This window comes from Pseudomonas sp. 32_A (assembly GCF_017490905.1).
GTDB classification, from domain to species: Bacteria; Pseudomonadota; Gammaproteobacteria; order Pseudomonadales; family Pseudomonadaceae; genus Aquipseudomonas; species Aquipseudomonas inefficax.
This window is the reverse complement of sequence record NZ_JAFGYI010000010.1, coordinates 55,627-110,408: the sequence shown is the minus strand read 5'-3', so window position 1 is coordinate 110,408 and position 54,782 is coordinate 55,627. Positions and strand designations below refer to the sequence as shown.

The following is a 54,782-nucleotide window of genomic DNA, read 5'->3' as shown; positions in this document are numbered from 1 at the left end:
CTTCACCACGTGGCCGTATGGCGTGAGTCAGGGCTGTTTTCGCCAGTAGAGCGGGCGGCGCTGGAGTGGACTGAAGCCCTAACCCAACTGCCGCCTCATGGTATCTCCAACAGCCTGTATGCGAGTGCGCTTGAGCAGTTTTCCGAGCAGGAGCTGTCGGATTTGTCGTTCCTAATCGTCGCCATCAATGGCTGGAATCGCCTCAATGTGGCCTTCCAGGCGATCCCCGGCTCGTCCGATGAGCTGTTCGGCCTGAACAAGGCCAACCTCAACTGAGTAACTTGCTGATCAACGCGCCAAGCTGCTCGCCTGGAGCCGTCGTGGCGCAGTTGGTAAAACTCAGGAGCAGACCTGACTGACGCTGCGATGACGCAGCCCAGCGCGACAACGCTTGTACCGACATACCCCTGGCCAGCACCTGCTCGGCCAGGGCGGTGTCGCTTACGTCCTCCGGCAAACGCAGTACTAAGTGCATGCCGCCTGGCGAGCGTTCCACCTGCAGACCCTTCGGCAAACTCCGGTCCAGTGCTTCGATGGTCAATGCCCGTCGCTCGTTGTAGAGGCGGCGCATGCGTTGGATATGCCGAGCGAAGTGTCCCTCGGCAACGAACTCCGCCACCAAAGCCTGGGTAATTGACGGTGACCCGGCAGCAAACAAGGCCCGGCCGACGCGCTCGAACGCTGCCACCTGCGCCTGCGGCACCACCAGATAAGCCAGGCGAATACCGGGAAACAGCACCTTGCTGAAGGTGCCGGCATACAGCACGCGCCCATGGCGATCCAAGCTGGCCAGCGCTGGAAGTGGACGGCTGACGTAGCGGTACTCGCCGTCGTAATCGTCCTCGACAATCCAGCCACCGGTGCGGGCAGCCCAATCGAGTAGCAGTTGCCGGCGTGGCAGCGACAGTGCCATCGACAGCGGGCTCTGATGCCCTGGTGTCACCATGACGACCTGAGCAGTCCGAGAACCCGCGATGGCGTGTTCTACGTTCATGCCTTCGGCATCAACCGGCACCGCTTCCAGGTCCAGGCCGAACTGGCGAAGCACCTGGCGCGTAGTGGGATAGCCCGGGTCTTCCACCCAGGCGCACTCGCCTGGCTGCAACAGGGTATGTGCGACTAAGGACAGGCTATTGCGCCAACCGCTGGTGATAAACACCTGATGGGCACCGCAATCGATACCTCGGGACACCTGCAGATACGAAGCAATGGCGCTGCGCAACGCTGCCAGGCCGTGGGGTGCCGGATAGTCCAGATCTCCAAGACGCATCCCACGGAGATACCGAGCACCGAGACGCGCCCATATCTTGCGCGGAAATGCATCCAGCGCCGGTACCCCCATCTGGAACGGCAACAGCTGCGGTGGACGCCAGAGCGAATCAGGTGCGTCTTCGATCACTTGGCTGCTGACTGGTAATGCGGTGGCCTCCGACACGGGCTTCTGCAGTTCAGGATTGATTACGGTGCCTTTCTGCCCGAGCGCCAGGAGGTAACCCTCGCTGGCCAGCAGCGAATAGGCCAATTCGACGGTGCCACGGGCCACCCCCAGCTCCTTGGCCATGGCGCGCGCCGACGGCAAGCGGTCACCGGGGGACAACGTGCCTGCGGCAACGGCGGCCAGTACGCGGTCGTACAGTTGACGATACAGAGGCAAGGCAGACTGCTCTTCCAAGGGAGCAAAAGGCGGCTTGGGGGAGGTCATCATGGCCTAGTTCATATCCCATTTCTTGGCTCAATCAAGTGGGTCAATGGTAGTCCAATATAGCGCCATCACCTACTCATGAGGGCAACTCCCATGACATCCCCTTTGCACAACTTCATACCCAGCGTGCTCGACCTGGCCGACACGTCCCTGCGCCCCCTGGACAGCACCCATGACCTCTGCAGCGCATTCCCGGTAATGCAGCAATTGCGCCCTCATCTGACGAGCGAAGCTGACTTCGTCAGCCGCATCGAGCGTATGCGCGTTGAAGGCTATCGCCTGATTGGTGCTTATGACTTAGGCGTTCTTGTGGCACTGGCTGGTTACCGCTTACAGGAAAACCTGGTCTACGGCGCATTCCTGTATGTCGATGACCTTGTAACCGCCGAGGCTCAGCGGGGAGGTCAGTGGGGCTCGCGCTTATTGCAAGCCTTGGAGCGACTGGCCCGCGCCAGCGGTTGTGCACGCCTGGTGCTCGACACGGGTTTGGCCAACGCCCGCGCGCAACGCTTCTACTTCCGTGAAGGCCTGTTGACGGGTGCACTGCGCTTTCAGAAACAGTTCGATACGCCATAACCCGCACGCACATCCAAGGAGGCGAACCTCATGACATCGTCACAACAGCCACTTGCTCCTTTGCGCATTCTTCGCCTGGTCGCCAGCCCCAATGCAGAGGATTCGGAAAGTCTGAAACTGTCCCAGCAGATCCTGTTTGCCTTGGCCAGTCAGGCCGGCAGAAGGGGTATCCAGTTGACCGATTTAGACCTCAACTCCTTGGCCCCAGTCGATGCGCCTTACGCCCAGGCGTTAGCCAATCAGCGCGTAGTCATAGCAAGCGGTCAGGAGGGTACGTTGAGCCGTTCCGACGAGTTGATCGACCAACTGCAGGCATGCGACGTACTGCTGATTGCCACGCCGATGCACAACTACAGCGTGCCCGCCCCACTCAAGATGTGGATCGACCAGGTGGTACGCGTGGGCAAAACGTTTCTGGGCACCGCCAAAGGCAAAGTCGGATCGCTGACGGATCGTCCGGTTTACGTCGCAATAGCTTGCGGGGGCTACATCAGCGGCCAGCATGCCCGTCAACCCGACTTTCTGCGACCCTACCTGTCCGCCGTCCTCGCCACCATCGGTCTCAATCACGTGTACTACTTCACCGTTGAAGGTACCGCCAAGGGTGTGGAGTCACTGAATACTGGGAGGGAAACAGGGTACGGTGAGGTGCAGACGTTCTTTGGTAGGGATAGCCATGGTGTGGATCAAGTCTGCAGCCCGCTTTAAGAACATCATCGAATTCAAGCGTATAGGTTTGCACATTAGCTGGGCGGTGTGCCGTCAAGCGGCAATCCGCATGTCACCCTCTTCATTGCTCAAAGACAGGAAAAGAAATCATGAGTCGACTCAATTGGTTTGAAGCTTCGCCTGGTGCAGCCAAGGCCCTTGGCGGGCTGCATCATTTCGTGACCACCGCGACAAATTTGCCAGCCCCGTTGATTCACCTCGTGTTTCTCAGGGTGTCTCAAATCAACGGCTGCGCCCATTGCATCGATCTGCACTCACGCGATCTGATCAAAGCAGGTATTTCAGTGGACAAAGTGCTGTTAGTACCAGTATGGCATGAAGCGCACTATTTGTTCTCGGATCAGGAGCGCTCAGCATTGGCCTGGGCAGAAGAAGTCACGCGGGTAAGCGAGACACATGTATCCGACGAAGCTTACGCAGCAGCATCGGCAATGTTTGCCGAAAAGGACCTTGTCGACCTGACAGCGGCCATTGCCGCAATGAACGCTTTTAACCGTATGGGCGTCAGCTTCCGACTCAAACCTGCCGCTAAAACGTGATGACCTATGACTCAACATGCAAACGCAGTACTTCAGAGACCGCCCTAGTATTGCCTACAGTCTGTTTCAGGCCTTTGCGGCCCCTTCTGAACGACGGGTATGAGCCGAAAGCAGTCTCTGACGGACGTCCGCAATGGGTCGTTAGCGGTCAGTCGCGAATGGCTGCTAACGCCCCATGGCGGACGTTCGCGCCATGTAGTCTGATGCCCGGCCATAGCACACTTGCAGTTGACCGCGTTGCCCATTGCCGTAGAATCGCGCGCCCGAAATTCAGCAGGCATGGCTAGAGGGAGCTTCAATGCAACGGGTGATGATCATTGGTCAGCCAGGGTCTGGGAAAAGTACCCTGGCGCGCAAGCTTGGCGAGCGCACAGGCCTGCCAGTTGTGCATATCGACACGATTCATTGGCAGCCAGGGTGGGTGGAGCGGAGCCGGGACGAGAAAACGCGTCTTTGTCATGAGATTGAGGCCCGTGAGCGCTGGATCTTCGAAGGCGGGCATTCGACCACCTGGAACAACCGGCTCGCCCGCGCTGACATGTTGATATGGATTGATCGCTCGGCGCCGCTTCGCTTCTGGCGCGTTCTCCTCAGAACGATGTTGAACCGCGGTCGATCCCGGCCTGACTTGCCGGACAACTGCCCGGAATTACTGGCCAACTTGCCGGAGTTTTTCAGGTTCATGTGGCGGACGAAAACCTCGTCTCGCGAGGCGATGAAGCGACTCGTGGCGACGGCCCCATCGGGCTGTCGCGTGGTCTGCCTGCGGACCAATCAGGATACCGATGTTTTTCTCGCGAGTATGGGCATGCAGCCTGATCAGGTTGTGCAAGATCATTAGATACGAGATCGCGCTTGATTGGCGGCAGGCGCCTGCTGTGAGGACGCATTTACGCCGCACTGTTGGCGAGATGCTGACCCACAAGATTCACACTTGCAGGCGTGGTCACCATTCAGTCATCCAGATGCACACCTCAAAATCTATGCAATGCCATCAAATATCTGTACATAATGATAATATCGTACAGTATTTAGCGGCGCTTGAGGGTCTGTATGGCGCGTCTTGCTCGTTGGACCGGCCTATGCCTGCTACTGACTGCCCTGTCGACCACGGCGGGCTGGCGAACCGAGCTGCCGGGGGCACAACGGCTGGGTGTCGGTGAGTTCACCTGGTTTGGCCTGCGGCTTTACACCGCCCAGTTATGGGCAGCGGGCCCGGTTCAGGACTGGAACCGACCTTTTGCCTTGGAGCTCGTCTATCACCGGGCATTGTCCAAGGACATGCTGGTACAGACCAGCCTCGAGGAAATGCGCCGCCTGGATGCCGATAGCGTGACGCCGCAGCGGCGCGCGGCGTGGAGCGCGGCAATGGAGCAGGCATTTGTGGATGTGCGTCCTGGCATGCACATCACCGGCTTGTACCTGCCGGGGCAGGGCTGCCGCTTCTATGTCGATGGCAAACTCAGCCGCGCAATCGCCGACCCGGTGTTTGCCCGGGCATTCTTTGCCATCTGGCTTGATCCGCGAGCCAGGGATCCACAACTGCGCCAGCGTCTGCTAGAGGGTAAACCATGAATCTGATCGCGCGTGTCCAACTGGTCTCGACCGGCGAAGCAAAGGAACCTGAACGGCTGGTACCGCAGGTGGTGCAGGATGAAATATGCGTGCACCGTGACGGCCCTGATGCGCCGCTGCGTGTGACGCTGACTCGCGAGTGGTAGCACGAGCGATGCGCCTGGGCCTGGTGCTGGGTGACCAGCTGTCGTTCGACCTGGCAAGCCTGGCCGCTCTCGACCCTGCCCGCGATGCGGTGCTGATGGCGGAAGTTCAGGAGGAAGCCCGGTATGTGCCGCATCATCCGCTGAAGATCGTACTGATATTCAGCGCCATGCGTCACTTCGCCCAGGCACTGCGTGAGCGCGGTTGGCGAGTGCATTATGTGGAGCTCGACGCTGACGGCAACAGCGGTAGCATCGTTGGCGAATTGCAGCGCTGGCATCACGCCTTGGGGGCCACGCACATCCACCTCACCGAGTGCGGTGAGTGGCGCCTGGAGCAGGCGTTGCGCGATGCTGCATTACCGCTTGTATGGCATCGGGACACACGTTTTCTGTGCTCTCGCGAAGCCTTCGCGCGCTGGGCTCGGGAGCGTCGCCAGCTGCGTATGGAGCACTTCTACCGTGGCATGCGCAAGCGAACCGGCCTGCTTATGGAAACTGACGGCCGGCCGGCGGGTGGCGCCTGGAATTTTGATGGCGACAATCGCAAGGCGTTACCCCGCAAGCTGCGTGGGCCGTTTGCTGCGCATTTCGCGCAGGACGGGATCACCGCAGCGGTGGTAGCCCTGGTGCGCCAGCGCTTTCGCGACCACTACGGGGCCATCGACGGCTTCGACTACCCCGTGACGCATGCCGAGGCGCAACAACTCTGGCAGCATTTTCTGGATTTCGGCCTGGCGGCTTTTGGTGACTACCAGGACGCGATGGCGGAGGGCGAGCCGTATCTGTTCCATGCGCGTATCAGTGCGGCACTCAATATCGGCCTTCTGGACGTGCGTTGTCTGTGCAATGAGGTCGACCAGGCCTGGCGCGAGGGGCGGGTGCCGCTCAATGCTGCGGAGGGCTTCATCCGCCAGTTGATCGGCTGGCGCGAGTATGTGCGAGGCATCTATTGGTTGCGCATGCCGGCGTACGCCGGGCTCAATCATCTGGGCAACGAGCGGGCGTTGCCGGCGTTCTACTGGACCGGGCGCACCCGCATGCGCTGCATGGAACAAGCCATCGGACAGACCCTGCGACTGGGCTATGCGCACCATATCCAGCGACTGATGGTTACCGGCAACTTCGCCTTGCTCGCCGGCGTCGTGCCTTCGGCGATTTGCGAGTGGTACCTGGCGGTGTACATGGATGCCTTCGACTGGGTCGAGTTGCCCAACACGCTTGGCATGGTGATGCACGCCGATGGCGGCTATCTGGGCTCCAAACCCTATTGCGCCAGTGGTCGTTACATCCAGCGCATGTCCGATCACTGCAAGGCTTGCAGTTACAGGGTCGATCAGCTGGTCGAGGAGAATGCCTGCCCGTTCAATGCCTTGTACTGGCATTTTCTCATTCGCCATCGCACCCTGCTTTCGGCCAACCCGCGTCTGGCGCTGGTCTATCGTAGTCTCGACAGCATGTCGGCCAGCCGTCGCGATGCGGTATGGCAGCGTGGCCAGTCACTTCTGGCACTGCTCGATGCGGCGCAGGAGGTATAAAAAACCGTTTGCCAGTGCTGGGGCAGCTTCGCGGCCATCGCCGGCAAGCCAGGCTCCCACCTCGACCGCATCGTCCTCACGTCTTCGCTGTCCCTGTGGCAGCCGTGTGCTGCCAGCCAGGGCCTCATCGCTGGCATGGTTTGCGGCCGGCGCGGTGGAAGTGGGAGAGCAGCTGTCTTGAATATCTCTTCAGCCAGTACTGGCCCTTGTAGGAGCGGCCTTGTGTCGCGATGGGCCGCGCAGCGGCCCCGACAATCTTTGGTGCAAAGCTGAAAACCTGGGGCCACTTCGCGCCCCATCGCGACACAAGGCCGCTCCTACAGATATTTGCACATGGCTTGAGGCCGGCGCGGTCGAGGTGGGAGCCAGGCTTGCCGGCGATGGGCTGCGCAGCCGCCCCCGTTCACTATCTGGCAGGCATCAGCCTTTTGCCGCCAGGCGCACAAGCAGCGGCAGGGCGCAGGCCCAAATCGGCACCAGTAGCAGGCCGGTTTCCATCGGGCCCAAAGGCAAGGCGACATCCGTCAGCCTGGCGCCGCCTATATAGGCCAGTGGTCCGCCCAGGGCGCCCAGCAGTGCACCACGGCGCCAATGCCTGCCGGCCCATGCCAGGCTGTGGCGCATGCCGCTGGCCAGCACCAGCCACAGCAGTGCGAGCCAAGGCGGCAGTGGCCAGGTGTCGAAGCCGAACACGCCCAGCGTGCCCAGCACGCTATCGAGCACGCATCCAGCCAACGTTACCCGCAACTGCGCCTTGGCCTCGGTATTGGCGTCCGGGCACAGGCGCAGGTGCATGACCAGGCCCGGAATCACCAGCAGCAACAGCCAGGGGCGTTCGGCGCCCAGCACGCAGGCCCACCAGCCGGCCTGTAACCAGAGGGCATTGGCGACCAGCCAGCGGCCGGGCATCAGGCACTGTCAGGCAAGGGCGAGCGCCGTGCCTGGGGCGCTGCCCAGAGCAGGTGGGCAACGCCGATGGTGCGCTCCTCGAAACCACCTTGGCAGTAACACAGGTAGAATTCCCACAAGCGCTGGAACCTGTCGTCATAGCCAAGGTCGGCCAGCTCTGAGCGTGCCTGGCGCAGGTTTTTCCGCCAGTGCCGCAGCGTGTGGGCATAGTCCAGGCCAAAATCTTCCATGTGCATGAGATTGAGTGCGGTGTGCCGGCTGGCGGTGTCGAGCAATACGCTCAGCGAAGGCAGGGCGCCACCCGGGAAAATGTAGCGCTGAATGAAGTCGACTGACCGCCGTGCCTGGGCATAGCGCTGGTCACGGATGGTGATCGCTTGCAACAGCATCAGGCCTTCGGGCTTGAGTAGCGAGGCACACCGGCGGAAGTACACTGGCAGGTAACGATGGCCGACAGCTTCGATCATCTCGATCGAAACCAGTTTGTCGAAGCTGCCGCGAAGGTCGCGGTAGTCTTCGCGAAGCACTTTCACACGGTGCTCCAGCCCCAGGGCCTGAACGCGTTCCAGGGTATGGCAGTACTGCGCCGCCGAGAGCGTCGTAGTGGTGACCCTGCAGCCATACTGGGTAGCGGCGTGGATTGCCAGGCTGCCCCATCCGCAGCCAACCTCCAGCAAGTGGTCGTCAGGGCGCAGTTCGAGCTTCTGGCAGATGCGCTCCAGCTTGTGCAACTGGGCCTGCTCCAGGCTCTGCCCGGGGTGCTCGAATTGCGCTGCCGAATACATCATGGTCGGGTCCAGCAGCCGTTCGAACAGGGCATTGCCCAAGTCGTAATGCGCCAGGATATTGCGCCGGGCGCCGCGCCGGCTGTTCCTGTTGAGCCGGTGCAGCAGGCGCAGGGCAGGCCGGCCGAAGCGGGCCAGGCCACCTTCAAGCGCATCGAGTGCTTCAAGGTTGGCAGCGAACAGGCGAGTCACCAACGCCAGCTCGGGGCTTCGCCAATAGCCGTGGATGTAAGCTTCGCCAGCACCGATCGAGCCGTTGCCGGCGATCAGGCCCCAGGCGGCGTCATCGAGGATCTCCATCTCGGCCTGCAAGGGGCTGTCGGCATCGCCGAAACTCCATTGCTGCCCGTGGCTGAGCAGGCGCAGATGGCCCTGGCGCAGCTTGCCCAGCTGGGCAAGCACAGCGCTTCGCGCCAGCCCGCCAAGCAATGGCGCAAGGCCTGCGAACTTGCTAACGCTCAAGGTGGGATTCGGCATCATCAAGATCCTCGCAGGTTTGGCCGAGCGCCAGGTTCCCCTGGCTGGCGGTGTGGTCATGAATGGGGGTGCGTTTGCACAACAGGCGTAGCGCTTGCCAGTAAATGGCCGAGAGGGTGCGCAGGCTCATCCAGGGGAAGGCCAGGATGTATCGGTTCAGGGCCGCTCTGTTCAGCGGCCGGCGGTGCAAGGCCAGGTTGGCCTCGAACAGCTTGCGACCGCCTTGCCAGTTCTCCATGTGGATGCGTACATGGTCCGCGTCCAGGCAGAAACTCAGGCGGTAGTCCATGTCCAGTGGCATGAACGGCGATACATGGAAGGCCTTGGCGACGCTGAAGGGCCTGGCCAGGTTTCCCTGTACCGGCAGCACGTAGTGGTAGCGCTCACGCCACGGGGTGTTTCGCACCTCCAGGAGAATCGCCGTCAGGTGGCCGTCGCGGTCATGGCAGAAATAGAAGCTCACCGGGTTGAACGACAGCCCCCAGCAGCGCAGTTGCGTGAGCAGGTGCACCGGGCCTTCAGGCAACTGACCCGTGGCCTTGCGCACCAGCAAGCGTGCAGCCTGGGCCAGCGTCTCGCCCCGGCGGGTCTGCGCTGGCAGGTAGTCGGTCTGGCGCCAGCTCAGCGGCGCCAGGCGCCAGCGCCCCAGCCAGCGTGACAGGCCCATCAGCCACGCTTGCTCGTCCAGGTCCAGGTAGAACATACCGATGCGGTAGCGGAACGCGTGGGGCCGCGGCGCCACGCGCCGGTGGCTGACCCAGCCCAGGCACAGGCTGCTGTTCACAGTCGTTCTCCGAAATGCGCGGCCACCTTCAGCGCACTGACCACCCCGTCCTCGTGGAAGCCATTGCCCCAATAGGCGCCACAGAAGTAACTGTGTTGACGGCCTTGCAGTTGCGCCTGGCGCGCCTGCGCAGCGGACGCGGCAAGGCTGTACTGCGGGTGGTCGTAGCGGAAGCGGGCGATGACCTGCGCCGGATCCACCAGCGCGGTCTGGTTGAGGCTCACGCAGAAGGTTGTCGACGACTGGATACCTTGCAGGATGTTCATGTTGTAGGTCAGCGCGGCAGGGGCCTGCTCCGGGCCGCCGAGGCGGTAGTTCCAGCTGGCCCAGGCGTTCCTGCGACGGGGTAGCAGGCGGGTATCGGTATGCAGCACCACGTCGTTGCTGGCATAGCCGATGGCGCCAAGCACGGCCCGCTCCTGCATGCTCGGGCTATCCAGCAGTGCCAGGGCCTGGTCGCTGTGGCAGGCGAACACTACATTGTCGAAACGTTCGGTGCCGGCAGCACTCACCAGGGTGACGCCACCTTCGTCGCGGCGGACCTGGTAAACCTTGCAGTCGAGGCGGATGCGTTCAACGAATGGTTGGCACAGCGGCCCGACATAGCTGCGCGAACCGCCTTCAAGCACGCGCCACTGTGGGCGCTGGTTGACCGACAACAAACCGTGGTTACGACAGAACCGCACAAAGAACGCGAGGGGGAAACCGAGCATGTCGGCGCGCGACATCGACCAGATCGCTGACCCCATCGGCACGATGTAATGGTCGATGAAGCGCTGCCCATAGCGCTGCGCCTGAAGGTAGGCACCCAAGGTAGCGTTGGCATCGATACGCTGGTTATCCAGGTCGGCGAGCGCCTGGCGATTGAAACGCAGAATGTCCCGAAGCATGCCCCAGAAGCCTGGGGACACCAGGTTGCGACGTTGCGCGAACAGCGTGTTCAGGTCGTGACCGTTGTATTCCAGGCCAGTGACCGGGTCATGCACGGAGAAACTCATCTCGGTCGGTCGCGAGGCGACCTGCAGTTGGTCGAGCAAGCGGATGAAGTGTGGGTAGGTCCAGTCGTTGAAAACGATGAAGCCGGTGTCTATCGCATGGTGTTCGCCCTGCCAGGCCACATCGACGGTATGCGTATGGCCGCCAATCCATTGCTCGGCCTCGAACACTGTGATTTCGTGCTTGCGTGACAGCAGGTAAGCGCAGGACAGACCTGCGATGCCGCTGCCGATAATGGCTATGCGCATGGGTCATCATTCCTGTTCATGACGGGCAAGGCGTTGCCCCAGCGCCAGGCGAAATCGCGCCGGCAGTGCGCCGAGCAGGCGCAGTACCAGGGTGAAAAGCCAAGGGAAACTGATTTCCAGCGGGCGTTCGGGCAGGCGCTTGGCAATGTGCCTGGCGGCGCGCTGCGCCGACCAGAGCTGTGGCATGGGGAAATCGTTGCGGCGGGTCAGTGGTGTGTCGACAAAGCCTGGGTTGACGAGGGTGACAGCGATGCCCTCGCGGGCCAGGTCGATGCGCTGTGACTCCACCAGGTAACGCAGGGCTGCCTTGGATGCGCCATAGGCGCCGGCGCGGGGCAAGGCCAGCCAGGTCACCGAACTGCCCATCACCACAAGATGCGGGCGATGGCCGGCGCGAAGCAAGGGCAGGGCGGCGGCCATGCAGTGGCTGACACTCAGGACGTTGGTACGGATCACGCGCTCGACCAAGGCCGGGTCGAAATGGCCAGGCTCCAGGTACTCGCAGGTGCCCGCATTTAGAATCACCCTGTCCAGTGCTCCCCAGGCCTGCTCGATACGGGTTGCGATGGCGGCTACCTGCACAGGGTCGTCAAGATCGCCAACGGCCAGCATTACCTGCCCGGGAAAGCGCTCAGCCAGCGGCGCAAGACGATCGGCATGCCTTGCGCCCAGAGCAACCTGATGGCCTTGTTCCAGCAGGTGTTGCGCAAGTGCGGCGCCGATACCGCTGCTTGCGCCAGTCAGCCAGCAGCGGCTCATGCGAGCCTGCCTTTGAGCCAGCGGATGGCACCGCCCATGAGCGGGACATGTTCGTAAAGCAGGGCTGCAGCGTCGAAATAGTCCTGGTGAAAATGGACCCGGTCATGCCATTGCAAGTAACTGCACCCTTGCAGGGTGAGCTGCTGGCCGCGGGACAGGCGTGGGTGCCGGAACTGCAGGGTCCAACGCAGGTAACCCTGGCCAGGCATCACTTCGTCGATGCTGGAGAAGGCATAGCGGATATCGTGTGAGTTGGCGTACAACTGCGCGAAGTACGCCCGCAGGGCTGGCAGCCCCTGTATCTGGTGCAGCGGATCGCGGAACGTGATGTCCTCGCTGTACAGCTTTTCAAGGGTGTCGAGGCTACCCCCGTCGAGGCTGGCGAAGCATTCGGCGAATTGCTGTAAGTACGCGGACATGCTGAGCTCCAGAAAATCCTGTACAAAAATGACTTGCTGTACAGGTATAACTGAAGCCTAAGCGTAAATCTATACAAGTCAACATTCTTGTACAGGTTTTTTCAGCGCCCAGCCTGGCCCAGTTGCCGGCGCAGTTCCGCCACTTCGGCCTCCAGCTCGCGGACCTTTTCTTCGGCAAAGACCTGCGCTGTGACGTCGCGCTGGATACCGATGTAGTAGGTCAGCTGGTCGGCCTCGTTACGCACCGGCGTAATGGATAACTCGTTCCAGAACAGGCTGCCGTCCTTGCGGTAGTTGCGCAGCACCTGGCAGCAAGGGCGGCCTTCACGGATCGCCTCGCGGATGGTTGCGAGGGCTGCTTGGTCATGATCCTCGCCCTGGAGAAAACGGCAGTCCTGATAGAGGATGTCCTCGGCGCTGTAGCCAGTCAGTCGCTCGAAGGCAGGGTTGACGTAGATAAGGATGCTGTCATTGCCTTCCTGCTCGGCGACGACGATGCCCTCGTTGGAATGCTCGACCATCAGTTGCAGGAGTTTTGCGTTGATCATAGGGCCACCTACAGGCATTTCGTATGCGATGTGCGCAGCTTGGCCTCCGGGCAGAAGGTTTCGGCGCCGTTTGTTGCATGATGAACCAAGCAGGCTCGCCGCAGAAGGTGCCGATGGGTTTAGAATGTGCAACCACCTGGATAAACCCTTGTTATGACTGACGCCACCCCAGCCGATTTGCTCCCCATGCGCGATGTGGTCAGCCTGACCGGCATCAATCCGGTGACCTTGCGTGCCTGGGAGCGGCGCCATGGGTTGATCAGCCCGCAGCGCACCGAGGGTGGCCATCGCCTGTATACGGCCTGGGATGTCCAGCGCATACGCGACATCCTGCGCTGGACCGCCAGCGGCGTGCCCATCAGCAAGGTGGGCGATATTCTCGCAGGCCAGCCAGAGGCATCCGGGCAGCAGCACTCGGCCTTTGACGATTGGCGCGCCGCCGTGGTGCGCGCAACCAAGGCATTTGATACGCAAGCGCTGGAAAGCATCCATGGGCAGTTGTTCACGATCTTGCCCAAGGGCACCGCGCTGCGTGAAGTGTTGATGCCGGTCTGGCATGACCTGGCTGCAGGCACTGCGCCAGGCCAGCGGAGCCAATGGTTGTTTCTGGACATGTTCCTGCGCGCCCGCCTGCTGCTGCGCCTGCAGATGAACCAGGCCGATGCTCCGCGCGTGCTGCTGGCAGGCAGCGAGGGGCAAGCCGAACTGCAGCTGTTGTGCGCCGGGCTGCTGTTGAGCGGCGAGCAGCAACGCATCGAAGTGCTTGGTTGCGGGCAGCCGCTGGAAGAGCTGCCCATACTGTGTGCGGCGATGCAGCCTGCGGCACTGGTGATCAAGGTTCAGGCGCAGGTGAGCCCCGCCTTGGCCAAGCGCCTGCGTTTGTTGCAGATGGGCATCACGTGTCCGCTGGCCTTGATGGGCGAGGGGCTGACCGCATCGCAGCTGGCCTGGCAAGGCCTCCCGCTGTGTCTGCTGGACGAGCAACGCGCTGATGCTGCAGCCATGCTCGGCGCCTTGCTCGGTGGTGCCCTGGACCTTTAATCGCTGCCTGTCACTTCGCCTTATAGCCGACGACGAAGGGGGCTGTTCAGCGTGCTCCGAAAAGAGTACAAATGTACCCCATGGACAATCTCACCCCAAAACGTCGCGCCATCTTCGAGTTCATCCGTGAGCGCATCGCCGACCAAGGCCAGCCGCCGAGCCTGGCCGATATCGCCACGCGCTTCGGGTTTGCCTCGCGCAGCGTGGCGCGCAAGCACATCACCGCCCTGTGCCAGGCCGGCTACATCGATGTCACGCCGAACCAGGCGCGCGGCATTCGCCTGGCCGAGCCGCTGCGCCGCCCGGAAATCCTCGAAGTGCCGGTGCTGGGCCAGGTGGCGGCAGGCGCCCCCATCGGCCCGGACCTCGACATTCACGAGCAGTTGCTGCTCGACCCCAGCCTGTTCCGTCGTACCCCCGACTACCTGCTGAAGGTGCGTGGCGACTCGATGATCGACGATGGCATTTTCGACGGCGACCTGGTCGGCATCCTCCAGCAGGCCGACGCTCGCGATGGCCAGATCGTGGTCGCGCGCCTGGACGGCGAGGTGACCATCAAGCGCCTGCAGCGCCAAGGTGGCAATTACCGGCTGTTGCCACGCAACCCGGCCTATGCGCCCATCGATGTGCGGCCTGAACAGGAGTTCTTCATCGAAGGCGTGTTCTGCGGCTTGCTGAGGCGTGACTGATGGGCGCGGTGGTCGACCTCGACAGGTTGCTCGACCAGCGCCGGGTATGGCGCGGTCGGCAGGCCCAGGCGCGGCCGCTCGGCCTGCAGCCCACCGGCCATGCAGCCCTTGATCAATGCCTGCCGGAAGGCGGCTGGCCGGCGGCGGCCCTCAGCGAACTGTTGCTGGCCAGCCCCGGCTGTGGCGAATTGCAATTGCTGTGGCCAACCCTGGCCCGCTTGAGCGCTGAAACCAGTCGAATCGTGCTGGTGGCACCGCCATTCATTCCTTACGCCCCGGCCTGGCAGGCCGCGGGGGTGGACCTGCGCTGGCTGGTACAGGTGGACGCCGAACCTGCCGATGCCCTGTGGGCCGCCGAGCAGTGCCTGCGCTCCGGCAGTTGTGCGGCGGTGCTGTGCTGGCCGGAACGTGCCGATGACCGCGCCCTGCGGCGCCTGCAGGTGGCTGCCGAAACAGGCCAGGCGCTGGCCTTCGCCTGCCGTCCGCAACAGGCGGCGCACAACCCTTCACCCGCAGCCTTGCGCATTGCCGTCGACACCCGTCCGGCACAATGGCGCGTGCTGAAAAGCCGTGGCGGCATGCCACCGGCGCTGCCCATCGCCTGCCCGGGGCGGGGTTGATGCAACATGCTCTGGGCCTGCATCCTGTTCCCTCAGCTGGCGCTGGACACGGTCCTGCGTGAGCGTGACGACCCCGATAGCCCTCTGGTGCTGCTTGCCGGGCCGACCCAGCGACGCGTACTGCAGGCGGTCAACCCGGCGGCGGCCGCGCTCGGCCTGCGGGCCGGGCAAACCCTGACAGCGGCGCGTGCGCTGGCCGATGGCTTCAGCTGCGTCGAAGCCGACCCCAGGCGCATCGACCAGGTGCAACAGTTGCTGGCAGCCTGGGCCTACCGCTTCAGTGCCCAGGTCAGCCTGCACTATCCACGGGCGCTGTTGCTGGAGGTGGGCTCCAGCCTGCAACTGTTCGGCCCCTGGCCGCTGTTCGAGGCACGCCTGCGCCAGGAACTGGCGGAACTGGGCTTGCGCCAACGCATCGTCCTGGCCAGCAACCCGGTGGCGGCGCGCATGCTTGCCAACGCTCACGATGGCCTGGCCGTGAGTGACGCCGATGCCACCCGTGCGGCGCTGCTGGGCATGCCCATCGAGCGTATCGGCCTGCCTGCGCAGGCTGCCGAGGCCTTTGCCCGCATGGGCCTGCGCCAGTTGGGCCAGGTGCTGGCCTTGCCCCGCGACAGCCTGGCCAGGCGCTTTGCGGCCCAGGTGCAGCTGCACCTTGACCAGTTGCTCGGCCTGCGCAACCTGGGGCTGGGCTTCTACCAGCCACCGGACCGGTTCGAGACCCGGCTGGAGCTGAATTTCGATGTCGAATCACACCAGGCCCTGCTGTTCCCGCTGCGGCGCATGCTCAACGACCTTGCCGCGTTCCTCGCCGGGCGTGACTGTGGCGTGCAGCGTTTCTGCCTGCACCTGGAGCACGCCGAAGGGCCGGATACCGTGCTGAAGGTAGGCCTGCTGGCCGCCGAACGCGATGCCGCGATGCTGTTCGAACTGGCGCGCGGGCGCCTGGAGCCGCTGCGCATTGCCGCACCGGTGCGCAACCTGCGGCTGGTTGCCGAGGACCTGCCACCCTTCGTGCCGCAACACCAGGCATTGTTCGACCCGCGTGCGCAACAGGCGCAACCTTGGGAACAATTGCGCGAACGGCTGCGCGCCCGCTTGGGCGATGAGGCGGTCAAGGGCCTGAGCGCGGCAGCCGATCATCGTCCCGAACATGCCTGGCAAGCGGGAGAGCAGGGCGCCCAGGGCAACATGCCGGTCGCCCCAGGCAGCCGCCCTGGCTGGCTGCTGTCGGCCCCTGTGGCACTGGACGAGACCGGCTATCGCGTGCAAGGCCATGCCGAGCGCATCGAATCGGGCTGGTGGGATGGCGGCGATGTGCGCCGCGACTATTACCGCATCGAAACCCGTGACGGCCTGCGCGGCTGGGCCTACCGCGACCTTGGCAAGGCCGGCCCGTTGTGGCTGCAGGGCTGGTTCGCATGAATACCCCGGGTTATGCCGAGCTGCATTGCCTGTCCAACTTCAGCTTCCAGCGCGGCGCGTCGAGCGCCGACGAGCTGTTCCGGCGCGCGCGGGAACAGGGCTACCAGGCTCTGGCGATCACCGACGAATGCACCCTGGCCGGCATCGTCCGTGCCTGGCAGGCGGCAAAGGAACACCAGCTGCGGCTGATCGTGGGCAGTGAAGTGCAGTTGCAGGACGGCCCCAGGCTGGTGCTGCTGGTGCAGGACCTGGCCGGCTACCAGAACCTGTGCGCGCTGATCACCCGGGCCCGGCGGCGGGCGCAGAAGGGCGACTACCAACTGTTTCGCGATGACCTGCAGCAGCACCATCAGGGCCTGCTGGCATTGTGGGTGGCCGATGACAGCGGTGATGCCACCCCCGGGCAATGGCTGCATGGCCTGTTCGGCGAGCGCCTGTGGCTGGCCGTGCACCTGCACCGCGGCAGTGACGATACCTTGCGCCTTGAACGCTTGCGCGGCCTGGCGGCCAGGGTCGGCATCCGCGCCGTGGCCTGTGGCGACGTGCACATGCACGTGCGCGGTCGCCGCGCCTTGCAGGATTGCATGACCGCCATTCGCCAGCACTGCCGGGTGGCCGAGGCCGGGCGTTTCCTGTTTGCCAATGGCGAGCGGCACCTGCGCAGCCAGGCGCAACTGGGCGAACTCTATCCCGCCGACCTGCTGGCCGAGACCCTGGCCATCGCTGCACGCTGCCAGTTCGAACTGAGCGAATTGAAATATCAGTATCCATGCGAACTGGTGCCCCAGGGGCATACCCCGGCAAGCTGGTTGCGCGAATTGTGCCAGCAGGGTTTGCCGTTGCGCTGGCCAGGCGGGCCGAGCAGCAAGGTGCGGGATGTGCTGGCCAGGGAGCTGGCGCTGATCGAGGAGCTGGGCTACGAAAGCTACTTCCTGACGGTGCATGACATCGTCGCCTTCGCCCGCAGCCAGCGCATTCTGTGCCAGGGGCGGGGGTCGGCTGCCAACTCGGTGGTGTGCTTCGTGCTGGGCATCACCGAGCTCGACCCCATGGAACACCACCTGTTGTTCGAGCGCTTCCTGTCGCGCGAGCGCAACGAGCCGCCGGACATCGATGTGGACTTCGAGCACGACCGGCGCGAGGAGGTGATCCAGTATGTATTCCGTCGCTATGGCCGGCACCGGGCTGCGCTCACGGCGGTGGTCAATACCTACCATGCCGCCGGTGCGGTGCGGGATGTGGCACGGGTGCTGGGGCTGCCCGCCGACCAGGTGGACGCCCTGGCCAAATGCTGTGGCCGCTGGAGCGATCGCATACCCGATGACCAGCGCCTGGCCGAGGCCGGTTTCGAGGCGGGCAGCCCTTCGCTGCGCCGGGTGCTGGTGCTGGCCGGTGAACTGATCGGCTTCCCTCGGCACCTGTCACAGCACCCGGGCGGTTTCGTCATCTCGCAGCAACCCCTGGACGAACTGGTACCGGTGGAGAATGCCGCGATGCCGGAGCGCACGGTGATCCAGTGGGACAAGGACGACCTGGACATGCTCGGCCTGCTCAAGGTCGATGTACTGGCGCTGGGCATGCTCAGCGCCTTGCGCCGTTGCTTCGACCTGCTGCAACGCCACCGTGGTCGTCACCTGACCCTGGCAACCATTCCCGGCGAAGACCGGGCCACCTACGAAATGATCAGCCGTGCCGAGACCATGGGCGTGTTCCAGATCGAGTCCCGCGCGCAAATGGCCATGTTGCCGCGGCTGCAGCCCACAAAATTCTACGACCTGGTCATCGAGGTGGCCATCGTCCGCCCCGGGCCGATCCAGGGCGACATGGTCCACCCTTACCTGCGCCGGCGGCTGAAGCAGGAGCCGGTGACGTACCCCTCGCCGCAACTGAAGGCAGTGTTCGAGCGCACTTTGGGCGTGCCGCTGTTCCAGGAGCAAGTGATGGAACTGGCAATGGTCGCGGCCGACTACACCCCGGGCGAGGCCGACCAGTTGCGTCGCAGCATGGCCGCCTGGAAGCGCCACGGCGGCCTGGAGCCGCACCGCGAGCGGCTGGTGCAGGGCATGTTGCGCAATGGTTACGACCTGGCGTTTGCCGAGCGTATCTTCGAGCAGATCAAGGGCTTTGGCAGCTATGGCTTTCCGGAATCGCACGCGGCCAGCTTTGCCTTGTTGTGTTATGCCAGCAGCTGGCTCAAGTGCCATGAACCGGCGATTTTCACCTGCGCGCTGGTCAACAGCTGGCCCATGGGCTTCTATAGCCCTGACCAGTTGCTGCAAGAGGCCCGACGCCAGGGCATCGAGGTCAGGCCGGTCGATGTATGCCACAGTGACTGGGACTGCACGCTCGAGCCTGAGCCTGGAGAGGCCCTGGCCATTCGCATGGGCTTGCGCCTGGTGCGCGGCCTTGCTGAGGCCGACGTCAGGCGCCTGGAGCAGGCGAGGGCGCAGCGGCCATGGCGCGATGTCGAAGACCTGTGCCTGCGTGCCGGGCTCGATCCACGTGCCCGCGCCCACCTGGCCGATGCCGGCGCGCTGCGCGCCTTGGCCAGCGACCGGCACCAGGCGCGCTGGCAGGTGGCGGCGGTGCAGCCGCAACTGCCTTTGTTCGCCGACGTGGATGCCTTGCCGGAAAGCACCGTTGCACTGCCTGTCCCCAGCGTGGCCGAGGACCTGATGGCCGATTACCAGACCTTGGGTACCACGCTTGGGCCGCATCCCTTGACCTTGTTGCGCCCACGCCTGCGGGCGCTGGGCTGTCGCAGTTCGCGCGAGCTGCAGGATGTCGGGCATGGTGACAACATTGCCGTGGCCGGGCTGGTGGTGGGCCGCCAGCGGCCTCAGACCGCCAGTGGGGTGACCTTCGTCACCCTGGAGGACGAGCACGGCATGGTCAATGTAGTGGTGTGGCGGGAGCTTGCCGAACGGCAGCGGCGGGCGCTGGTGGGATCGCAGTTGCTAAAGGTCAGCGGGCGGCTGGAGCAGGAGAAGGGCGTGCGTCATCTGATAGCACGGCGGCTGGAGGATGTGAGCCCGTTGTTGCAAGGGCTGGACGTACGCAGCCGGGATTTCCATTGATCACTGGCACCTCACGCAAAATCCTGGTTTTTGCGCGGGCCCTTGTGGGAGCGGGCAAGCCCGCGAAGCAGCCCACGCGGTGCATGGCACCGGCTTTGCCGGTGTTCGCGGGCACGCCCGCTCCCACAAAAAAGCGATTTCGTGCCAGTCGCTACACCATCGCCAACCGCTGCTTGCGTGTCGGCGTCGGGAACGCCCGGTCGATTGCCCGCAGGTCTTCGCTGGTCAAGGTCAGCGAACCTGCAGCCGCATTCAACCGCACATGCTCGGGCGTCACGGCCTTGGGGATGGCTATCACCCCGTCATCACGGGTCACCCAGGCCAGGCAGACCTGAGCCGCCGTGGCGCCATGGCGCTCGGCGATTTCCGCCAGCACCGGGTGCTGCAGCAGGCGCCCGGCCTGGGCCAGCGGGCAGTAGGCCATGGTCGGCAGCGCGCGCTTTTCGCACCACGGCAACAGGTCGAATTCGATGCCACGCTGGGCCGGGTTGTACAGCACCTGATTGGTGTCGCAATCGGGGTTGTGCAGTTCGCGCAGGTCGTCGACGTCGAAATTGGAAACACCCCAGCGCTTGATCTTGCCTTGCTCGCGCAAGCGCTCGAAGGCCTCGACGGTTTCCTCCAGTGGGTGCTGGCCACGCCAGTGCAGCAGGTACAGGTCGATACAGTCGGTGCCCAGGCGAGCGAGGCTGCGCTCGCAGGCCGTCGCCATACCGCGCCGGCTGGCATTGTGCGGGTACACCTTGCTGACCAGGAACACCTGGTCGCGGCGCCCCGCAATGGCCTGGCCGACCACTTGTTCGGCACCACCTTCGCCATACATCTCGGCGGTATCGATCAAGTTCAGGCCAAGTTCGATGCCTTGTTGCAGGGCCGCCACCTCGGCCGCCTTGCGGGCCGGATCCTCCCCCATGTACCAGGTGCCCTGGCCAATGGCCGGAACGCTCGAACCTGCCAGTTTCACGTAACGCATGTCACCTCCGGGATGCGGGTATTGGAAAGCAGAACCTCAAGCAGCGCTTGCGCCGCCGTGGACAGCTTGTGTTCGCTGAGGGCGATCACGCCGATGCGGCGCTCGACCGTGGGCTCGACCAGGGTTACGCAGCGAGCGCCCAGCTCTTGCATCTGGTTGATGCACAGCGCAGGCACGGCACTGACCCCCAGGCCACTGGCAACCATGCGGCCGATGGTCGTCAGCTGGTGGCTCTCGAAAGCCACCGCCAGTTTGCCGTGGCGGGCGGCCACGTTCTGCTCCATCAGCAGGCGCACCGCCGAAGGCCGCTGCAGGGCCACGAAGTCTTCGGCCAGCAACTGGGCCCAGCTGACCTGGGGCAGCCGCGCCAAGGACGAATCGGCGGGCACCACGGCGACGAAGCGGTCCATGTACAACGGGTGGAAATCCAGGCCATCGATGTTGTCCGGTTCGAAGCCGATGCCCAGTTCGACGCGGCGATGGCGCACCAGTTCCTGTACCTGTTCGTTGATCACATCGTGCACCGTGACGTTGACCTTCGGGTAACGCTGGCGAAAGACTTTCAGCGAATGGGGCAGCAGGTTGCCGGCAAAGGCCGGCATGGCCGCCACCGAAACCCGGCCCAGTTGCAGGGTGAAACGCTGGCGCAGCATTTCTTCGGTGTCGTCCCAGTCAGCCAGCAGACGCCGCGCCAGCGGCAACAGCACCTCGCCCTCGGCAGTCAGGCTGACGCTGCGTGTGGTGCGGCTCAGCAGGGCGCCGCCAAGGTTTTCTTCCAGGGCCTTGATGGTCAGGCTCAGGGCCGGTTGCGAGACATGCAGGTGTTCACCGGCCTGGGCGAAGCTCTGGTACTTGGCCACAGCGACAAAGGCGCGCAGTTGCTTGACGTTCATGACAGGCCTTCTGGTTATTTTGCAAAAGTTATCAATCGATGATGAAAACAAAATTAACAAATCAGTCGCTTGCGGTGAAGATGTCCCCACACGCTCACCGACAGCCTCGTCGGTTCAACAACTACAAAAGGCGGATCAGCATGGCCGGACTGGACAAGCGCGTTGCAACCTATGAACAGGCTCTCGAAGGCCTGACCGACAACATGACGGTACTGGCTGGTGGTTTCGGCCTGTGCGGCATCCCTGAAAACCTTATCAGCGAAATCAAGCGCCGTGGCGTCAAAGGCCTGACCGTGGTCTCCAACAACTGCGGTGTCGATGGCTTTGGCCTGGGCGTGCTGCTCGAAGACCGGCAGATTCGCAAGATGGTCGCTTCCTACGTGGGCGAGAACGCCGAGTTCGAGCGCCAGTTGCTGAGCGGCGAGCTGGAAGTTGAACTGACCCCGCAAGGCACCCTCGCCGAGAAAATGCGCGCCGGTGGCGCCGGCATCCCGGCCTTCTACACGGCCACTGGCTACGGCACCCCGGTTGCCGACGGCAAGGAAGTGCGCGAATTCAACGGCCGCAAGTACATCCTCGAAGAATCCATCACCGGCGACTTCGCCATCGTCAAGGGCTGGAAGGCTGACCACTACGGCAACGTGGTGTACCGCAACACCGCGCAAAACTTCAACCCGCTGGCGGCCACCGCCGGCAAGATCACCGTGGTCGAAGTGGAAGAGATCGTCGAACCTGGCGTGCTGCTGCCCAGCGAGATCCACACCCCGGGCATCTATGTGGACCGCGTCATCGTCGGCACCTTCGAAAAGCGTATCGAAAAGCGCACCGTCAAGGCCTGAGCGCCATCTACCAGAACAACAAAGAGATCCTGACCATGGCACTGACCCGCGAACAGATGGCACAACGCGTTGCCCGTGAACTGAAGGACGGCTACTACGTCAACCTGGGTATCGGCATTCCGACCCTGGTGGCCAACTACGTACCCGCCGACATGGATGTGATGCTGCAATCGGAAAACGGCCTGCTCGGCATGGGCGAATTCCCCACCGAAAGCACCATCGATGCCGACATGATCAACGCCGGCAAGCAGACCGTCACCGCGCGCCGCGGTGCTTCTATCTTCGATTCGGCACAGTCGTTCGCCATGATCCGTGGCGGCCATGTCGACCTGACCGTGCTCGGCGCATTCGAAGTGGATGTGCAAGGCAACATCGCCTCGTGGATGATCCCGGGCAAGCTGGTGAAGGGGATGGGTGGTGCCATGGACCTGGTGGCCGGCGCCGAGAACATCATCGTTACCATGACCCACGCGTCCAAGGACGGCGAGTCCAAGCTGCTGCCACAGTGCAGCCTGCCATTGACCGGCGCTGGCTGCATCCGCAAGGTGCTGACCGACCTGGCCTACCTGGAAATCGAAGACGGCGCCTTCATCCTGCGCGAGACCGCGCCCGGGGTGAGCGTCGAGGAAATCATCGAGAAAACCGCCGGCAAACTGATCGTGCCGGATGATGTGAAGGAAATGACTTTCTAAGGCATTACCACAATCCCTGTGGGAGCGGGTTCACCCGCGAATGCGTCGGTACATTCACCGCCGCATTCGCGGGTAAACCCGCTCCCACAGGGTTTTTGCGTTATCTGGCAATGCTGCTTTACCCCATAAAACCAATAAAAGGAATTGAACTGTGGCCGCTGAAATCCAAGACAGCCGCTCCGCCCGCTTTGCCTTGCGCTGCTCCAACTGGGCCGAACGCTGGTTCCCCGATTCCTGGGTGTTTGCCGCCCTGGCGGTGCTGCTGGTGTGCATCGGCGCCCTGGCCATGGGCGCCAAGCCGACCGACACTGCCAAGGCCTTTGGCGATGGCTTCTGGAGCCTGATCCCGTTCACCATGCAGATGGCCTTCGTGGTCATCGGCGGCTATGTGGTGGCCAGCTCGCCGCCTGCCGCGCGTCTGATCGACCGCCTGGCGCGCATCCCCGGCAATGGCCGTTCGGCAGTGTGCTGGGTGGCGCTGATCTCGATGCTGGCATCGCTGCTCAACTGGGGCTTGTCGCTGGTGTTTGGCGGCCTGCTGGTGCGGGCCCTGGCTCGGCGCACCGAACTGAAGATGGACTACCGCGCAGCCGGCGCTGCCGCCTACCTGGGCCTGGGCGCGGTGTGGGCGCTGGGCCTGTCTTCATCGGCCGCGCAACTGCAGGCCAACCCGGCGAGCCTGCCACCGTCGATCCTGTCGATTACCGGGGTAATCCCGTTCACCGAAACCATCTTTCTCTGGCAGTCCGGCGTGATGCTGGCGGCATTGGTAGTGGTCTCGCTGGTGATCGCCTACGCCACGGCCCCGGGCCCGAACAGCGCGCGCAGCGCCCAGGACTGCGGGGTAGACCCCAGCTTCACCGCGCCACCGGCACCCCAGCGCACCCGCCCGGGCGAGTGGCTGGAACACAGCCCCATCCTGATCCTGCTGCTGGTGGCCCTGGCCGCCGGCTGGCTGTACCAGGAGTTCGCCACCAAACCGGCGATTACTGCCATTTCCGGGCTGAACACTTACAACCTGTTGTTCATCATGCTCGGTGCCTTGCTGCACTGGCGCCCGCGCAGCTTCCTCGATGCAGTGGCGCGCGCGGTTCCGACCACCACCGGGGTGCTGATCCAGTTCCCGCTGTATGGTTCGATCGCTGCCATTCTCACCCAGGTTAAGGGCGTCGACGAGCAGACCCTGGCCCACCACATTTCACTGTTCTTCACCCAGATCGCCACTCATGACACCTATGCCGTGCTGATGGGCGTGTATTCAGCGGTGCTGGGCTTCTTCATCCCGTCGGGTGGTGGCAAGTGGATCATCGAGGCACCTTACGTGATGCTGGTGGCCAATGACCTGCAATACCACCTGGGCTGGGCCGTGCAGATCTACAACGCCGCCGAAGCCTTGCCGAACCTGATCAACCCGTTCTACATGCTGCCGCTGCTGGGGGTGTTGGGGCTCAAGGCGCGCGACCTGATCGGCTTCTCGTTCGTGCAGTTGCTGGTGCACGTGCCGCTGGTGCTGGTGTTGCTGTGGGCATTGGGTACGACGTTGCAGTACCTGCCACCGGTGATGCCGTAACCCTGGGCCTGCCTGGCTTTTTTTGTAGGAGCGGCCTTGTGTCGCGATAGGGCCGCAAAGCGGCCCCAGGATTTCAGCAATAGTGCACAAATTGCCGGGGCTGCTCTGCAGCCCTATCGCGACACAAGGCCGCTCCTACAAGACTCAGCGCAGCAGCCCCAGCATTTCCTGAGCAGTCCACGTATCATTACCAGGCTGCCTTCGCCTGGGAAACCCGCGTCACATGTCTATCCGATTGAAACTGCTGCGAAAGAAACTGGGGATGACCCTGGAGCTGCTGGCCGACAAGACCGGCATGACCAAGAGTTACCTGTCCAAGGTCGAACGCGGCCTGAATACCCCCTCGATCGCCGCCGCGCTGAAGCTGGCGCGGGCACTGAATGTCAATGTCGAAGAACTGTTCGCCGAAGAGCAGACCGGCAAGAGCCGCTACAGCCTGGTGCGCCATGGCGAGCGCCAGGCCCTGGTGGGGGATGGGGCAGGGCCGGGGTACGCTGCCCTCACCAGCCAGGTCGGGCAGCGCAGCCTGCTGCCGTTCCTGATCCAGCCGCCCACCGAATTCAGCGACCCCACATTCAAGGAACACCTGGGTGAAGAATTCCTGTTCGTCCATGTCGGCCAGGTGGAAGTGGACTTCATGAGCGAGCGGGTGCTGCTGGAGCAAGGTGATGCCTTGCATTTCAATGCCCAGACACCACACCGGCTAAGGTCGGTGGGGCCGCTGCCGGCGCAGTTGCTGGTCGTGGTACACCACGCAGACGAATAAGGCGCCGGGGCGCTGAAGTGCCCCGCAGCCTTGCTTTTCTCAGCGATGAAACTTTGGCGCCACCAAGGCAGCGGGCTATGCTCGACATGTGCGTCGATATTTTGACGATGCTGCCCGATGCTCATTGAATTTTATTATAGTGTCGAATCATTGACGCGATGTCATTGTGTTCATAAGCTCAATTCAACAGTGAAACAACTCCCGAACACCACGCCAACAAATAGTTGATCTTCCTCTTTAAAGGAGGGCGTATGCGCACGGCTCTGATTATCAAGTCGATGACTTTGCTGGCGCTGTTGAGTGGCGCGGCGCGTGCGGCGGATTTGTATATCAATCAGAACAGTATCATCCCTGTTTCAACCGCAGGGTGGTTTTTTGCATTTGCTGTGGTTGGCTTTGTGGCAGTCGCCAACAGGAGAAATATCTAAGTCCGCCAGCCTGGGTTTTTACCCTTGACGCCAGCGGCCCGGGGCCTGGCTTGTCAATTCCCCAGCCGTTGCTATATTGCCAGTAGCCCGTGCAGGTCCACGGTTGCAGGCAGCACAACCCAGGCTGCAAAGCGTCAAGGCAAGGCCTTCGGAAGATCGAGGCCAGCGCGGTTGGCGTATGCCGCGAAGCGGAGCGAGAGTTGGTGTGCTGTTCTCATTCAGTGCTCTTTGTCGGGCCTTTTCGGCCGGAGGGACCCTCATGGTGCGTTCAATGTTTGCCGCGTTCTGCATGCTGATGGTGTGGTCTGGTGCCGGTAAGGCCGACCCGAACAGTGCTACCTACCTGCTCAGCCCCGGCGATGTAGTGATGGTTTCGGTGTGGCAGGAAGATAGCCTGCGCCAGGAAGCTACCGTACTTCCCGATGGCAGTATCACTTTCCCCCTGGCCGGGCGCATAGATGTTGCCGGGCTGGATGTAACGGCCGTTGAAAAACAGGTAGCTGCCAAACTCGAGAAGTTTCTCCCCGACCCGAACGTCAGCGTTGTCGTCAAGAGCATCGCCGGCAACCTGGTCTATGTACAAGGCAAAGTGATCAAGCCCGGGCCGGTACAGATGGCAGGCCCCACCGCAGTGCTGCAGGCCCTGAGCATGTCGGGCGGCCTGGACAAGTTTGCCGATGAAAGCGAAATCAAAGTGGTGCGTGGCACCGGCGCTTCCCAAAAAATCCTGCCCGTGCGATATAGAGACCTGGTGTCTGGCCGGGATATGTCCACCAACATCCAACTGCAGGCTGGCGATACGCTGGTCGTTCCTTGATCTTGCCTTTAATAAGAACACTTAATGCCTCTTCTCAGAACAACTAGCATTGCAACGGCAATCTTGGTGTTGCCGTTTGCGGACACAGTCCTGGCAGCAAATTGGCAGTCTACGGTGGTAGTACCGACTTCCGTCGAACATGACAGCAATCCCTTGCTGTTGTCGTCGGGTGAAAAGGGCATAACGCGCACGATCATCGCGCCGGATTACACCCTGATCGGTATCTTCGACCGGGACGAACTGAGGTTGGGGCTGGGCATGAATGTATTGCGCTCGTCCGACACCGCGGTGGTCGACAACCGTGAGGACCCCGACGTAAGCCTGGGCTGGCAGCGCCAGACAGAGCGCGGGCGGTTTGGCCTGCTGGCGCGTTACAACGAAAGTTCGACGTTGTCGGGAACGGTGCTGGATACCGGCGTGGTTACCACCGATGGCACGCAAAAGCTGTATACGCTGACCGGCAACTGGAGCCAGGCGGTTTCCGAACGCAGCACCTTGAGCAACGAAACCACCTACAACCGTGCCCGTTATGACATCAGTACGCTGACGGGTTACGAAGAACTGGGCAACGTGTTCACCTGGACCTACGCCTGGAGCGAGCGGGCTGATCTGTACAGCCGCTTCGGCGCCCGGCGTTATGAGCCCGAGCAGGACCAGACGGCGACGGCGTCCAACAGCTACAGCCCGGCGGTCGGGGTCAAGTACCAGTTCTCCGAACGCCTCAGCGCCGATGCGCATGTGGGGGTTACCGAGGTTTCCGGCGACGAGGGTGGCCGACGCGGGGAGGGTGGAGTTGCGCTGCTGTACACCGGTGCGCGTGCCGACGCCAGCTTCACCGCCGAACGCAGCACTGTGGCCAGCGCCGAGGGCGGCTTCGCCGAGCTGGACCAGGTGCGCGGTGTGTGGAGTTACGCCGTCAGCGAACTGACCCGGGTGGGTACGGACGCTGCCTGGCAAGACAGCAAAGGGCAGACCCCCAACACCCTGCAGACCTACAGCGTGTGGGCCAGCCGCCAGTTTTCGCCGTACTGGGACCTGCGCCTGTCGCTGATGTACAAAGAACGGCAGCAGGATCACGAAGCCGATGCGAACGCTACTATCGTGGGTTTGACGTTGACGTACAGGTACCCCGACATCTGAACTTCAGGCAGGTGGCCCCATGAAGTCCGACTACGAGCTCTCCCTCAGAGATTACATCGCCATAATCAAGGACCGGGCCCTGTTATTGGGGGTGAGCATCGTAGTCATCCTGGCCGCGACCGTCGCAGTCGCAGTGATGGTGCCGCCGATCTACCAGTCGACCGGTACCATCCTGGTGGAGTCGCAGCAGATTTCCCCCGAACTGGTATCGACCAACAACACCAGCTTTGCCGATGAACGCATCGAAGTGATTCGCCAGCGGGTGATGACCCGCGAGAACCTGCTGCGCATCATCGACAAGTACAACCTGTTCCCCGACAAGCGTTTCAGCGATAGTGACAAGATCGACCACATGCGCAGTGCCGTCGTGGTCGAGACCCTCACCACCTATGTACGCGGGCGCGGCGAGGCGACCGTGGCGTTCAATGTGTCCTTCGAGCACAAGCAGCCAGAGGTGGCCAAGGAAGTCGCCGACGAGTTGGTGACGCTGTTCCTCAACGAGAACCTCAAGCAGCGTACCGAGCGGGCCAATGAAACCACCGAGTTCCTCACCCAGGAGGCGAACAAACTGGGGGCGGAGCTTGCCAGCCTGGAAAACCAGCTGGCGGATTTCAAGCAGGCCCACGCCAATGCCTTGCCCGAGCACCAGACCCTGCGCATGAACATGCTGTCACGCTCGGAGCTGGAGTTCCGCGAGGTTGACCGTGACTACAAGGCCGCCCAGGAAGAATTGCGTTACCTTGAGCTGGAACTGTCCGCGGCCAGTGCCGGGCTGGCCACCAAGGTCGGCGAAGGGCCCAGGGCGGCCAGTGCCGACCAGCCCCAGGACCTGCCCAGCTTGAAGGCCGAGTATGCCCGGCTGCTGAGCCGCTACAAGGAAGCCCACCCTGATGTGGTGGCGGTCAAGCGCAGGATTCAGGCGCTCGAAGCCAGTGGCAACCGCACGGCGGCGGCTTCCACGGTCGGCCTCGATGTCGCTCGCGTGCGCGCCAAGATGAGCGCGACGCAGGAGCGCATCGCTTCGCTGGCCGAGCAGAAGCGCGAGTTGACCCGCAAGATGGAAGGCTACGAGGCCGAGATCCTCGAGGCGCCGCAGGTCGAGCGTGGCCTGGTGACCTTGATGCGTGACCACGACAACGCGCGCAAGAAGTACGAGGAAATCCGCGCCAAGGAAATGGGCGCGAAGATTACCGAGAGCCTGGAGCAGGAGAACAAGGCCGAGCGCTTCGTACTGCTGGAGCCACCGCTGATGCCCGAGAAACCGATCAAGCCCAACCGCAAGAAAATCGCGGCGCTGGGCCTGGTGCTGGCACCGGCAGGTGGCGGTGCGCTGGTGATGCTGATGGAAATGTTCAACCAGCGCATTCGCGGCGTCGGTGCCCTGGAAAACCTGCTGGGCAGGCGGGTGCTGGTGGCGCTGCCATACATCGATACCAAGGCCGATGTGGCCAGGCGCAAGCGTTGGCGCAACTGGCTGATCCTGGCGGCACTGGCGCTGGCGGCTATCATGGTGGTGCTGGTGCACGTGTTCTACATGCCACTGGATGTGCTGTTGTTCAAAGTCATGTCTCGGTTTGCATAGGTAAGCAGTGATGGACAGGACCACGTCGGCTGTTGGCAATAATCTTCACCAGGTTACCCCGGGTACCCCGCAGGCCTTGTCACCCGCCCCAGGTACGGCGCTGGCGGAAGTGCCTGGCCAGTTCGATTACGTGAACACCAAGGTGGTGCCGCTACGCGCGGAGCACCTGGAGCGTCACCGTATCGTCGCCTACAACAAGAACTCCAACATGAACGGGCCGATCGACCTGCTGCGCACGCAAGTGCTCAGGACCATGGACGAGAATGGCTGGCGAACCTTGGCCATTACCTCGCCAACCCCTGAAGCGGGCAAGACGGTGCTGTCGATCAACCTGGCCATGAGCATCGCCCACCACACCACCAAGACCGCGTTGCTGGTGGACTTCGACCTGCGTCGGCCCAAGGTCGGGAGCAGCCTGGGCCTGCCAATGGACCAGGCGTTGAACGAGTTTCTGACGGACAAGGCCGAGCTGCAGGACTGCCTGGTCAACCCGACCTTGCCTCGGTTCGTGGTACTGCCCACACGGGTACCGGTGCCGTTGTCTACCGAAATGCTGTCGTCGCCCAAAGTGAACAACCTGATAAGCGAACTGCGCAACCGCTACGAGTCGCGCATCTGCATATTCGATTTGCCGCCGTTGCTCAGTTCTGACGATGCGATCACTGTGATACCCAAGTTCGACTGTGTGCTGCTGGTGGTGGCCAACGGTATGAACAACAGGAAGGAAATTGAGGATTGCCTTCATCACCTGGCAAGGGTGAACCTGGTGGGGACGGTATTGAACAAGGCTGATGAGCAACCCCGGACCTATTATTGAGGCTCTTTTGGGGCTGATGGGCACCCTGTGGGAGCGGGCATGCCCGCGAAGCAGGCGACACGGTGGCTGGCACCGGCTACGCCGGTGTTCGCGGGCGCGCCCGCTCCCACAGGTATTGCGCATTCTTTCGGCGGGAGGGGTTCCCTGTGGGAGCGGGTTCACCCGCGAAGCAGGCGACGCGTTGGTTGGCACCGGCTACGCACAATTGCCTGAGCAAGAAAGCGGATGCAAGCAGGGCTGTGGATGCGTACAGTAGGTTGATCGCAACCTGGCAGGAGCCTGCTTATGTCCAGCGCATTCACTTTCATGCAGTCGCCCGTCGGCACCTTGACCCTGGTGGCACGTGGCGAATGCCTGGCCGCCGTACTCTGGGAAGAGGAGCGGGAAAACCGTGTGCGCCTTGGCGCCCTGCACCGTGATGACCAGTGCCCGGTACTGCGGGAAGCCGCCAGCCAGCTCGGCGAGTACTTTGCTGGCAAACGCCAGTGCTTCGACCTGGCGCTGGATTTTGCCGGCACCGAGTTCCAGCGTCAGGTGTGGGCCGCGCTGTTGGCGATACCGTTCGGTGAAACCCGCAGCTACAGCGACATTGCCCGGCAGATCGGCAACCCCAGTGCAGTGCGTGCGGTAGGCGCCGCCAATGGCCGCAACCCGATCTCGATCATCGCCCCGTGTCATCGGGTGATCGGTGCTTCGGGCAGCCTGACCGGCTTTGCCGGCGGCCTGGCGGCAAAGCAGTACCTGCTGGCGCTGGAGGGCCGGCAAAGCCTGGCACTGGACCTGTAAGCGTCAACAGAACCAGCTGGCAGCCAGGCAGACCAGCACGGCCAACGCCGAGCCAGCCAGCAGGGCGTACTGCCGATGGGCCCGGCGTGCATGGGGCCTCACTGTGCGCAGGTATTCGCCGGGTGTCGGCGCATCAGGCCGGTGGCGCAATCCCTCGGCCACATCGGCCAGTTGCCCCTGGATGAGCAGCCCCGTCAGGTAGTAGGTACAGGCATAGCTCAGCAACGCCAGAAACAGATAGATCATGCCGGCTGCAGGGCCAACGGCACCGCCATGGCAGTGCCGTTGGCGGTATCCAGCACGATCAGCCCTTCGCTGTGGTCGTCCAGGCTGGCGAGCAAGCGCCCCTGGCTGTCCCAGGCCGCCGAACCTCCGGCGCCGATGAAGGTGTCAGCCGGCCCCACGCAGTTGGCCAGCAACACCATCATGCCCAGCTCACGAGCCACCTCGGAGTAGTGCTGGTAACCCTCACGGATGCCCTTGGCGGTTTTCGCCACGCTGATCAAGTACAGGTCGGCGCCATGTCCCCGCGCGGCTGCGGCATGGGCCATGAACATCGATTCGTAGCAGATCGCAGGCGCTACCCGGTGCGCACCCACCTGCAGCAGCAAGGCTTGATCGCCTGGGGTGAACCAGGGCAGTTCATCATCATGCAGGCGCTGCTTGGCATAGGCCTGGCGCGGTGCCCCGGGGCTGAGAATTGGCATGCCGATACGGATGCCGTCAGGTGTCGGCAGTGGCAGGCCCACGGCGACAGTGATACCAAGCCGGTCGCAGGCTGCCTGCAGCGGGTCCAGCCGCGCCGCACCGACTGGCAGGGCGGCCTGGCGCGCGAGGGTTGGCTCATAGCCGGTCAGCGACAGTTCGGGAAACACTACCAGTTCGGCGCCAAGGGCTGCGGCCTGTTCGATGCAGGCCAGGTGGCGTTCGAGGTTGGCTTGCACATCGCCCTTGAGCGATGCCAGTTGCACGGCACACGACTTCATGAATGACCCTTCCCTGGTACAGGTTGAAGGGCCGAGCATACTACCGGCACCATCGCCTGTTCCAGTGAAGGGATATTCAGGAAGCCGAGTGGACGGCGAAGCGCTGGCGGAACCAGTCGTCGAGCATGGCCTTTTCGGCATACAACCGGTCGCTGCTGCTCGTGACCCGGCCCGGGCGGCTGAGATACATCTTGTCGCTGACCCGCTCCTGCGCCTGCTGGTCGGGTTTGCCCGGTTGGCTGAGGGTGTAGCTGAGGTCGATGGTCGGCCAGGTGATTTCACGCATGAAACGCACATCGTAGGCCTGGCCGTGCCAGGGCTCGAAACGCCCGGCCAGGTCGATGTCGCGGATATCGATGACCAGTTGCTGGCCGGGTTGCAGGTAGCGTTGGCCAAGCTTCTGCAGGTACTGGCTCAAGGTTTTCATCACATAGGCGTCGGCGCCACGCTCGTACCCGTGGCTGTCGAGGCTGGCATCGCGGAATTTTTCCGGATGGTCGAAACGTACCTCGACCTGCGCGGCCGGGGTACCTTGTGCCATGCTGTCCAGTGACAGCGCCATGAGCACGGCACACACTAGGGTGGTACGCATGATGCACCTCCGGGGCAGATTGCGCATGCCTCCATTTTACCCTTGGCATGGCGCTACGGCAGAGGAAGATTGTAATGGCACGGTTTCGGCGTCTGATTGCCAACCTGCGGGGGCGTGACCTTGCGGTTGGCGATATCCATGGTCATTTCCAGCGCCTGCAGCAATGCCTGGATGCGGTGGGGTTCGATCCGGCCGTGGACCGGCTGTTCAGCGTGGGTGACCTGGTCGACCGTGGCCCAGACAGCGAGGCGGCGCTGGAATGGCTGGCGCAGCCCTGGTTCCATGCCGTGCAAGGTAACCACGAGGCCCTGGCAATCACCCGCGTTCGCGGCGGGCGGCTCGACCTGGAAATGTATCGCGCCGCTGGCGGCGGCTGGTTTCTGGACCTGCCGCGGGCCCGGCAGTTGGGTTTCGTGGAGCGCTTCGAGCAACTGCCGATTGCGATAGAAGTTGAAAGTGCGGCGGGCCTGGTAGGCCTGCTGCATGCCGACAGCCCGTATGCCGATTGGACGGTGCTGAGGACTTGGCTGGAGCTGGATGACGACCCCAAGGTACGGGAAGTATGCCAATGGTCACGGCGGCGGCTGAAGGTAGGCGATACCCAGCCCGTGCAGGGGCTGCGTGCCTTGTTGGTGGGCCACACGCCGGTACTGGAGGCCAAGCTGCTGGGCAACGTCTGGCACCTGGACACCGGGGGCTGGGCCAGTGGCCATTTCACCTTGATGGACATGCGGACCCTGCAACTGGTCAGCCCCAGGCCAGATGAAACAACAGTGCCACAGCCAATAGCACCAGCATGACCCCGGAGGCCCGCTCCAGCCTCGGCAGGCAGCGGGCGAAGCGCCGCAGCACCAGCGGGTTGCCGATGGCTATCGCAACCAGCAGGTCCCATAGCAGCACGATGCCGAACATCCACAGGGCACAGGTTGCTTTCCAGGCAACGCTGGCAGTGGCCACCATGCTGACCAGGCTGGCATAGAACAGCGCATTCTTGGGATTGAGAATGCCGGACAGGAACCCCATGCCCAATCCCCGCCACCACCCTTGAACTGTTTGCTTGCCAGCGACTGCGCCCAAGCTGGTTTGCCCGGCATGGCGCAGGAACAGGGTGCCGATGTACAGCAGGTAGCCGGCGCCGGCCAGTTGCAGGATGGTGAACAGCAGACTGCCTTCCTGCAGTACTGAGAGGCCGGTGAAAGCCATGGCGATGAACACGCCATTGGCCAGGGCGATACCCAGGCAGGCACCGCTCGCGATGCGCCAGCCGGCGTTGACCGAGGTGCGTGCGACCAGGAAGAAGTCCGGGCCGGGAGAGAGCAGGGCAAGGAAGTGGGCGAGGGCGATGATCAGGAATTGTTGCATTGGGTGAGGTTGCTCTGGCGTAAAGCCTGACTCTGCCCCTCGGCGCTCATGCCGTATTGAACAATATTGCAGGCCCCTGTAGGAGCGGCCTTGTGTCGCGATGGGGCGCGAAGCGGCCCCAGGTTTTCAGCTCCGCAGCACAGATTGCCGGGGCTGCTGCGCAGCCCTTTCGCGACACAAGGCCGCTCCTACAGAGGTCGCGCAGGCCTTCAATCTCCCCGATACTGCCCCGGCGTCACCCCCACGTGGGCCTTGAACACCCGCTGGAAATGGCTTTGGTCGGCAAACCCGAGCTTATAGGCCACCTCCGCCAGGGCCTGCCCTTCCCCCAGCAACTGGCGCCCACGGTTGACCCGGGCATTGAGCAGGTAGGCATGCGGCGTAAACCCGGTGGCCGCGCGAAATGCGCGAATCAACTGGTAGCGCCCAAGCCCGGCCTGCCGGGCCAGTACCGCCAGGCTCAACTGCGCCGGATCCTGCTCTTCGATGAGCGCGATCAGCCCACTCAGCTCGCTCGCCCCCAGGGCCGGTGCCGGCGCCAGCGGCGCGAGCCTGGCGCAGTCCAGGTCACCCAGAAAGGCAATCAGCGCCGCATCCTTCTCACCATGGCTGGCGTTGGAGAACAGCAGACTGTTCAGTTCGCAGAACAGCCGGTACACCTCCGGCACCTGGCAGATGCGTGCCGGCTCGCCGGGCCCGGCACCCTCCAGCCCGGACTCCAGGTGCAGCTGTGCCAGCCAGTCGGCATTCACATGCAACATCTGGTAGCTCCACGCTTGCCCGGGCTCGGGGTTGCAGGCATGTACCCGGCGGGCCGGGACCAGTACCAGCGAGCCGGGTGTCAAGCGTTGCTGGCCGTTGCCGGCACCGGTGAAATGACTGTGGCCGGCGTCCACCACACCGATTGAAAACGTCGGGTGGCTGTGGGCCTTGTAGCAGGCGCGGCTATGGCAGGCGCGGCGGCTTTCGACATGCGGCAGGGCCGGGTCGCGCCACAGCGCGGCATGGGAACGGGGCATCACAGGGTCCTCGATATGCCCGGCAGCTTATCAGGCGCCGCGCAACCATACAGTTTTTTCCGCTGGCTGTAACTTGACCGCAAGGCCCGCTACCCGCCGAAATAGACGCCTGTTGCCAAAGGAAAACAATAATGGACCTTTCAAGCCTGCTGCTTTTCATCCCCGCCTGTTTCGCCCTGAACATGGCACCGGGGCCGAACAACCTGCTGTCGCTGCACAATGCCAGCCGTTACGGCCTGCGCACGGCCTGCGTGGCCGGTGGCGGGCGCATCGTCGCCTTCAGCGGCATGATCGCCCTGGCGGCCATGGGCCTGGCCGTGGTGCTGCACACCAGCGAATACCTGTTCCTGGCCATCAAGGTGGTGGGGGCGGCGTACCTGTTCTATATCGCCTGGCAACTGTGGCGGGCACCGGTGGGCGAGGCGGTGGTGGCAAGCGATCACCCACGCGGCACCTGGCGCCTGGCACGTCAGGAGTTCTGGGTGGCCGCTGGTAACCCGAAGGCAATCCTGATCTTCACCGCCTTCCTGCCGCAGTTCGTCTCGGTCGGCAGCGCCACCCCGGTGAGCGAGCAGTTCCTCTGGCTGGGCGTGCTGTTCCTGTTACTGGAGTGGGCCGCCATCGCCATCTACGCCGGCCTGGGGGCGTACCTGCAGCGCTGGTTCAGCCAGCCCGGCCCACGCCGGCTGTTCAACCGGGTCAGCGCCTCCCTACTGGGCTGCGCCGGCCTCGGGCTGCTGGCTGCGCGCCGCGCTTAGTCGCGGTAGAAGGTCTGCACCAGGTGATAGCCGAACTTGCTCTTGATCGGCCCGTGAACCACGCGCAGAGGTTTCTTGAAGATCACCTGGTCGATGGCGCCGACCATCTGGCCGGGGCGGATTTCACCCAGGTCGCCGCCGCGCTTGCCCGAAGGGCAGATCGAGAACTTTTTTGCGAGCACGTCGAAAGCCTCGCCATTGGCGATGCGCTGCTTGAGCTTTTCGGCTTCGTCAGCGGTCTTGACCAGGATGTGGCGGGCTTGGGCTTTCATGGGGTACCTGTGCTTCGGGAGAGAAAATGGCGGCATTATGCCCAATGCCTGCCAAATAAGCACTTGGGGCTGCTATGCAGCCCATCGCCGGCAAGCCGGCTCCCACATGGACGGCGAAAATCTCGAAATCTGCGCTGTACCTGTGGGAGCTGGCTTGCCGGCGATGGGCCACAAAGTGGCCCCTTGCGACTACGCTGGCCCGCGCAATTCGACACGATCCCGGAACTGCTCCAGCGCCTCGGGGTTGGCCAGGGCATCGGTATTCTTCACCGGCAAGCCATGCACCACATTGCGAATCGCCAATTCCACCAGCTTGCCGCTGATGGTACGCGGGATGTCATCGACCTGGGCGATCACCGCCGGTACATGGCGGGGCGTGGTGTACTGGCGGATCACCTGGCGGATGTGCTGGCGCAGGGCCTCATCCAGCTGCAGGCCGTCACGCAGGCGAACGAACAGCACCACCCGCACATCGCCTTGCCAGTCCTGGCCGATGGCCACGCTTTCCAGCACCTGCTCGACCTTTTCTACCTGGCGGTAGATCTCCGCCGTGCCAATGCGCACCCCGCCGGGGTTGAGCACGGCGTCGGAGCGGCCATGAATCACCAGCCCGCCATCGGCACGCTGTTCGGCATAGTCGCCCTGGGCCCATACCCCCGGGAACTGGCTGAAGTAGGCATCGTGGTATCGACTGCCGTCCGCATCCTTCCAGAACCCCAGCGGCATGGACGGGAAGTTGCGCGTACACACCAGCTCGCCTTTTTCGCCCTGCACCGGCTGGCCATGCTCGTCCCACACTTCCACCGCCATGCCCAGGCCCTTGCACTGGATCTCGCCACGGCGCACTGGTAGGGTCGGGTTGCCCAGCACGAAGCAGGAGACGATATCGGTGCCGCCGGACATCGACGCCAGGCACAGGTCGGCCTTGATCTTGCGGTACACGTAGTCGTAGCTGTGTGGCGACAGCGGCGAGCCGGTGGACAGTAGCAGGCGCAAGCGCGCCAGGCGATGGCTTGCCGCAGGCTCCAGGCCCGCCTGCTCCAGCGCCGCCAGGTACTTGGCGCTGGTGCCGAAGGCCTGGATGCCTTCGGCGTCGATCAGGTCCAGCAGCCGCTCGGGGCCGGGATGGAAGGGCGAGCCGTCGTACAGTACCAGCGTGGCGCCCACCGCCAGGCCGCTGGCCAGCCAGTTCCACATCATCCAGCCGCAGGTGGTGTAGTAGAACAGCACGTCATCGGCCTTCAGGTCGTTGTGCAGGCCATGTTCCTTCAGGTGTTGCAACAACACGCCGCCAGCGCGGTGGACGATGCACTTGGGTACGCCGGTGGTGCCACTGGAATACAGGATGTACAGCGGGTGATCGAAGGGCAGCGGGGTGAAGCGGGGTTCACCGCCGGGCTGAAAGAACTCGTCCCACAGGCTGACGTTGGCGGCCTGGAACTCGTCGGCGCGCGTCCCGCTGCGGGTATGGGGCACCACGATCAGCCGTTCCAGCCCGGGCAGTTGCGCGCACACCTGGTTGACCTTTTCCACCTGGTCGATGGCCTTGCCGGCGTACTGGTATCCGGCGCAGGCGATCAGCAGCTTGGGCTCGATCTGACCGAAGCGGTCGATGATGCCATGTACGCCAAACTCGGGCGAGGAGCTGGACCACACCGCACCGAGGCTGGTGCAGGCAAGCATGGCCACCAGCGTCTGCCAGGTATTGGGCATGACGGCGGCTACCCGGTCGCCGGGGACGATGCCGGCGGCCTTGAAGGCTGTTTGCAGGCCAGCTACCTGGGCGGCCAGCTGGGCATGGGTGAACAGCTGGCGTTGGCCGTCTTCGCGCACTGCGACCAGGGCCGGGCGGTCGTCGCGGCGGCGCAGCAGGTGTTCGGCGAAGTTGAGGGTGGCGTTGGTGAACCACCGGGCATCGGGCATCTGCGGCCCTTCGCTGAGCACCTGGCTCGGCGGGGTATGCCAGTGAACGTGGAAATAGTCGGCAAGGGTTTGCCAAAAGGTAGGGCGCTGCTCGATGCTCCAGCGGTGCAGCGCCTGGTAGTCGTCGAGTTGCAGGTTGTAGCGCAGGTTGACCCGGCGGCGGAAGGCATCCATCCGGCTGGCCTCGATCTGCGCCGTGGAGGGGCGCCAGAGCACATCGTTCATGCCGAACCTCCTGTTGCTGCCGGATGTAGGCCTTCCTCTGTAGGAGCGGCCTTGTGTCGCGATCGGGCTGCAAAGCAGCCCCGGCAATTTCTGCTGTAACGCTGAAATCCTGGGGCCGCGCTGCGGCCCTATCGCGACACAAGGCCGCTCCTACAAGAATCGCGAACGGCTCTGCGCGGCACAGAATGCCGCGCCGTTTACTCTACTTTAGCCTTTTGCACGTCCTGCGACGCGGTCCAGACGCGATAGCGCACTTCGACATCCTTGGGCACATACACCACCACCGGCAGCTTGCTGTTGTAGCGCAGCATGAAGCCTTCACCGACCACCGGCACGAAGGCCTCGGTCTTCTTGCCATTGGGGCAGGCCATCAGTGTGCTGGCCGGGCCGCTGACCTTGTCCAGGCGGTAGTAGCTGTAGCCCCAGCCTTCCAGGGTACGTTCCTCCAGGCTGCCGCCCAGGCGCTGGCGATTGCAGTCCACCTTCAGGGTCTTGCCGGCGAGGATTTCCAGTTGATAGGCCGATTCATCAGCCTGGGCCGGCAGGTGGATGACCTGCCGGATGAAGCCTTTTTCCGCCTCGGGGTAGGGCGCGACGTCCTTCAGGCTGGCTGCCATCGCGGGTGCGGCGGCAGCCAGGGTCAGGGCCAGGATCGCGGTCATCGGGGTTGGGCGCATAGGGCCTCCTTGCAGATAAACGAATGCAAGACCGTCGCCAGGCCCAGGCCGCCCGTCACTGGGCCAACCAGCCACCATCGACGTTCCAGGCGGCACCGCGAACCTGGCTACCGGCCTCGCTGCACAGGAATAGTACCAGCTCACCCAGGTGTTCGGGGGTGACGAAGGCCAGCGATGGCTGTTTTTCTGCCAGCAGATCGTGCTGTGCTTGCAGCGGATCGCCACCGTTGGCAGCACGATCGTCGATCTGCTTCTGCACCAGCGGGGTCAACACCCAGCCAGGGCAGATGGCATTGCAGGTGACGTTGCTGGTGGCGGTTTCCAGGCCTACCACCTTGGTCAGGCCGACCACGCCGTGCTTGGCCGCCACATAGGCCGCCTTGCCGGTGGAGCCGACTAGGCCGTGCACCGAGGCGATGTTGATGATGCGCCCCCAGTTGCGCGCGCGCATGCCGGGCAGGGCCAGGCGCGTACCGTGGAACACGGCCGACAGGTTGAGGGCGATGATCTTGTCCCAGCTCTCCAGCGGAAACTGCTCCACCGGCGCCACGTGCTGGATCCCGGCGTTGTTGACCAGGATGTCGACGCCGCCGAACTCGCGCTCGGCCAGGGCGAACAGCGCTTCGATCTGGGCCACGTCCGACAGGTCGGCCGGGTGATGGACTGCCTTCCCCCCGTGCCGGGCGATCTCGGCCAGCGCCGGGGCTGGGTCGCCGAAGCCGTTGAGCACGATGTTGGCGCCTGCGCGGGCCAGCACCTGGGCAATGCCCAGGCCAATGCCGCTGGTGGAACCGGTGACGAGTGCGGTCTTGCCTTTGAGGGTCATGCAAAGCTCCTTAGACGATGCCGGTGGCGTAGAACGTGGCAATGACCACGAACACCGCCAGGGTCTTGATCAGGGTAATACCGAAAATGTCCTTGTAGGCCTCGCGGTGGGTCAGCCCGGTCACGGCCAGCAGGGTGATGACCGCACCGTTGTGTGGCAGGGTGTCCATGCCACCGCTGGCCATCGCGGCCACCCGGTGCAGCACTTCGAGCGGGATGTTGGCGGCGTTGGCGGCGGCGATGAAGCTGTCGCCCATGGCCGCCAGGGCGATGCTCATGCCGCCCGAGGCCGAGCCGGTGATACCAGCCAGCAGGGTCACAGTGATGGCTTCGTTGACCAGTGGGTTGGGGATGCCGCGCAGGGCGTCGGCCAATACCAGAAAGCCCGGCAGCGATGCGATCACCGCGCCAAAACCGTATTCCGAGGCGGTGTTCATGGCCGCCAGCAAGGCACCGCCCACGGCGCTCTTGGTGCCTTCGGCCAGGCGGGTACGGATGGCGCCGAAGGCACACACCAGCACCATCAGGATGCCCACCAGCAACGCCGCCTGCACAGCCCAGATGGCCGTGAGCTTGGCCACATCGCTTTGCACCGGCGTGCTCATGCCGGGCAGTTGCAGGCTGTGGCTGGGGCCATACCATTGCGGGATCCAGTGGGTGAACAGCAAGTTCATCACCCCCACCAGCAGCAGCGGCGACAGGGCCAGCCACGGGTTGGGCAGCGCCAGGTCGGCAGCGGTTTCCGGTTCGTTGCGCAAGTCGCTGCCATAGCCTTCGCCGGCGCGCTGGGCCTTGTTGCGCTGGCGCTGCAGGTAGGCCATGCCGGCGCAGAACACGAACAGCGTGCCGATCAGGCCCAGCCAGGGCGCGGCCCAGGCGGTGGTGTTGAAGAAGGTGCTGGGGATGATGTTCTGGATCTGCGGTGTGCCGGGCAAGGCGTCCATGGTGAACGAGAAGGCGCCCAGGGCAATGGTTGCCGGGATCAGGCGCTTGGGGATGTTGCTCTGGCGGAACATTTCGGCGGCGAACGGGTACACCGCGAACACCACCACGAACAGCGACACGCCGCCGTAGGTGAGCAGGGCACAGACCAGCACGATAACCAGCATCGCCTGGCGGGTGCCGAGCACGCGAATGGCGGCAGCGACGATCGAGCGCGAGAAGCCGGACAGCTCGATCAGCTTGCCGAACACGGCGCCCAGCAGGAACACCGGGAAGTAGAGTTTGATGAAACCGACCATTTTCTCCATGAACACCCCGGTGAATGCAGGGGCCACGGCGGACGGGTCGGTGAGCAGTACCGCACCGAGGGCGGCGATGGGGGCGAAGAGGATTACGCTGTAGCCGCGGTAGGCAGCCAGCATCAGCAGGGCCAGAGCGGCGAGGGCGATGAGCACGGTCATCGGGTGGGTCTCCTGGGTGAGTCTTGTTTTTATCGGTGAGCAGGAGATAGCGGGAATCGTGCCAGTTTTTAACTTGTTGATTTATATAGGTATTTTGTTTTTTTCTGATTTTTTGTCTCTGTTTTGAGATTTCGGGGCCGCTTTGCGGCCCATCGCGACACAAGGCCGCTCCTACAAGTGCACCGCGATCTCCTGTAGGAGCGGCCTTGTGTCGCGATCGAGGGCGAAGCCCTCGCGGCAATCTCAAAACGGAAACATAAGTCTCCAATTAGAGACCGAGCGCTACCATCTTCTTGTACAGCGTCGAGCGCCCGAGGCCTAACGCCGATGCAGCTTCCGGCACATTTCCCCCATGTTCGGCCAGTGCCCCGGCAATCAGCTCGCGCTCAAATGCCTCACAGGCCTCACGGTAAGTCTGCCGCACAGGTTCACCCGCCACCGGGCTTAACGGCCCCAATGCCGCCCGTAGATCCGCCACCCCCAGCCGCGGCTGATCCGCCAGCAGCGTGGCCCGCTCCAGCACATTGCGCAGTTCGCGAATGTTCCCCGGCCATGCATGCCGCGCCAATAGCTGCTGCGCTTCGGCCTCAAGCTCATACTGGCTGCCCAGTTCGCCCAGGATGGCCTCGCACAGCGCCGGCAGGTCTTCCAGCCGCTGCCGCAGGGGCGGCACCTCGATCGGCAGCACATTCAGCCGGTAATACAGGTCGGCGCGGAATGCCCCGCGGGCGATGGCCGCCTGCAGGTCCATGGAGGTGGCGGCAATGATGCGCACATCACTGCGCAGCATCTGGTTCGAGCCTACCGGCTCGTACTCCTTCTCCTGCAACACCCGCAGCAGCTTGCTCTGCAGGGCCAGCGGCATGTCGCCGATCTCGTCGAGGAACAGCGTGCCGCCTTCGGCCAGCTGCAGCTTGCCGCTGCGGCCCTTGCGGTCGGCGCCGGTAAAGGCGCCGGGGGCGGTGCCGAAGAACTCGGCTTCCAGCAGTGTCTCGGGAATTGCCGCACTGTTGATGCTGACAAACGCCTTGTGGGCCCGCGCCGACGCCGCATGGATGGCATGGGCCAGCAGCTCCTTGCCGGTGCCGGTTTCGCCCAGCAGCAACACCGGCGAATCACTGCTTGCACCACGCCGGGCGCGGCGCTTGGCCTCCAGGCTGGTGGCGCTACTGCCGACAAACTGGGCGAAGCTGTACTTGGCCTGGCGGGCGCGCAACTGCGAGCGGGTCGAGGCCAGTTCCTGCTGCATGCTGGAGTAGCGCTTGAGCAGCGGCGACAGGCTGCGCAACTCATCGAACAGGGCAAAGCCGATGGCGCCGATCAGCGCACCCTGGTCGTCGTGGATGGGCAGGCGCATTACCACCAGCGGCTCGTTCGGGGTGTCGAGCATGTCCAGCAGGATCGGCCGACCATTGCTCACCACCTCGCGCATCAGGCTGCCCGGGATCACCGCCTCGCACGGCTGGCCGATGGCACTGGCGGCGTCGGCCAGGCCAAAGCGCCGGGCGTAGCGTTCGTTCATCCAGACGATGCGCGCCTGGCGGTCGACGATCACCGTGCCTTCGCTGGACTGTTCGATGATCTCGAACAGCGAGCGAATGGCCAGTTGCCGTACCTGGGGGTAGTCCTTGAGGCTGTCGCTGTCGTGCATGGGTAGAAATCCTGAAATCTGTAAAAGCAGGGCCGGCCTCTTCGCGGGCTTGCCCGCTCCCACAGGGTCACCACAAATCCTGAGGACTGCGGGGTACCTGTGGGAGCGGGCAAGCCCGCGAAGAGGCCAGACCTGAAAACCTATCCCCTGGGGTCGAACGCCTCGCGCAAGGCATCCCCGATAAACACCAGCAGCGACAGGATCACCGCCAGCGCAAAGAACGCGGTAAAGCCCAGCCATGGCGCCTCCAGGTGCTGTTTGCCCTGGGTCACCAGCTCACCCAGCGAAGCACTCCCGGCCGGCATGCCGAAACCGAGAAAATCCAGTGCAGTCAGGGTGGTGATCGCCCCGGTCAGCATGAACGGCACATAGGTCAGCGTTGCGTTCATGGCATTGGGCAGGATGTGCCGCAGCATCACCTGGCTGTCTGGCAACCCCAGCGCCCTTGCGGCCTTCACGTACTCCAGGTTGCGACCGCGCAGGAACTCGGCGCGTACCACATCGACCAGGGTCAGCCAGGAGAACAGCGCCATGATCCCCAGCAGCCACCAGAAGTCCGGCTCGACGAAGCCGCTGAGGATGATCAGCAGGTACAGCACCGGCAACCCCGACCACACTTCCAGCAGGCGCTGGCCGACCAGATCGACCCAGCCGCCGTGATAGCCTTGCAGGGCACCGGCCACCACCCCGATCAGCACGCTGACCACGGTCAGGGCGAAGGCGAACAGCAAGGATACCCGCATGCCATACAGCACCCGGGCCAGCACGTCGCGGCCCTGGTCGTCGGTGCCCAGCCAGTTGCTTGCGCTCGGCGGGCTGGGGGTGGGCACCTGCAGGTCGTAGTTGGGGGTATCGGCGCTGAACGGGATCGGTGCGAACAGCATCCAGCCATCTTGCTGCTCGATCAGCTGGCGTACGTAGGCGCTGCGGTAATCAGGCTGGAACGGCAGCTGGCCGCCGAACTGCTGCTCGGTGTAGCGCTTGAGCGCCGGCACGTACAGGTCGCCCTTGTAGCCCAGCAGCAGCGGTTTGTCGTTGGCCACCAGCTCGGCACACAGGCTCAGCAGCAGCAGGGCGGCGAACAGCCACAGCGAAACCCAGCCAAGGCGGTTGCGGCGAAAGCGTTGCAGGCGGCGACGCGAGATCGGCGAAAGCATCAGTGTGCCCTCGTGTCGAAGTCGATACGCGGGTCGAGCAGGGTGTACGACAGGTCACCGATCAGGCGGATCAGCAGGCCCGCCAGGGTGAAGATGAACAGCGTGCCGAACACCACCGGGTAATCCCGCGACACGGCCGCCTCGTAACTCATGCGGCCCAGGCCATCGAGCGAGAAGATCACCTCGATCAGCAACGAGCCGGCGAAGAACACCGTGATCAACGCCTGCGGCAACCCGGCCACCACCAGCAGCATGGCATTGCGCAGCACGTGGCCATACAGCACCCGGCGCTCGCTCAGGCCCTTGGCGCGGGCGGTAACCACGTATTGCCGGGAAATCTCGTCGAGGAAGGCGTTCTTGGTCAGCAGCGTCAGGGTGGCGAAGCCGCCGATCACCAGGGCGCCGACCGGCAGCACCAGGTGCCAGAAGTAGTCGGCGACCTTGCCCAGCAGGCTGAGCTCGTCGAAGTTGTCCGAGACCAGGCCGCGCACCGGGAACCAGCTGAGCGAGGTGCCGCCGGCGAACAGCACGATCAGCAACAGGGCGAACAGGAACGAGGGCAGGGCATAGCCGACCACGATCAGCGCGCTGCTCCAGGCATCGAAGCGGCTGCCATGGCGCACCGCCTTGCGGATGCCCAGCGGGATCGACACCAGGTAGGTGATCAGCGTGGCCCAGAAGCCCAGCGACAGGGTGACCGGCAACTTGTCGAGGATCAGGTCGGTGACCTTGGCGCCGCGGAAGAAGCTGTTGCCGAAGTCCAGCCGGGCGTACTGGCCCAGCATCAACCACAGGCGCTCGGGGGCGGACTTGTCGAAGCCGTACTGGCGCTTGATTTCCTCGATCAGTTTCGGGTCCAGGCCACGGGTGGCTCGTGACTCGCCGTGCACCACCTCGGCCCGGACACCAGGAGCGCCGCCGCCGATGCCTTGCAGGCGTGCCACCGCCTGTTCCACCGGGCCGCCCGGTGCAGCCTGGACTATGGCGAAGTTGACCAGCAGGATCGCCAGCAGGGTCGGGATGATCAGCAACAGGCGGCGCAGGATGTAGGTGGTCATGGCGAGGACTTCCGGCGTTCGGCCATTTGCGCGTTGGTCAGCGCGGTGGGGCTGACTTCCCACCAGGTGTCCAGGCCTTCGTCATAGGCAGCCTGGACCTTGGGCAGGCCGAAGCGGTTCCACCAGGCGGTGGAGCTGCCGGGTGGGTAGTAGTTGGGGATCCAGTAGTAGTTCCATTGCAGCACCCGGTCCAGGGCATGGGCGTGGTGCAGCATGTCGGCCTGGCTGTCGGCGCGCACCAGGCCGTCGATCAGGTGGTCCACGGCGGGGTCCTGCAGCACCATCAGGTTGTTCGAACCAGGGTCGTGGGCTGCTGCCGAGCCAAAATAGTTGTACAGCTCGGCGCCGGGCGACAGGGTGACCGGGTAGCCGGTCACGATCATGTCGTAGTCACGTGCCATCAGGCGGTTGACGTACTGGGCCGAATCGACGTTGCGGATGTCCAGTGTCACGCCAATCTGTGCCAGGTTGCGCTTCCACGGCAGCAACAAGCGCTCCATGCCTGCCTGGCCGTTGAGGAAGGTGAACGCCAGCGGCGTGCCCTGGCTGTTTACCAGGCGGTCGCCCTCGGGGCGCCAGCCGGCTTGTTCGAGCAGCGCCAGTGCCTCCAGCTGTTGCTTGCGGACGATCCCCGAGCCATCGGTGACCGGGGCGGTGAACACGGTACTGAAGACTTCGTCCGGCACCTTGCCGCGCAAAGGCTCGAGCAATTTCAACTCGCCGGCATCCGGCAGTTGGCGGGCAGCCAGCGGGGTATTGGAGAACACGCTCTGCTGGCGGATGTACATGTTGCGCATCATCTGCCGGTTGCTCCATTCATAGTCCCACAGCATGCCCAGCGCCTGGCGCACGCGGCGGTCCTTGAACTGCGGCCGGTCGAGGTTGAACACGAAGCCTTGGGCCACCTGCGGTTTGGCCGGGCCCAGGTGGGCGCGCTGCAAGCGCCCGTCGTCCAGTTGCGTGCCGTTGTAGCCCAGGGTGTAGGCGGTGGCGGAGAATTCGCGGTTGTAATCGTAGCCGCCGCCCTTGAGCACTTGTCGCGCCACCTCGGTATCACCGAAGTACTCGATGCGCAGCTTGGCGAAATTGTAGCGGCCACGGCTGACCGGCAGATCGCGCGCCCACCAGTTGGCGTCGCGCTCGAAGGTGATGCTGCGGCCGTTGTCGATGCGCCCGATACGGTACGGCCCGCTGCCGACCGGCTTGTCGAAGCCGGCGCCGTTGGCGAAATCGCGCTGCTGCCAGTCGTGCTCGGGCAGTACCGGCAGGCTGGCGAGGTCCAGCGGCAGGGTGCGGCCGTGGTCGGGCTTGAAGTCGAAGCGCACGCTGTGCGGGTTTTCCACGATAACGGCGGCAACATCGGCGAACTGGGTGCGGTACTTGAGGCTGCCCTTGCTCATCAGCAGCTCGAAGGTAAAGCGTACGTCCTCGGCGCGCACTGGCTTGCCATCGGCGAATGTGGCGCGCGGGTCGATCTCGAACCGCAACCAGGCATCCTCCGGACCGCGCTCCATGCGCCGGGCGATCAGGCCGTAGACGGTGTAGGGTTCATCGAACGAGCGCACGGCCAGTGGTGCGTACAGCAGGCCATCGACCTCGCTGACACCGATGCCTTTGTCGATATACGGCAGGATATGGTCGAACTGGCCGATCTCGATGGCCGAGCGGCGCAGGATGCCACCTTTGGGGGCGTCGGGGTTGACGTAGTCGAAATGCTGGAAGCTGGCGTTGTAGCGGGGGGCTTCGCCGTAGACGGTGAGGGCGTGGGTGGGGGCGGCGTCGGCGTTGACGCCAATGCAAAGCAAAAACAGCCAACACAAGACCTGTGGGAGCGGGTTTACCCGCGAATGCGTCCGTCCATGCAACGCCGTTGCCTGATCAGGCGCATTCGCGGGTAAACCCGCTCCCACAAGGGATTTCATCGGCTGCGCGGACTTAGTCCTGGCGGCTGGTCACTTCCAGCAGGTGGTAGCCGAACTGGGTCTTCACCGGGCCTTGCACGGTATTGACCGGGGCGCTGAACACCACGGTATCGAATTCCTTGACCATCTGGCCTGGGCCGAACGAGCCCAGGTCACCGCCCTGGCGGCTGGACGGGCAGGTGGAGTTGGCTTTGGCGATTTCAGCGAAGTCGGCGCCTGCTTCGATCTGGGCTTTCAGTTCGTTGCATTTGTCTTCGCTGCTGACCAGGATGTGGCGGGCGGTTGCACGGGCCATGGATACTGCTCCTTGGGGTAAAAAAGGCAAGCCTAGCGCACTTGTCCGGGGTATGTCTCGCCAGGCTTGCAACCCGCTGCCTAGAGTTTTTGTGCCGCCTCGCGCAACAGGGTTTCGGTCGAGGCCCAGCCCAGGCAACCGTCGGTGATCGACACGCCGTATTTCAGCGCGCCCTTGCCCAGCACCTGGCAGCCGTCGAACAGGTGCCCTTCGATCATCACCCCGACGATCGAGCGGTCGCCAGCCAGGCGCTGCTCCAGCACATCGTTGAATACCGCCGGCTGGCGCGCCGGGTCCTTGCCGCTGTTGGCATGGCTGCAATCGACCATGATCCGCGCCTGCAACCCGGCCTTGGCCAGCGCCTGCCGGGCCATGGCGATGCTGTCGGCGTCAAAGTTCGGGCCCTTGTGGCCGCCGCGCAGCACCAGGTGGGTGTCCGCGTTGCCCAAGGTCTCGATGATGGCCGGGTAGCCTTGCGCATCCATGCCGAAGTGGCGGTGCGGATGGGCGGCGCTGCGCATGGCGTCGCTGGCGATGGCGATGCCACCGTCGGTGCCGTTCTTGAAGCCGACCGGCAACTCCAGGCCACTGACCATTTCGCGGTGGATTTGCGACTCGGTAGTGCGCGCACCAATCGCGGCCCAGGCCAGAAGGTCATCGAAGTAGCCGGCGGCCATTGGCTGCAGCAATTCGGTGGCGACCGGCAGGCCGCGTTCGATCATGTTCAGCATCAGCCCGCGGGACAGGGCGATGCCGGCGTGCATGTCGTCGCTGCCATCGAGGTGCGGGTCGTAGGCCAGGCCTTTCCAGCCGACCGTGGTGCGGGGTTTTTCGACGTAGGCGCGCATCACCAACAGCAGCTTGTCGTCGACTTCGCGGCTGAGGGCGGCCAGGCGGTCGGCGTATTCCAGGGCCGAGCGCGGGTCGTGGATCGAGCACGGGCCAACGATCACCAGCAGGCGCTGGTCGCGGCCTTCGAGGATGTCGCGGATGGCCTGGCGGTGGGCATGGACTTGCTGGGTAAGTTCGCTCGACAGCGGCATTTGCTGCTTGAGCAGGTGCGGGCTGGGCAGGCGCTGGCTGACGGTGGTGTTGGCTGCTTGCGGCTGGGTCAGGGCGAGGCTGGAAGCTTGCATGGCGTTTTTCCCTGGGCGGACGGCGGGTTCTGGCCCGCGTGGTCGGCCCTATCGAGGTGTTCGACAGATCGTTGAATTCGTATTGGTTGCTGCATTGCCACCTGTGCAAGACCGAACGGAGGCGGCAGGCTGGCCCGAACGGGATTGGCTAAATCGCCAGGCGAAGGTGTTGGCGTAGTAATAGGTGGCGTAGTTCATGAATCTGTCCTCAATGTGAATCGGTGTTGTTCAAAGGCCTGAAAAGCAAAACCCCCGGTCGGGGAGCCGACCGGGGGTTTGAGTATTCTCATGTTCGGCGGCCCCTCGAAGGTGGGCGCCGTGTGGGTATCGGCGCCTAGTGGCTAAACCAATACCCGAAGTAATAGCTGGCAGGTGCCACGCAGCCGGCAACGGCCAGCACAGGGCGCAGGGTGCGACCGGTGTGGTTGGCGTGGTTGCGGGTGTGTTTCGGCATGTTGCTCTCCAGTGAATGAGCCCGAGCTTACTTCAGTTCGGCTGAGCCATTCAATGGATAAATGCTATGGCGGTGATCAATTGTTCCTGTACCGCTTGGTTCAATGGCCATAGCGCCCGACCAGGCTCTGCGCCCCTAGCGCGTGGCCTTGCAGCAGTTGCAGCAGGCCGCTGCGGTCCAGGCCTTCGGGCAGGGTGCCCAATGGCAGGTCGGTGGCAATCAGCGTCAGCGCGTAGTGGTGCGGGTTGTCGCCGGCGGGTGGGCAGGGGCCTCGGTAGCTGAGCGTGCCCCGCGAATTGCGCCCCACCGTCACCCCTTGCCCGGTCAGCCCTGCGACGCCTTCCTTCAGCCCATCCTGGGCCGGGTCGATGTTGTAGGCGAGCCAGTGAACCACGCCAATACCTTTGCCGCCGTCTGGGTCGAACATGATCAGTGCCAGCGACTGGGTGCCTGCGGGGAGGTTTTCCCAGCTCAGTTGCGGAGTGCGCTCTTCACCAGCACCGCAGGCCGGGTCCGGGCCAACCTGTTGCAAGGCGATCACGCCACCATCGGTGAAAGAAGATGAGCTGATCGACAGCGCGCCCTGGCCGCCGGCGACGGCCAAGGCGCTGCATGGCAGCAGGGCGGTGAGCAGCCAGGTTTTGAGGTTCATGGTGAATCCTCGGCAGGGCGTTCCGGCGCAGTGTAGCCCAGGCCGGCCTCAATGGCTGTCCTGGTCCTCGGCGGTGCCCCCCGAATGCCCGGCGCCGGAGCCGGTGGCTTCGCCGGTGCTGTTGGAGCCGCCAGCGGCGCCGTCGGCAGCATCGCTGTTGCTGCCGGTGTCGCTGCTGTCGTTGGCTTTGCTGCTGCCAGGGCTGTTGACGCTGCTGTCTTCACCGGCGGTCTTGCCACCCTGCTGGTCGGTTTGCGGGCGGCTATCGGTGTCTGTGTCGGTTGCGGCGAAGCTGGTGCCAGTGACGCTGGCCAGGGCGAGGGCAAGGCACAGAGAGAAGGGGCGAATGCGGATCATGGAACGTCTCCTTAGCGGATGATCTGTCATTCGTTGGGCTGGAGGCGGGAGGTGGGGTGCCGTCTGGGCGACGGGTGGTCATCCCAGGGGGTTGCCGTGCAGCCCGCTCGCGACGCAAGGCCGATTGCAAAGGGGGCCGCGCAGGCCCCGAACAAAGCGATCAGCGGCAGTTGCCCGCCTTGCGATAACCCGCTGCCTGCGCCTCACCCTCGGTGGCGAAGGTGACTTGGTTCTTCGCGGTAACCTGGGTATAGCCCGGGCAGCCGACGGAAAGGTGATAGACGTGGCTGTTGCGGTTGCCAAGCACCGCCCCCACCGACCCAGTACTGGCCAGGCTCGGCTTGGCCTCAGGCTTGGCGGCCTTCGCCGGCACCGCCTGCACCACACCGCCGCCGACCGGCTTGTAGTTGGCAGTCCATTTGCGTTCCCCGGTCACGAAGGGGTTGGCATGCCCCATGATCGCGGCAATGCGCCGGTTACGCTCCTTCTCCCAAGCCGAAACCGGGTGCTGTTTGTCCCAGGCCATCAGCAACTGCTGCTGTTGGCGCGACATGCTCAGCTTGTAACGGTCGTACATGTAGAAGGTGGTGCGGGCGACCAGGCCTTTCACTTCGTCACGTGGTTCGGCAGCACGCTGCACGAAGTCGACCTTGGTGGAGCACTGGCCGTATTGCCCTGCATTGCCGGCAACCATGCCGTAGTTGAAATTGCTGCGGTCGCCGTTGACCTCGCCCACAGCCGGGTACAGGTTGAACAGGTCGGCCTCCATGGCGCGGAACACCGGGTCGTCATCCACGCAATGCTCGCGGCCACCGTTCTTCCAGCACTGGCGCTGGTTGCCGAAGGTATGGGCCGGCACGATGTGTTCCCATTCGGTGCGTTCGGCGCGGTTCTGCTGCTTGCGGGTCTGGTAGCCGCATGATGCAGCATCGATACGCCCGCCAGACTTGCCCACCCAGGCCCATTTGCAACCGCAGTACAGGTCGCCCATGGCACTGCTGGCCTGGTCCATGTACACCTTCTGCTTGGCCACCACCTTGGCTTCGGTGAAGGTCGCCGGTGGGCTGGCAAGGGCGGGTAGGGTAAAGGAAAACAGTAAGGATACGGCGTAAAGCAGTGATTTCATGGGAAAAACATATTTCAGGTTGGGGCATGCATTGTAATCATTTCTTTGGGGCTGGCCAGCTCGCTGATCCACACCAGTGGGCGGCGCGGGTCGTCGCTGCCCATGCTGCTGAACGTGGCCGAGTCGAGCATGGCCTTGAGTTGGGTGGCCATGCGCAGCAGGCGCTCGATGAAGCCGGTGCCGACGGCGCCGGTGTCCTCCAGGGAAACACCGCTCTGGTTGTGCTGGATTGCCAGGTGGTAGTGGCTGACCCCGGCACCGTTGCTACTACCGCCCAGTACCACGGTGAAGCGCGGGCCGAGCAGCCCGGCCAGGCGCTGCTGGACCAGGTCGAGTAGCGCGACCGGGACTTCGTCGGGGCGCAGTGAAGTGGGGAAGCATGGTGTGAAGGGTGGCATGGGCATGTCCTGCTGGGCGGGGTACGAGTCCTGGCCAGCTTAAGCAAGGTCACTGTCAACTTGGGTTAAGCAGGAGTAAAAGCGGGTAATGCTCAACGCCTGCGCGTTACGGCATCAGGGATTAGAAGGTCTGCCCCAGCGAGAACCGATGATCTGGGTTTCTGCCCCGTCCGGCTTCTTCAGCGGTGCCGCCAGGCTGAAACTCAACGGCCCCATTGGGCTGTACCAGGTCACGCCAACCCCCAGCGACACGGCCATCTGTGCCAGGTCCACGCTGCCGCAGGCAAACTCTGCGTGAGCAAGGCCGCTCCAAGGGAACTGCACTTATTGAATTAGCAGGGCCCCTGTGGGAGCGGCTTTAGCCGCGAACACCGGCGCAGCCGGTGCCATGCACTGCGTTGGATTCTTCGCGGCTAAAGCCGCTCCCACAGGGGATCGCAATCGCAATAAAGGCTTCAAGGCGTGAGGGTCGGCACGAACATGCCCGTCTTCACATTGCTCATCGACACCAGCGTCTTGAAGCGCTTGACGTTGTTGCTCTCGAAGAACAGTTCGCGCGTCAGCTGGGTGTACTGCTCCATGTGGCGCACCAGCATGATCAGCACGAAATCGCATTCCCCGGCCACGTAGTAGCACTGCTGCACCTGCGGGCAGGCGAGGAAGGTGCGTTTCATCTCGTCCAGCAGGTCCAGCCGCTCGTTCTCCACTTCGACCTCGGTGATCACCGTCAGCGTGTACCCAAGCTGCTCCGGGTTCACCTGTGCCACCGTGCCACGGATCACGCCGTCGGCCGCCAGCTTCTTCAACCGCCGATTGACCGCAGCCGAGGACAGGTTGACCTGCGCACCGAGGTCCAGCTGTGAAGTACCAGCGTCGCGCTGCATGGCATCGAGCAGGGCCAGGTCGAAGTGATCGAGGGGCATGAAGGGGCCTCTGTAGGTAAACAGCGGTAAACGCCGGGAATGCGTAATAAAAGTGCGTGCGAAGGCCAAAAATCAAGCTTTTCGTACATGGTGAGCGAATAGAATTCTCCCATGAACAAAAACAACCTGTAGAGCCTAGGCTTTGCACCCCTGGGAGAAACGGTTGATGAATGCGAGTACCCCACTGCAACTGAACGGCGCTTTGCTGCTGCAGCAGATCCGTGCACTCGGCCAGGTAGGCGCTGACGCCACCCACGGCGGGCGTACCCGGATTGCCCTGAGCGATGCCGAAAAGGCCGGGCGCGACCTGCTGGTCGGTTGGATGCGCGAACTTGACCTCGACGTGCAGGTCGACCGCATCGGCAACATTTTCGGTACTTTGCGCGCTGCCGCCGACAGCGGTGAGCAACGCCCACTGATGATGGGTTCGCACATCGATACCGTCACCAACGCCGGAGCCCTGGATGGCTGCTATGGCGTGCTGGCCGGGTTGGCGGTGATTCGGGCCTACCGTGATGCCGGGCGCTTGCCTGAGCGTTCGATCACGGTCGGCGCATTCACCAATGAAGAGGGTGTGCGCTACCAGCCCGACATGATGGGCTCACTGGTATATGCCGGCGGCCTGCCCTTGCAGCAGGCGCTGGACACCCTTGGCACCGACGGTACGCGGCTTGGCGATGAACTGGCGCGCATCGGCTATGCCGGCACGCTGGAGCCTGGCGCCATCGTGCCGCATGAATACCTCGAACTGCATATCGAGCAGGGGCCGATCCTCGACGCCGAGAACACCCTGATTGGCGTGGTCGAGAACCTGCAGGGCATTTCCTGGCAGCAAGTAGAGGTGAAAGGGCACGCCAACCATGCCGGCACCACGCCGACCCACCTGCGTCATGACGCAGGCTTCGTCGCCAGTGCCATCGTTGCCGAGTTGCGCGCCATGGCCGTGGATTCCGGCACGACCCTGGCCACGGTGGGCTGCATGCAGTTCGAGCCGAACGTGATCAACGTCATCCCGCGCAAGGCCACCTTCACCGTCGACCTGCGCGACCCCGACGAAACTTGCCTGGCTTACGCCGAAAACCGCCTGAGCCAATACCTGGAGGCGCTCGCCGAGCGTGAAGGGGTGACCATTACCACCGAACGCCTGGTGCGGTTCGAACCGGTGATCTTCGACGCAGGCTTGGCCGATGCCATAGAAGCCTCGGCGCAGCGTTTCGGCTTCAGCCACCGACGCATGACCTCTGGCGCCGGCCACGACGCGCAAATGATCGCCCGCATTGCCCCCGCCGCGATGATCTTCGTGCCCAGCCAGGGTGGCATCAGCCACAACCCGCGCGAGCATACCGACGACGCACAACTGATCCAGGGCGCCCAGGTGCTGCTGGATGTGGTCAGCCGTCGCCTGACCCACCCCTGATCCCCACTGTAATGCCCCGCCCGCTGAAGCCTGGTTTCAGCGGCATGGGCTTCCTGTTGCCTGCAGAAAGGAGTACCGCATGTTTGTTTCCAACCCCAAGGCTGGCCGCCGGCCTTACCCGCAAGCGTTGCAAGAGGTGATGAGCATTGCCAGGGCTGAAGAAAGCCGCCAGTGGCTGGCCGGCTGGGCGCGCTTGAACGCTGGCGCTACGCCGCTGTACACCCTGCCTGACCTGGCCGCCGAGCTGGGTGTTGCCCAGGTGTCGGTGAAGGACGAATCGGTGCGCTCGGAGCTGGGCAGTTTCAAGGCCCTGGGCGCGCCGATTGCCCTGGTTCGGCTGATCCGGCGTACCTTCCCCGCGCAGCAGTTCGACCCGCGTGGCTTGCTGGAAGGCCAGTACGCCGACCTGCTGGCGCAGTTCACCGTGGTCAGCGCCACCGATGGCAACCATGGCAAGGGCCTGGCGGCCGCCGCGCAAAGCATCGGCTGCCGCTGCGTGATCGTGCTGCATGCCAACGTCAGCATCGAGCGCGAACAGGCGATTGCGGCCTATGGCGCACAGATCGTGCGCATTGCCGGCAATTACGACGCGTCGGTCGAGCATGCTGCGGAGCTGGCGACCAGCAACGGCTGGACCGTGGTTTCCGATACCTCCTATGAAGGCTACGAAGTGATCCCGCGTGACGTGATGCAGGGCTACGGCACCATCGCCGCGGAAATCATCGAAGCCACTGCCGGGCAACCGCCGTTCACCCACGTGTTCCTGCAGGGCGGGGTGGGCGGCCTGGCGGCCGGTATCGTCAGCTACCTGTGGGAGCACTACGGCGCACAGCGCCCGCTGTTGGTCATGGTCGAACCGGAGCAGGCGGACTGCCTGTACCAGAGCGCCTTGCTCGGCAAGCCGGCCAGGGCGACCGGCTCGGTGGACTCGGTAATGGCAGGCCTGGCGTGCGGCGAGACATCGCCGCTGGCCTGGCGCTTCCTGGAGCCGAGCGTCGATTACTTCATGACCATCAGCGATGACCAAGCTGTCGCCGCCATGCGCCGTCTGGCGGTTGGCAGCGCTCGCGACATTCCGCTGGTGGCTGGTGAGTCCGGCGTCGCCGGCCTGGCCGGGCTTGCCCGCCTGGTAACGGATGCTGGCGCAGCTGCCGACCTGGATATCGACGGCAACGCCCGCATCCTCTTCATCAATACCGAAGGCGCCACCGCCCCCGGCGTATATGCCGACCTGCTGGGCGAGTCGGCCAGCTCGGTACTGGCCCGCCAGCAAGCCTGGGTACGTACCTGATCCACCCCTGAGGGCCGGTAT

The 54,782-nt window shown here is 63.7% G+C and carries 58 protein-coding genes and 1 pseudogene (1 of these 59 running past the window's edge); 27 read left to right on the top strand and 32 right to left on the bottom strand.

What is annotated here, in order from left to right; translation table 11 throughout:
- Window positions 1-276, top strand: partial view of a carboxymuconolactone decarboxylase family protein gene (locus tag J5M58_RS08815; protein WP_023532684.1) — the 3' portion only. 204 nt of this gene lie to the left of the window's left edge; the window shows 276 of its 480 coding nt (coding positions 205-480); its start codon lies beyond the left edge, outside the window; it ends in the stop codon at window positions 274-276.
- Here J5M58_RS08815 and J5M58_RS08810 read toward each other — a convergent pair.
- Window positions 269-1,705, bottom strand: a complete 1,437-nt coding sequence (locus tag J5M58_RS08810) for a PLP-dependent aminotransferase family protein (RefSeq protein WP_033728313.1) — start codon at window positions 1,703-1,705, stop codon at window positions 269-271. The genes J5M58_RS08815 and J5M58_RS08810 overlap by 8 nt on opposite strands.
- A gap of 90 nt (window positions 1,706-1,795) precedes the next feature.
- Here J5M58_RS08810 and J5M58_RS08805 point away from each other — a divergent pair, with 90 nt between their 5' ends.
- The 7 genes from J5M58_RS08805 to J5M58_RS08775 all read left to right on the top strand — a co-directional run bounded on the left by J5M58_RS08805 (window position 1,796) and on the right by J5M58_RS08775 (window position 6,802).
- Complete coding sequence (locus tag J5M58_RS08805; RefSeq protein ID WP_023532427.1) at window positions 1,796-2,278, top strand: GNAT family N-acetyltransferase; 483 nt, start codon at window positions 1,796-1,798, stop codon at window positions 2,276-2,278.
- Window positions 2,279-2,308: 30 nt separating this feature from the next.
- Window positions 2,309-2,986 (top strand): FMN-dependent NADH-azoreductase, encoded by a 678-nt coding sequence (locus tag J5M58_RS08800; RefSeq protein ID WP_023532703.1) that lies wholly within the window; start codon window positions 2,309-2,311, stop codon window positions 2,984-2,986.
- 110 nt (window positions 2,987-3,096) lie between these two features.
- Complete coding sequence (locus J5M58_RS08795) at window positions 3,097-3,546, top strand: carboxymuconolactone decarboxylase family protein (RefSeq protein WP_023532827.1); 450 nt, start codon at window positions 3,097-3,099, stop codon at window positions 3,544-3,546.
- 298 nt (window positions 3,547-3,844) lie between these two features.
- Window positions 3,845-4,387 carry an AAA family ATPase gene (locus J5M58_RS08790; RefSeq protein ID WP_207877888.1) on the top strand — a complete coding sequence of 181 codons (543 nt, stop codon included), beginning with the start codon at window positions 3,845-3,847 and terminating at the stop codon, window positions 4,385-4,387.
- A 212-nt stretch (window positions 4,388-4,599) separates the two neighbouring features.
- The gene (locus tag J5M58_RS08785) at window positions 4,600-5,121 is read left to right on the top strand and encodes a chalcone isomerase family protein (protein WP_112253362.1); all 522 of its coding nucleotides are present in this window, start codon (window positions 4,600-4,602) and stop codon (window positions 5,119-5,121) included.
- Entirely contained in the window at window positions 5,118-5,267 is a 150-nt protein-coding gene (locus tag J5M58_RS08780; protein ID WP_181457379.1) for a hypothetical protein, read from the top strand. Before J5M58_RS08785 ends, J5M58_RS08780 begins: the two co-directional genes overlap by 4 nt.
- 8 nt (window positions 5,268-5,275) lie before the next feature.
- Window positions 5,276-6,802, top strand: coding sequence for a cryptochrome/photolyase family protein (locus tag J5M58_RS08775; protein WP_207877916.1), 1,527 nt, complete (start codon window positions 5,276-5,278; stop codon window positions 6,800-6,802).
- A 420-nt stretch (window positions 6,803-7,222) separates the two neighbouring features.
- Here J5M58_RS08775 and J5M58_RS08770 read toward each other — a convergent pair whose 3' ends face one another.
- From J5M58_RS08770 to J5M58_RS08740, 7 genes are all read right to left on the bottom strand, one after another.
- Entirely contained in the window at window positions 7,223-7,711 is a 489-nt protein-coding gene (locus J5M58_RS08770) for a DUF2878 domain-containing protein (RefSeq protein ID WP_207877887.1), read from the bottom strand.
- Window positions 7,711-8,973, bottom strand: coding sequence for a cyclopropane-fatty-acyl-phospholipid synthase family protein (locus tag J5M58_RS08765; RefSeq protein WP_112253365.1), 1,263 nt, complete (start codon window positions 8,971-8,973; stop codon window positions 7,711-7,713). The genes J5M58_RS08770 and J5M58_RS08765 overlap by 1 nt, the downstream gene beginning before the upstream one ends.
- The gene (locus J5M58_RS08760; RefSeq protein ID WP_207877885.1) at window positions 8,948-9,757 is read right to left on the bottom strand and encodes a DUF1365 domain-containing protein; all 810 of its coding nucleotides are present in this window, start codon (window positions 9,755-9,757) and stop codon (window positions 8,948-8,950) included. Before J5M58_RS08760 ends, J5M58_RS08765 begins: the two co-directional genes overlap by 26 nt.
- Entirely contained in the window at window positions 9,754-11,001 is a 1,248-nt protein-coding gene (locus J5M58_RS08755; RefSeq protein ID WP_207877883.1) for an NAD(P)/FAD-dependent oxidoreductase, read from the bottom strand. The genes J5M58_RS08760 and J5M58_RS08755 overlap by 4 nt, the downstream gene beginning before the upstream one ends.
- A gap of 6 nt (window positions 11,002-11,007) precedes the next feature.
- Complete coding sequence (locus J5M58_RS08750; RefSeq protein ID WP_207877881.1) at window positions 11,008-11,760, bottom strand: SDR family oxidoreductase; 753 nt, start codon at window positions 11,758-11,760, stop codon at window positions 11,008-11,010.
- Window positions 11,757-12,179: a nuclear transport factor 2 family protein gene (locus J5M58_RS08745; RefSeq protein WP_207877879.1), complete on the bottom strand. Its 423-nt coding sequence runs from the start codon at window positions 12,177-12,179 to the stop codon at window positions 11,757-11,759. Before J5M58_RS08745 ends, J5M58_RS08750 begins: the two co-directional genes overlap by 4 nt.
- 101 nt (window positions 12,180-12,280) lie before the next feature.
- Complete coding sequence (locus J5M58_RS08740; protein ID WP_207877877.1) at window positions 12,281-12,727, bottom strand: PAS domain S-box protein; 447 nt, start codon at window positions 12,725-12,727, stop codon at window positions 12,281-12,283.
- 153 nt (window positions 12,728-12,880) lie between these two features.
- On the opposite strand from J5M58_RS08740, the gene J5M58_RS08735 reads away from it, so the two are divergent.
- The 5 genes from J5M58_RS08735 to J5M58_RS08715 all read left to right on the top strand — a co-directional run bounded on the left by J5M58_RS08735 (window position 12,881) and on the right by J5M58_RS08715 (window position 19,579).
- Window positions 12,881-13,768, top strand: coding sequence for a MerR family transcriptional regulator (locus J5M58_RS08735; protein WP_207877875.1), 888 nt, complete (start codon window positions 12,881-12,883; stop codon window positions 13,766-13,768).
- A 71-nt stretch (window positions 13,769-13,839) separates the two neighbouring features.
- Window positions 13,840-14,457: a transcriptional repressor LexA gene (gene lexA, locus J5M58_RS08730; RefSeq protein WP_181457380.1), complete on the top strand. Its 618-nt coding sequence runs from the start codon at window positions 13,840-13,842 to the stop codon at window positions 14,455-14,457.
- Window positions 14,457-15,077, top strand: a complete 621-nt coding sequence (gene imuA, locus J5M58_RS08725; RefSeq protein ID WP_112253372.1) for a translesion DNA synthesis-associated protein ImuA — start codon at window positions 14,457-14,459, stop codon at window positions 15,075-15,077. Before lexA ends, imuA begins: the two co-directional genes overlap by 1 nt.
- A 6-nt stretch (window positions 15,078-15,083) precedes the next feature.
- Window positions 15,084-16,502, top strand: coding sequence for a DNA polymerase Y family protein (locus J5M58_RS08720; RefSeq protein WP_112253373.1), 1,419 nt, complete (start codon window positions 15,084-15,086; stop codon window positions 16,500-16,502).
- Window positions 16,499-19,579: an error-prone DNA polymerase gene (locus J5M58_RS08715; RefSeq protein WP_112253374.1), complete on the top strand. Its 3,081-nt coding sequence runs from the start codon at window positions 16,499-16,501 to the stop codon at window positions 19,577-19,579. Before J5M58_RS08720 ends, J5M58_RS08715 begins: the two co-directional genes overlap by 4 nt.
- Before the next feature lie 151 nt (window positions 19,580-19,730).
- Here J5M58_RS08715 and J5M58_RS08710 read toward each other — a convergent pair whose 3' ends face one another.
- Window positions 19,731-20,552: an aldo/keto reductase gene (locus J5M58_RS08710; protein ID WP_207877871.1), complete on the bottom strand. Its 822-nt coding sequence runs from the start codon at window positions 20,550-20,552 to the stop codon at window positions 19,731-19,733.
- Window positions 20,540-21,445, bottom strand: coding sequence for a LysR family transcriptional regulator (locus J5M58_RS08705; RefSeq protein WP_207877869.1), 906 nt, complete (start codon window positions 21,443-21,445; stop codon window positions 20,540-20,542). The genes J5M58_RS08710 and J5M58_RS08705 overlap by 13 nt, the downstream gene beginning before the upstream one ends.
- A gap of 140 nt (window positions 21,446-21,585) precedes the next feature.
- On the opposite strand from J5M58_RS08705, the gene J5M58_RS08700 reads away from it, so the two are divergent.
- The 10 genes from J5M58_RS08700 to J5M58_RS08655 all read left to right on the top strand — a co-directional run bounded on the left by J5M58_RS08700 (window position 21,586) and on the right by J5M58_RS08655 (window position 30,882).
- Entirely contained in the window at window positions 21,586-22,284 is a 699-nt protein-coding gene (locus J5M58_RS08700; protein WP_015270421.1) for a CoA transferase subunit A, read from the top strand.
- Between the two features lie 35 nt (window positions 22,285-22,319).
- Window positions 22,320-22,976, top strand: a complete 657-nt coding sequence (locus tag J5M58_RS08695) for a CoA transferase subunit B (RefSeq protein WP_112253377.1) — start codon at window positions 22,320-22,322, stop codon at window positions 22,974-22,976.
- Between the two features lie 151 nt (window positions 22,977-23,127).
- On the top strand, window positions 23,128-24,546 hold the full coding sequence (locus tag J5M58_RS08690; protein WP_013972720.1) for a short-chain fatty acid transporter: 1,419 nt from the start codon (window positions 23,128-23,130) through the stop codon (window positions 24,544-24,546).
- A 223-nt stretch (window positions 24,547-24,769) separates the two neighbouring features.
- Window positions 24,770-25,312 carry a helix-turn-helix domain-containing protein gene (locus J5M58_RS08685; protein ID WP_112253379.1) on the top strand — a complete coding sequence of 181 codons (543 nt, stop codon included), beginning with the start codon at window positions 24,770-24,772 and terminating at the stop codon, window positions 25,310-25,312.
- A 251-nt stretch (window positions 25,313-25,563) separates the two neighbouring features.
- Window positions 25,564-25,740, top strand: a complete 177-nt coding sequence (gene eppA / locus J5M58_RS08680; protein WP_181457381.1) for an EPS-associated small membrane protein EppA — start codon at window positions 25,564-25,566, stop codon at window positions 25,738-25,740.
- Between the two features lie 259 nt (window positions 25,741-25,999).
- Complete coding sequence (locus J5M58_RS08675; RefSeq protein ID WP_112253380.1) at window positions 26,000-26,557, top strand: polysaccharide biosynthesis/export family protein; 558 nt, start codon at window positions 26,000-26,002, stop codon at window positions 26,555-26,557.
- A gap of 24 nt (window positions 26,558-26,581) precedes the next feature.
- On the top strand, window positions 26,582-27,697 hold the full coding sequence (locus tag J5M58_RS08670) for a hypothetical protein (RefSeq protein WP_207877867.1): 1,116 nt from the start codon (window positions 26,582-26,584) through the stop codon (window positions 27,695-27,697).
- A 19-nt stretch (window positions 27,698-27,716) separates the two neighbouring features.
- Entirely contained in the window at window positions 27,717-29,279 is a 1,563-nt protein-coding gene (locus J5M58_RS08665) for a Wzz/FepE/Etk N-terminal domain-containing protein (RefSeq protein ID WP_207877865.1), read from the top strand.
- Between the two features lie 10 nt (window positions 29,280-29,289).
- A complete protein-coding gene (locus tag J5M58_RS08660; RefSeq protein WP_112253383.1) occupies window positions 29,290-30,096 on the top strand; it encodes a CpsD/CapB family tyrosine-protein kinase in 807 nt (268 codons plus the stop codon).
- Between the two features lie 285 nt (window positions 30,097-30,381).
- Entirely contained in the window at window positions 30,382-30,882 is a 501-nt protein-coding gene (locus tag J5M58_RS08655; RefSeq protein WP_112253384.1) for a methylated-DNA--[protein]-cysteine S-methyltransferase, read from the top strand.
- A 3-nt stretch (window positions 30,883-30,885) separates the two neighbouring features.
- On the opposite strand, the gene J5M58_RS08650 is transcribed toward J5M58_RS08655, so the two are convergent.
- From J5M58_RS08650 to J5M58_RS08640, 3 genes are all read right to left on the bottom strand, one after another.
- On the bottom strand, window positions 30,886-31,128 hold the full coding sequence (locus tag J5M58_RS08650; RefSeq protein WP_112253385.1) for a hypothetical protein: 243 nt from the start codon (window positions 31,126-31,128) through the stop codon (window positions 30,886-30,888).
- On the bottom strand, window positions 31,125-31,868 hold the full coding sequence (locus tag J5M58_RS08645; protein WP_112253386.1) for a carbon-nitrogen hydrolase family protein: 744 nt from the start codon (window positions 31,866-31,868) through the stop codon (window positions 31,125-31,127). The genes J5M58_RS08650 and J5M58_RS08645 overlap by 4 nt, the downstream gene beginning before the upstream one ends.
- Before the next feature lie 76 nt (window positions 31,869-31,944).
- On the bottom strand, window positions 31,945-32,460 hold the full coding sequence (locus J5M58_RS08640; protein ID WP_133972401.1) for a DUF3016 domain-containing protein: 516 nt from the start codon (window positions 32,458-32,460) through the stop codon (window positions 31,945-31,947).
- A gap of 74 nt (window positions 32,461-32,534) precedes the next feature.
- Here J5M58_RS08640 and J5M58_RS08635 point away from each other — a divergent pair, with 74 nt between their 5' ends.
- Window positions 32,535-33,260 (top strand): metallophosphoesterase, encoded by a 726-nt coding sequence (locus tag J5M58_RS08635; RefSeq protein WP_112253388.1) that lies wholly within the window; start codon window positions 32,535-32,537, stop codon window positions 33,258-33,260.
- Here the strand turns inward: J5M58_RS08635 and J5M58_RS08630 are convergent.
- Complete coding sequence (locus J5M58_RS08630; protein WP_207877863.1) at window positions 33,208-33,822, bottom strand: LysE family translocator; 615 nt, start codon at window positions 33,820-33,822, stop codon at window positions 33,208-33,210. The genes J5M58_RS08635 and J5M58_RS08630 overlap by 53 nt on opposite strands.
- Before the next feature lie 209 nt (window positions 33,823-34,031).
- Window positions 34,032-34,841 carry an AraC family transcriptional regulator gene (locus J5M58_RS08625; RefSeq protein ID WP_112253390.1) on the bottom strand — a complete coding sequence of 270 codons (810 nt, stop codon included), beginning with the start codon at window positions 34,839-34,841 and terminating at the stop codon, window positions 34,032-34,034.
- A 131-nt stretch (window positions 34,842-34,972) separates the two neighbouring features.
- Between J5M58_RS08625 and J5M58_RS08620 the strand changes: the two genes are divergently transcribed.
- Complete coding sequence (locus J5M58_RS08620) at window positions 34,973-35,599, top strand: LysE family translocator (protein WP_112253391.1); 627 nt, start codon at window positions 34,973-34,975, stop codon at window positions 35,597-35,599.
- Here the strand turns inward: J5M58_RS08620 and J5M58_RS08615 are convergent.
- The 17 genes and pseudogenes from J5M58_RS08615 to J5M58_RS08535 all read right to left on the bottom strand — a co-directional run bounded on the left by J5M58_RS08615 (window position 35,596) and on the right by J5M58_RS08535 (window position 52,053).
- Window positions 35,596-35,871 (bottom strand): peptidylprolyl isomerase, encoded by a 276-nt coding sequence (locus tag J5M58_RS08615; RefSeq protein ID WP_016715601.1) that lies wholly within the window; start codon window positions 35,869-35,871, stop codon window positions 35,596-35,598. The two genes, J5M58_RS08620 and J5M58_RS08615, sit on opposite strands and share 4 nt — an antisense overlap.
- Before the next feature lie 189 nt (window positions 35,872-36,060).
- Complete coding sequence (locus J5M58_RS08610) at window positions 36,061-38,019, bottom strand: acetoacetate--CoA ligase (RefSeq protein ID WP_207877861.1); 1,959 nt, start codon at window positions 38,017-38,019, stop codon at window positions 36,061-36,063.
- A 197-nt stretch (window positions 38,020-38,216) separates the two neighbouring features.
- Complete coding sequence (gene eco, locus J5M58_RS08605) at window positions 38,217-38,696, bottom strand: serine protease inhibitor ecotin (RefSeq protein ID WP_207877859.1); 480 nt, start codon at window positions 38,694-38,696, stop codon at window positions 38,217-38,219.
- 55 nt (window positions 38,697-38,751) lie between these two features.
- The gene (gene hbdH, locus J5M58_RS08600; RefSeq protein ID WP_112253394.1) at window positions 38,752-39,522 is read right to left on the bottom strand and encodes a 3-hydroxybutyrate dehydrogenase; all 771 of its coding nucleotides are present in this window, start codon (window positions 39,520-39,522) and stop codon (window positions 38,752-38,754) included.
- Between the two features lie 10 nt (window positions 39,523-39,532).
- Window positions 39,533-40,924 carry a GntP family permease gene (locus J5M58_RS08595; protein ID WP_112253395.1) on the bottom strand — a complete coding sequence of 464 codons (1,392 nt, stop codon included), beginning with the start codon at window positions 40,922-40,924 and terminating at the stop codon, window positions 39,533-39,535.
- A 268-nt stretch (window positions 40,925-41,192) separates the two neighbouring features.
- Window positions 41,193-42,575: a sigma-54-dependent Fis family transcriptional regulator gene (locus J5M58_RS08590; protein ID WP_207877857.1), complete on the bottom strand. Its 1,383-nt coding sequence runs from the start codon at window positions 42,573-42,575 to the stop codon at window positions 41,193-41,195.
- Window positions 42,576-42,715: 140 nt separating this feature from the next.
- Window positions 42,716-43,732, bottom strand: coding sequence for an ABC transporter permease (locus J5M58_RS08585; protein WP_112253397.1), 1,017 nt, complete (start codon window positions 43,730-43,732; stop codon window positions 42,716-42,718).
- Window positions 43,732-44,790, bottom strand: coding sequence for a microcin C ABC transporter permease YejB (locus tag J5M58_RS08580; RefSeq protein ID WP_207877855.1), 1,059 nt, complete (start codon window positions 44,788-44,790; stop codon window positions 43,732-43,734). The genes J5M58_RS08585 and J5M58_RS08580 overlap by 1 nt, the downstream gene beginning before the upstream one ends.
- On the bottom strand, window positions 44,787-46,712 hold the full coding sequence (locus J5M58_RS08575; RefSeq protein ID WP_207877853.1) for an extracellular solute-binding protein: 1,926 nt from the start codon (window positions 46,710-46,712) through the stop codon (window positions 44,787-44,789). The genes J5M58_RS08580 and J5M58_RS08575 overlap by 4 nt, the downstream gene beginning before the upstream one ends.
- Before the next feature lie 13 nt (window positions 46,713-46,725).
- Window positions 46,726-47,007, bottom strand: coding sequence for a peptidylprolyl isomerase (locus J5M58_RS08570; protein WP_003248318.1), 282 nt, complete (start codon window positions 47,005-47,007; stop codon window positions 46,726-46,728).
- Window positions 47,008-47,087: 80 nt separating this feature from the next.
- On the bottom strand, window positions 47,088-48,143 hold the full coding sequence (locus J5M58_RS08565; RefSeq protein WP_207877851.1) for a 3-deoxy-7-phosphoheptulonate synthase: 1,056 nt from the start codon (window positions 48,141-48,143) through the stop codon (window positions 47,088-47,090).
- A gap of 554 nt (window positions 48,144-48,697) precedes the next feature.
- Window positions 48,698-49,249 (bottom strand): YbhB/YbcL family Raf kinase inhibitor-like protein, encoded by a 552-nt coding sequence (locus J5M58_RS08560; protein ID WP_207877849.1) that lies wholly within the window; start codon window positions 49,247-49,249, stop codon window positions 48,698-48,700.
- Between the two features lie 48 nt (window positions 49,250-49,297).
- The gene (locus J5M58_RS08555) at window positions 49,298-49,606 is read right to left on the bottom strand and encodes a hypothetical protein (RefSeq protein WP_112253401.1); all 309 of its coding nucleotides are present in this window, start codon (window positions 49,604-49,606) and stop codon (window positions 49,298-49,300) included.
- 160 nt (window positions 49,607-49,766) lie between these two features.
- Window positions 49,767-50,732, bottom strand: coding sequence for an endonuclease (locus J5M58_RS08550; RefSeq protein ID WP_207877847.1), 966 nt, complete (start codon window positions 50,730-50,732; stop codon window positions 49,767-49,769).
- A gap of 14 nt (window positions 50,733-50,746) precedes the next feature.
- Window positions 50,747-51,130 carry a hypothetical protein gene (locus J5M58_RS08545; protein WP_112253403.1) on the bottom strand — a complete coding sequence of 128 codons (384 nt, stop codon included), beginning with the start codon at window positions 51,128-51,130 and terminating at the stop codon, window positions 50,747-50,749.
- 121 nt (window positions 51,131-51,251) lie between these two features.
- Window positions 51,252-51,403, bottom strand: a pseudogene (locus J5M58_RS08540) (BamA/TamA family outer membrane protein); the annotation flags it as partial.
- Between the two features lie 182 nt (window positions 51,404-51,585).
- Window positions 51,586-52,053: an Lrp/AsnC family transcriptional regulator gene (locus J5M58_RS08535; protein WP_112253404.1), complete on the bottom strand. Its 468-nt coding sequence runs from the start codon at window positions 52,051-52,053 to the stop codon at window positions 51,586-51,588.
- A gap of 166 nt (window positions 52,054-52,219) precedes the next feature.
- Here J5M58_RS08535 and J5M58_RS08530 point away from each other — a divergent pair, with 166 nt between their 5' ends.
- Together J5M58_RS08530 and J5M58_RS08525 are read left to right on the top strand one after the other, a co-directional pair.
- The gene (locus tag J5M58_RS08530; RefSeq protein WP_112253405.1) at window positions 52,220-53,470 is read left to right on the top strand and encodes a Zn-dependent hydrolase; all 1,251 of its coding nucleotides are present in this window, start codon (window positions 52,220-52,222) and stop codon (window positions 53,468-53,470) included.
- Between the two features lie 79 nt (window positions 53,471-53,549).
- A complete protein-coding gene (locus J5M58_RS08525; protein WP_112253406.1) occupies window positions 53,550-54,761 on the top strand; it encodes a diaminopropionate ammonia-lyase in 1,212 nt (403 codons plus the stop codon).
- Window positions 54,762-54,782: the final 21 nt, after the last annotated feature.

Coding starts and splice junctions, on each gene's coding strand:
- J5M58_RS08810 (WP_033728313.1), bottom strand. CDS start 1,705: ATGATGACCTCCCCCAAGCCGCCTTTTGCTCCCTTGGAAGAGCAGTCT.
- J5M58_RS08805 (WP_023532427.1), top strand. CDS start 1,796: ATGACATCCCCTTTGCACAACTTCATACCCAGCGTGCTCGACCTGGCC.
- J5M58_RS08800 (WP_023532703.1), top strand. CDS start 2,309: ATGACATCGTCACAACAGCCACTTGCTCCTTTGCGCATTCTTCGCCTG.
- J5M58_RS08795 (WP_023532827.1), top strand. CDS start 3,097: ATGAGTCGACTCAATTGGTTTGAAGCTTCGCCTGGTGCAGCCAAGGCC.
- J5M58_RS08790 (WP_207877888.1), top strand. CDS start 3,845: ATGCAACGGGTGATGATCATTGGTCAGCCAGGGTCTGGGAAAAGTACC.
- J5M58_RS08785 (WP_112253362.1), top strand. CDS start 4,600: ATGGCGCGTCTTGCTCGTTGGACCGGCCTATGCCTGCTACTGACTGCC.
- J5M58_RS08780 (WP_181457379.1), top strand. CDS start 5,118: ATGAATCTGATCGCGCGTGTCCAACTGGTCTCGACCGGCGAAGCAAAG.
- J5M58_RS08775 (WP_207877916.1), top strand. CDS start 5,276: ATGCGCCTGGGCCTGGTGCTGGGTGACCAGCTGTCGTTCGACCTGGCA.
- J5M58_RS08770 (WP_207877887.1), bottom strand. CDS start 7,711: ATGCCCGGCCGCTGGCTGGTCGCCAATGCCCTCTGGTTACAGGCCGGC.
- J5M58_RS08765 (WP_112253365.1), bottom strand. CDS start 8,973: ATGCCGAATCCCACCTTGAGCGTTAGCAAGTTCGCAGGCCTTGCGCCA.
- J5M58_RS08755 (WP_207877883.1), bottom strand. CDS start 11,001: ATGCGCATAGCCATTATCGGCAGCGGCATCGCAGGTCTGTCCTGCGCT.
- J5M58_RS08750 (WP_207877881.1), bottom strand. CDS start 11,760: ATGAGCCGCTGCTGGCTGACTGGCGCAAGCAGCGGTATCGGCGCCGCA.
- J5M58_RS08745 (WP_207877879.1), bottom strand. CDS start 12,179: ATGTCCGCGTACTTACAGCAATTCGCCGAATGCTTCGCCAGCCTCGAC.
- J5M58_RS08740 (WP_207877877.1), bottom strand. CDS start 12,727: ATGATCAACGCAAAACTCCTGCAACTGATGGTCGAGCATTCCAACGAG.
- J5M58_RS08735 (WP_207877875.1), top strand. CDS start 12,881: ATGACTGACGCCACCCCAGCCGATTTGCTCCCCATGCGCGATGTGGTC.
- lexA (WP_181457380.1), top strand. CDS start 13,840: ATGTACCCCATGGACAATCTCACCCCAAAACGTCGCGCCATCTTCGAG.
- imuA (WP_112253372.1), top strand. CDS start 14,457: ATGGGCGCGGTGGTCGACCTCGACAGGTTGCTCGACCAGCGCCGGGTA.
- J5M58_RS08720 (WP_112253373.1), top strand. CDS start 15,084: ATGCTCTGGGCCTGCATCCTGTTCCCTCAGCTGGCGCTGGACACGGTC.
- J5M58_RS08715 (WP_112253374.1), top strand. CDS start 16,499: ATGAATACCCCGGGTTATGCCGAGCTGCATTGCCTGTCCAACTTCAGC.
- J5M58_RS08710 (WP_207877871.1), bottom strand. CDS start 20,552: ATGCGTTACGTGAAACTGGCAGGTTCGAGCGTTCCGGCCATTGGCCAG.
- J5M58_RS08705 (WP_207877869.1), bottom strand. CDS start 21,445: ATGAACGTCAAGCAACTGCGCGCCTTTGTCGCTGTGGCCAAGTACCAG.
- J5M58_RS08700 (WP_015270421.1), top strand. CDS start 21,586: ATGGCCGGACTGGACAAGCGCGTTGCAACCTATGAACAGGCTCTCGAA.
- J5M58_RS08695 (WP_112253377.1), top strand. CDS start 22,320: ATGGCACTGACCCGCGAACAGATGGCACAACGCGTTGCCCGTGAACTG.
- J5M58_RS08685 (WP_112253379.1), top strand. CDS start 24,770: ATGTCTATCCGATTGAAACTGCTGCGAAAGAAACTGGGGATGACCCTG.
- eppA (WP_181457381.1), top strand. CDS start 25,564: ATGCGCACGGCTCTGATTATCAAGTCGATGACTTTGCTGGCGCTGTTG.
- J5M58_RS08675 (WP_112253380.1), top strand. CDS start 26,000: ATGGTGCGTTCAATGTTTGCCGCGTTCTGCATGCTGATGGTGTGGTCT.
- J5M58_RS08670 (WP_207877867.1), top strand. CDS start 26,582: ATGCCTCTTCTCAGAACAACTAGCATTGCAACGGCAATCTTGGTGTTG.
- J5M58_RS08665 (WP_207877865.1), top strand. CDS start 27,717: ATGAAGTCCGACTACGAGCTCTCCCTCAGAGATTACATCGCCATAATC.
- J5M58_RS08660 (WP_112253383.1), top strand. CDS start 29,290: ATGGACAGGACCACGTCGGCTGTTGGCAATAATCTTCACCAGGTTACC.
- J5M58_RS08655 (WP_112253384.1), top strand. CDS start 30,382: ATGTCCAGCGCATTCACTTTCATGCAGTCGCCCGTCGGCACCTTGACC.
- J5M58_RS08650 (WP_112253385.1), bottom strand. CDS start 31,128: ATGATCTATCTGTTTCTGGCGTTGCTGAGCTATGCCTGTACCTACTAC.
- J5M58_RS08645 (WP_112253386.1), bottom strand. CDS start 31,868: ATGAAGTCGTGTGCCGTGCAACTGGCATCGCTCAAGGGCGATGTGCAA.
- J5M58_RS08640 (WP_133972401.1), bottom strand. CDS start 32,460: ATGCGTACCACCCTAGTGTGTGCCGTGCTCATGGCGCTGTCACTGGAC.
- J5M58_RS08635 (WP_112253388.1), top strand. CDS start 32,535: ATGGCACGGTTTCGGCGTCTGATTGCCAACCTGCGGGGGCGTGACCTT.
- J5M58_RS08630 (WP_207877863.1), bottom strand. CDS start 33,822: ATGCAACAATTCCTGATCATCGCCCTCGCCCACTTCCTTGCCCTGCTC.
- J5M58_RS08625 (WP_112253390.1), bottom strand. CDS start 34,841: ATGCCCCGTTCCCATGCCGCGCTGTGGCGCGACCCGGCCCTGCCGCAT.
- J5M58_RS08620 (WP_112253391.1), top strand. CDS start 34,973: ATGGACCTTTCAAGCCTGCTGCTTTTCATCCCCGCCTGTTTCGCCCTG.
- J5M58_RS08615 (WP_016715601.1), bottom strand. CDS start 35,871: ATGAAAGCCCAAGCCCGCCACATCCTGGTCAAGACCGCTGACGAAGCC.
- J5M58_RS08610 (WP_207877861.1), bottom strand. CDS start 38,019: ATGAACGATGTGCTCTGGCGCCCCTCCACGGCGCAGATCGAGGCCAGC.
- eco (WP_207877859.1), bottom strand. CDS start 38,696: ATGCGCCCAACCCCGATGACCGCGATCCTGGCCCTGACCCTGGCTGCC.
- hbdH (WP_112253394.1), bottom strand. CDS start 39,522: ATGACCCTCAAAGGCAAGACCGCACTCGTCACCGGTTCCACCAGCGGC.
- J5M58_RS08595 (WP_112253395.1), bottom strand. CDS start 40,924: ATGACCGTGCTCATCGCCCTCGCCGCTCTGGCCCTGCTGATGCTGGCT.
- J5M58_RS08590 (WP_207877857.1), bottom strand. CDS start 42,575: ATGCACGACAGCGACAGCCTCAAGGACTACCCCCAGGTACGGCAACTG.
- J5M58_RS08585 (WP_112253397.1), bottom strand. CDS start 43,732: ATGCTTTCGCCGATCTCGCGTCGCCGCCTGCAACGCTTTCGCCGCAAC.
- J5M58_RS08580 (WP_207877855.1), bottom strand. CDS start 44,790: ATGACCACCTACATCCTGCGCCGCCTGTTGCTGATCATCCCGACCCTG.
- J5M58_RS08575 (WP_207877853.1), bottom strand. CDS start 46,712: ATGAAATCCCTTGTGGGAGCGGGTTTACCCGCGAATGCGCCTGATCAG.
- J5M58_RS08570 (WP_003248318.1), bottom strand. CDS start 47,007: ATGGCCCGTGCAACCGCCCGCCACATCCTGGTCAGCAGCGAAGACAAA.
- J5M58_RS08565 (WP_207877851.1), bottom strand. CDS start 48,143: ATGCAAGCTTCCAGCCTCGCCCTGACCCAGCCGCAAGCAGCCAACACC.
- J5M58_RS08560 (WP_207877849.1), bottom strand. CDS start 49,249: ATGAACCTCAAAACCTGGCTGCTCACCGCCCTGCTGCCATGCAGCGCC.
- J5M58_RS08555 (WP_112253401.1), bottom strand. CDS start 49,606: ATGATCCGCATTCGCCCCTTCTCTCTGTGCCTTGCCCTCGCCCTGGCC.
- J5M58_RS08550 (WP_207877847.1), bottom strand. CDS start 50,732: ATGAAATCACTGCTTTACGCCGTATCCTTACTGTTTTCCTTTACCCTA.
- J5M58_RS08545 (WP_112253403.1), bottom strand. CDS start 51,130: ATGCCACCCTTCACACCATGCTTCCCCACTTCACTGCGCCCCGACGAA.
- J5M58_RS08535 (WP_112253404.1), bottom strand. CDS start 52,053: ATGCCCCTCGATCACTTCGACCTGGCCCTGCTCGATGCCATGCAGCGC.
- J5M58_RS08530 (WP_112253405.1), top strand. CDS start 52,220: ATGAATGCGAGTACCCCACTGCAACTGAACGGCGCTTTGCTGCTGCAG.
- J5M58_RS08525 (WP_112253406.1), top strand. CDS start 53,550: ATGTTTGTTTCCAACCCCAAGGCTGGCCGCCGGCCTTACCCGCAAGCG.